A 56,318-nucleotide genomic window follows, 5' to 3' on the forward strand; every position below is an offset into this window, starting at 1 on the left:
GATAGCAGTCCCCCTGCCGTCGCTGGTCCTTCCGTGACACCGAAGCGAACACCTCGCCCACGAACTCGCTCAACTCGCCCCGAAGACGTTCCACCGCACCAAGATCCACACCAAGATCATGAAGCATGCCCACCAACAAGATCAAGACTTAACGAAGTACTACTAGGAGACGGACAGCATGATAAGTTCGCGCAGTCCACAGAGGACGGACAGCGGCGCGGCCGCGGTCAGTGCGCCAGCAGTTCGTCCAGTTCTTGCTGGAAGAGTAGGGCCGGGTCGAATCCCATTCCGTTGAAGTGCCCGGCGAGTTCGAGCGAGACGACGCCGTGCACGCGGGCCCAGAAGGCCAGGGACTTGCGGAGGGCCGCGGTCGGCGCCGAGTCGTCGGCCCAATGGCGGTGCTCTTCGAGATGGGCGTCGAACGATGTTGCCGGGGCCTCCGCGGAGAGCGCCGCCGCGTGGGCGTCGATCAGCACGGCCATCATCTCGGATGTGATCTTCGTGGTGTCCTCCGGCGCGTGGTAGCCGGGAACAGGCGTGCCGTAGAGGAGGAAGTACCGCTGCGGGTCCGCGAGGGCCCAGTCCCGCACGACGTGCGCCAGCCCGGCCACGTCGGCGCCGGAATCGGCGGCCGCCAGGACGGCGTCGGCGAGGCTTCGGTAGGCGTCGCGGATGAGTTCGGTGAGCAGCTCGTCGCGGCTGGCGAAATACCGGTACAACGCAGGGCCGCTCATCCCCATGCGCTTGGCGATCGCGTTGAGGGACAACGCCGAGACGCCGGTCGTGGCCACCTGCTGCCACGCGTGCTGCTTGATCTCCTCGTGCACCTGGGCCCGGTAGCGCTCCCGCGGGCTCGTACCCATCGCAGTCACCCTCCCCGGCTGCGGCGCCATCAACTCCAGTTAGAGGCTATCACTTTCTCTATTGACACTCACAAACTGTAGTTATAACTTCTAACTCAAGCGAGCCATACTAACTATCTCGCGTCCAACGAAGAGGAGAGCCATGTCCGGCATCCACCCGAACACCTCGCCGAACCCGCAGGCCCGGCCCCGGCGCCGAGGTGGTGCAGGTGCCGTCCTGCTCGCGATTCCGCTGGCCGCCGGCATTTTCGGCGCCATCATCATCCCCACCCTGGCGGCCACGGGCGGTCACGCAGCCGACCCGGCTTCGCTGACCTGCCAGGGCGAAGGTGTCGACCCCACCGCCGGGGTCCGGTACCGGACCGAGACCTTCATCAAGGCGCCGCTGAGCACGGTCTGGGGGCTGCAGACCGACGTGCAGGGCTGGCCGTCCTGGCAGGAGCCCGTCACCACCGCCGAGCGCCTGGACCTGGGCCGGTTCCAGGAGAACTCGCAGTTCCGGTGGACCACGCCGGTCCCGCCCACCCCGGTCAGCCCCGCCACGACGCTGGTCATCACCTCCACCGTCCAGCAGCTGCAGCACGACAAGTGCATCCGCTGGACCGGGCCCGCGATCGGCGAAGGACTGCACATCGACGGCGTCCACGTCTGGAACTTCACCGAGGTCAACGGCGGCGTCCTGGTGCGCACCGAGGAAACCCACACCGGCCCGCAGGTCGACGCCGACGTGCCCCTCGCGACCGAGCACCTCGGAAAGGGCCTGGAGGCATGGCTGGCAGCCCTCAAGGCCACCGCCGAGTCCCGCCACTACAACCCGACCAACAACGCCTGATTCCCCCGGTGACCACGCCGAAGAACCCGCGCCGGGCGCATATCCGTCCGGTCACGGCGAACTTCGTTGCACAACAACAGATTCCACGCACTACGCCCCCACGCCAGGAGGAGACGAATGGTCACCGCAACACCGCACCGCAACGGGTTCCGGGCCGCAAGGCTCGTCACCATCTCGGCGTGGGCCACGCCGGTCCTGATCATCGGCCAGTTCGCCATGGTGGCGGTGGTCCCGGTCGCGCTCGTGCTGATCGGCACCCTGAGCGATGCGCGCCTCCGAGCACTCCGGTGGTGGGCCGCGGCGCTCACGGCGGTCTACGCGATACCCCTGGCCCTCTGGGCGATCGGACCGGACCGAGCACCAAGCCTGTCCAAGGACATGAACCCGGCCTTCGCGGCCCTCATCGTCGCCACGGCCATCGCCGGCGCGATGGCCAACCACCGCCGGCGCAGGAACCCCCCGCCGCCTCGCGGCTCATGAGCAATTAGTGAGAGGAGTAACGGGTTGCAGCAATCCGGATTCCTCTCGGCTCCAACGGAAATCCCGGCCGGGGTTCAGCGGGATGGTTTGAATGCTATTGCGCGGGTGGCTTCCGCTACCTCGGGCCAGCGGGGGTCCGCCGGGGTTTCCGGGAAGCCGAGGAGCGGCGCTAGGCGCTTCCAGGCTTTCGGGTGGGCCTTCTGGTAGGCCAGCAGCACCTTCTGGACCTCCCGGCCTTCGAGGAAGCGGTGGGCGGGCTCCGACCACCGGCGTGCGCCGAGGCGCACCTCGATGGCCGGGGCCGCTTGGATGTTCCGGTACCAGTCGGGGTTCTTGCCCCACGCCGCCACCACCACGACCTCCGGGACCTCCGGGTCGTAGCCCACGACCTCCACGACCACTTCCCGCCGGGCGCCGGTTCGCCGGCCCCGGTGGGCCAGGTAGAGCAACCGGTGCCCGGCAAGCCACCCGAGTCTCGCCCGGTAGAGCCAGATCGGCGCGCGCAGCAGGATGCGCAGCGCGCCACGCGGTTTCCGGTCGGTCACGGCCATGCTCACTCCCGTCGGCTCTCGGCCGGTTGATTCGCCAGTGCCTTCGCCGGTTTCGGGGCTGGGGCCCTGTCTGGCAGATGATAGGCGTGACACCCCGGTCACGAGTACGCGCATTTCGTCGCTGCCGTCGGGACCGATGCGTCTGCATGCGGCGTCCCCTTCGGGCGCTAGGGAGGCGCTGCTGGGTTCAGCGCGATCGGGCGGCTTGGATCACGGCGTCGATCGCCCGGGAGATCCGGTCGGCGGCATGATCGAGGTCGGGTCGGCCGGCGTCCAGCCAAGCGATGATCGCTTCGTGGGCGACGGCGGGGACCAGCCGCGCCGCCCAGTCGCGCCACGGGCCTTCCGGGATCACCTCGCTGACGTGTCGCTCGGCGATCTCGGTCGACGCCGTCCGGATCGCGTCGACGACCTCCCGGAATTCCAAGGGAGACCTGGTTCTGCTGCATTCCGGGGCGGCCAACCGCGACGAGGCCGCCTTCTCCGACCCCGATCGATTCGACATCACCCGCGGGACCGCCGGCCACCTGGCATTCGGCCACGGCCCGCGGTACTGCATAGGCGCCCCGCTGGCCCGCATCGAACTCCAGGCGGTGTTCAGCCAGCTGGTTCCCCGGTTCCCGACGATGCGGCTGGCCGTTCCCACCGAGGAGCTGGCACTGCGCCGGGACGTGCTCACCGGCGGGCTGATCGCACTCCCGGCGACCTGGTGAGCGGCACGCTCGGTCGAGCGGCTCACCCGGCCGTCGCTCAGCCGGTTTTCGGCGTCGTGAGCGCCGGGGCGAGGACCCAGAGGACCCTGGTCGGACTGCCGTCGTCGGTGACGCTGGTGAACGTGTGCGCGGTGTCCCCGGCGAAGGTGAGCGCGTCGCCGGTTTCCAGGGTGATCTCCTCCCCGGCGAGGACGACGCGGAGGCGGCCTTCGAGCACGAAGACGAACTCGACCCCGGTGGGCAGGACGTACGGTTCGTCGCCGCTGCCGCCGCCGGGGCCGATCACGCTCAGGATCGCCTGCACGCGGCGCTCACCTTCGGGCGTCAGGAGGAACTCGTGCATGCCTTCGCCGCCGAAGCGGATGGACGGGTAGGCGTCGTGCCGGACCACTTCGCCCGCGGCGGCGGCGAAGAAGGTCGACACGGAGACCTCCAGCGCCTCGCAGAGCCGCATCAGCGACGCCACCGACGGATTGACTTGATCGCGCTCCACTTTGGATAGATAGCCCTTGGTCAGGCCGCTGCGCTCCGCCAGTTCGGCGAGCGTCTTGCGCCTGGACAGCCGGATGGCCTTCAGCTGGGCGCCGATGCCTTCGCCGCGCTGTTCGCCGGTGGGTGCCTTGTGGGTACCTGCCACGGGTCGGGACTCCTTGCTCTCGGGCTGGAGTTCCAGGTTGCCATCCGCGCACCCATGAAACCTGTGTTTCCTATGAAAAACAAGTGTTGACTTCGGGTGTTCGCAGAGCCACGCTCCCCGTTACTTGCCGCACAGGGGAAGGGCGATGGGACATTGGCTGACACGATTCGGTTGTGGGGTGGGCGTTTTCGCACGCCGTCGGACCCCGCTCTGACCGACCTCTCCCGATCCGACCCGTCGTACTTCCGGATGGCCCCCTACGACCTCGCCGGCTCCCGGGCCCACGTCCGCGAGCTGCGACGAGGGGGCATCCTCGACGAGTCCGAGTGCACCTCCGTGCTGACCGCGATCGACGAGCTGGACGCGGACGTCCGCGCCGGCCGGGTCGCGCCGACGCCGGACGACGAGGACGTGCACACCTTCATCGAGCGGGTCCTGCTCCAGCGGCTCGGCCCGCTCGGCGGCAAGGTCAGGGCCGGCCGGTCGCGCAACGACCAGGCAGCCAACGACCTGCGCCTGTTCCTCCGGGACCGGGTGCGCACGATCGTCGCCGAGGTGGCCGACCTGCAGGACGCCCTGATCGCGCAGGCGCGGCAGCACGTCCGGTCGATCGCTCCGGGGTTCACGCACCTGCAGCCGGCGCAGCCGGTGGTGTTCGCCCACCAGCTCCTCGCCCACGCGCAATCCTTCTCCCGGGACGTCGAGCGCTTGCAGGACTGGGACCGGCGCAGCGCCCGCTCGCCGCTGGGCGCGGCGGCGCTGGCCGGTTCCTCCGTCGCGGTGCGACCGGAGCTCTCGGCGGCCGAGCTCGGATACGCGGCGCCGTGCGAGAACTCCATCGACGCCGTCGCCAGCCGCGACCACGTCGCCGAGTTCCTGTTCGCCACCTCGATGCTCGCGGTCAACGTGTCCCGGTTGGGCGAGGAGGTCTGCCTGTGGACCTCGCGGCAGTTCGGCTGGGTCGTGCTCGACGACGGGTTCTCCACCGGCAGTTCGATCATGCCGCAGAAGAAGAACCCCGACATCGCCGAGCTCGCCCGCGGCAAGGCGGGGCGCCTGCTCGGCGACCTGGCCGGGTTGATGGCGGTGCTGAAATCCCTGCCGCTGGCCTACAACCGCGACCTCGCCGAGGACAAGCGGGCCGCGCTGGACAGCGTCGACACGTTGGCGCTGGTGCTGCCCGCGATGGCGGGCATGGTGCGCACGATGCGGGTCGACGTGGACGTGCTGCGCGAGCAGGCCACCGACGGGTTCACCCTCGCCACCGAGGTGGCGGATTGGCTTGCGGAGCAAGGAGTTCCGTTCAGCGAGGCGCACGAGGTGACCGGCGCTCTGGTGCAGCTGTGCGAGGACAGGGGCATCGAGCTGGAGGAGGTGACGGACGCCGACCTGCGGTCCGTGGATGAGCGGCTGACGCCGGAGGTGCGGGATCGGCTGACGCCGGAGGCGGCCGTGGCGGCCCGCACCGGCTACGGCGGGACCGCTCCGGACCGGGTCGTCGAGCAGATCGACCGGCTGGCGGCCGTCACGGCCGCGCAGCGCGCGTGGTCCGCCGCGTACGAGGGGCCGAGGTCATGAGTAGCCCTGTGTCAACCTCAGCCCTCCTCAACCTCGCCCCAGGGGACCGTGACGCAAACCAGCCACGAGAAACCACGCAACGGGAGATTGAGCTGAACGCAACCACCACTGTGAATCGCGGAGAGGCGGACCAGTCATGAGCCCGCTGCACCAGGTCGAGTCCGCGACGACGGCGGGCGCGGACTGGGAAACGGTGCCGCGCAAGCACTTCGGCCGCTGGGTCGCCGCGGTCGTCGTGCTGGCGGGCGTCGCCTGGTTCGCGCATTCCTTCGCCAACGCGCAGATCGAGTGGTCGGTGGTCCGCGAGTACCTCGCCGCACCCGTGCTGCTCAAGGGCTTGGTGCTCACGATCGTCCTGACGATCGTGGCGATGGTGCTGGGGATCGTCCTCGGCGTCGTCGTCGCGGTGATGCGGCTGTCGAAGAACCCGATCACCAGCGGCGTCGCCTGGGTCTACGTGTGGATCTTCCGCGGGACCCCGGTGTACCTGCAGCTGCTGATGTGGTTCAACCTGGCGTTGATCTTCCCGGTGGTCTCGATCCCGGGCATCTACACCGGCCGCACGGTCGAGCTGGTGACGCCGTTCGTCGCCGCCGCGCTCGGCCTGGGCATCAACCAGGGCGCCTACACCAGCGAAGTGGTGCGCGCCGGGATCCTGTCCGTCGACGAGGGGCAGCTGGAGGCGGCGCGGGCGATCGGGATGACGCGGCTGAAGGCGTTGCGGCGGATCGTGCTGCCGCAGGCGATGCGCGTGATCATCCCGCCGGTGGGCAACGAGACGATCAGCATGCTGAAGACGACGTCGCTCGCGTCGGCCGTGGGCGTCACCGAGATCGTGCTGGAGGCGCAGCACATCTACTTCGTCAACAACCGGATCATGGAGCTGCTCATCGTCTGCGCCATCTGGTACCTGGCCGCCGTGTCGGTGCTGTCCGCGCTGCAGTTCTACCTCGAACGGCACTACGCGCGCGGCGCCACGAGCCGCGCGCTGCCGCCCACCCCGCTGCAGCGGTTGCGGGCAGCCGTGCTGCGGCAGAAAGCAGGTGCGTGATGACCGCATTGGTGCGGGCCGAGGGCGTGCATAAGAGCTTCGGTGACCTGCAGGTCCTCAAGGGCATCGATCTGGAGGTCGCCGACGGCGAGGTGCTGTGCCTGCTCGGGCCCTCCGGGTCGGGCAAGAGCACCTTCCTGCGCTGCATCAACCACCTGGAGCAGATCAGCCGCGGCCGGATCTGGGTCGGCGATCAGGTCATCGGCTACGAGCCGCGCGGCGGGAAGCTCCACGAGCTGGGCGAGCGGTCCGTCGCCCGGCAGCGGCAGTCCGTCGGCATGGTCTTCCAGCGCTTCAACCTCTTCCCGCACCTGACCGCGCTGGAGAACGTGATCGAGGGCCCGGTCCAGGTCAAGCGGGAAGCGAAGGCCACGGCCGTCGCCCGGGCCGAGGGGCTCCTGGCCCGGGTCGGGCTGGCCGACAAGCGCGACGCGTATCCGCGGCAGCTCTCGGGCGGCCAGCAGCAGCGGGTGGCGATCGCGCGGGCGCTGGCGATGGAGCCGTCCCTGCTGCTGTTCGACGAACCCACTTCGGCGCTGGACCCCGAGCTGGTCGGCGAGGTCCTCGAAGTGATGAAGGACCTGGCGAAGTCGGGCCTGACGATGATCGTGGTGACCCACGAGATCGGCTTCGCCCGCGAGGTCGCCGACCGGGTCGCGTTCATGGACGCGGGCGCGATCGTCGAGATCGGCGCGCCCGGCGCCGTGCTCGACCACCCCGAACACCCCCGCACCCAGGCATTCCTGCAGCGGGTTCTCTAACCCCCGAATCGTCGAAAGAGGTAGTCATGCTTCGAAAAGGCCCCAAGGTGCTCACCGCCGCGCTGCTCGCCGGGCTGCTCGGCACGGCGGGCTGCGCGGGCGGCAGCACCAACACCGGCGCATCGAACGGCAGCGGGTTGCCGGATGTCGTGGCACAGTCCGGGACGATCCGGATCGGGATGTCCCCGGACCTGCCGCCGATGGAGTTCCGCGACGAGGCGACCGGACAGGTGGTCGGCGTCGACGTCGAGATCGCCAACGCCATGGCGCAGCAGCTCGGCGTCAAGGCCGAGTTCGTCGAGCAGCCCTTCGACCAGCTGCTCAACTCCGTGGCCACCGGCCGCGTCGACATCGTCATGTCCGGGCTGTCGGACACCACCGAGCGGCAGAAGACGGTCGACTTCGTCGACTACTTCCTCTCCCGCGCCCAGTTCTACTCGCTGCAGGAGCGCGCCGCGGAGTTCACCTCGCCGGAATCGTTGTGCGGCAAGAAGCTCGCGGTGAGCAAGAAGACCGACTACTACCTGATGGTGCAGAAGTACGACGCGGAAACGTGCGTCGGCAAGGGACTCCCGCCGATCGAGCTGCTGCCGACCGACTCGGGATCGGCTGCCCGCCTGCAGCTGGAGCAGCGCCGCGCCGACGTCGCGGTGCAGAGCGGCGAGAACCTGGCGTTCTTCGAGAAGAAGGACCCGGCGAAGTTCGAAACCGTCCTGGAACCGCTGCCCGGCAAGCCCTTCGGCGTGGTGGTCAAGAAGGGCGACCAGCAGATGGCCGCCGCGGTGCAGAAGGCCCTGACCGCGGTGGTCGACAACGGCTCCTACCAGTCGATCCTGGACAAGTGGGGCCTGGGCTACGGGGCGACCCGGCCGGTGGTCAACGGCGTCAAGCCGTGAGCGGTGACCGGTTGGTCTGGCGGGGCGGCGCCCGGATGGCCGTCGCCCTCGCCTTCGACCTCGACGGGCCGACCGGGTCCGCCATGCTCGACGGCAGCATCTGGCGGAAACCGGAGTACTTCACCCTCGGCTCGTACGGCCCGTGGCGGGCGCTGCCGCGAATCCTCGACCTCCTCGACGCCGCCGGCGTCCCGGCCACGTTCTTCATCCCGGCGTGGGTCGTGGAGACGTGGCCGGAGCGCTGCCAGGACGTCGTGGCGCGCGGCCACGAGGTCGCCCACCACGGTTACCGGCACGAGTCGTTCCGCGATCTCGGCACCGACCAGCAGCGGCGGGTGCTCCGGCGCAGCCAGGAGATCTTCGCGGAGGTGCTGGGCGCGCCCGCGGTCGGCTACCGGACGCCGTCCGGGGACTGGGCCGTCGACACCCCGCGGCTGCTGGTCGAGCACGGATTCCGCTACTCCAGTTCGATGCGCGGCGATGACCGGCCCTACCGGCACCGCATCGACGGGCGGCCGTCGCCGCTGGTGGAGATTCCGGCGCGCTGGGAGCTCGACGACTACGCGTACCTCGCGTACCACCGCAGGCCGGACTTCCCGGCCGGGCAGGACCGCATCGCCGGCTATGCGACGACCCTGGACAACTGGCGGCGCGAGTTCGACGGGCACCGGGCCGAAGGGCTGTGCATGACGACCCTGTTCCACCCCAAGGTGGCAGGCAAGCCCGGGCGGCTGCAGCTGCTGGAGCAGTTCCTGACGCACATGCGCAGTCCAGGTGACGTGTGGTTCGCGACCTGCCGCGACATCGCCGAGTGGCACCGCGAGGTGCAGGACGTCCCGGAGGAGAGGTGACATGGCGAAGCGGACCTGGCCTCGCGGACGGCAGTCCGCCGTGGCGGTCACGGTGGATTTCGACGGCGACCTAGCCCTGCTTTCCGAGGATCCCTCGCTGGAATCGCGGGAGAAGACGCTCTCGCAGTTCCGCTACGGCGCGACGCGCGGCGTCGACCGGCTGCTCGCGATGTTCGCCGATCTCGACGTGCCGGCGACCTGGTTCGTCCCGGGCGCGAACGCCCGCGAGCACCGGGAACCGGTGGAGCGGATCCACGCCGCCGGTCATGAGATCGGCAATCACGGCTTCGCGCACGAGGACTTCGACCGGCTCGATCTCGCCGGTCAGCTTTCCGCGATCGAAGCCGGTCAGGAGGCGCTCGCCGGGATCACCGGTGCGCGGCCCAGGGGATTCCGCGTGCCGCAGGGCGATTTCGCGCGCGGGCTCCCCGAGGCGCTGGCGGCGGTGGGAATCGATTGGTCCTCGTCGTGGCGCGGCGACGACCTGCCGTACGTCCACCCCGCCGGGCCGGTGGAGATCCCGCTGCACCACGAGCTCGAAGACGCCCCGTACTTCGTGTTCAACCTCGACCCGCCGATGCCCGCCGGCCAGTGCCGGATCGCCGGCTACGCCGACGTGCTGGACAACTGGTGGCGGGAATTCCAGGCGTACCACCGGTTCGGGCTCTGCTACGTCCTCCGCCTGCACCCGGAGGTGTCCGGAACCCCCGGGCGCATCGGGCTCGTCCGCGAGCTCCTCCGGCGCATCCGCGCCACCGGCGGGGCGTGGTTCGCGACCGGCAGCGAGATCGCGGACTGGTGGCGCGAGAACCACCCCGTCAACGAGCCCGGGCACCCGGCCGACGTCTTCGCCCGGCTGACCGGAGGTGGTTCCGATGCCTGATCCCACCGCGAGCCGCCTCGGCGGGTTCATCGCCGGAACCGCCTTCGCGGACCTCCCCGGCAGCGTCGCGGCGAAAGCCAAGCAGCACCTCCTCGACACCCTCGGCGCGGCCCTGGCCGGTGCCAGGACACCGGAAACGGGCAGGATCACCGCGGCCCTCACCACCCCGACCGCCGCAGGAGCCGCGATCTGGGGAACCGGCCTGCTCGCGACGGCTCGCGACGCCGCGCTGGCCAACGGCGTGGCGGCGCACGCGCTGGAGCTCGACGACACCGGTGGCTGCGACCACTCCGGAGCGGTCGTCGTGCCCGCCGCCCTGGCCGCCCTTGCGCTGACTGACCGAGCCGTTCCCGGCGCGGAACTGCTGGTCGCGATCGTCCTCGGCTACGACCTGGCCCGGCGCGCGCTGGAGGGCTGCGGCGGTTACCAGGAGCACAACCAGGCGGGCTGGCACTCCACCGGCACCTGCGGCCCCTTCGGTTCAGCCGCCGCAGCAGCCCGCGTCCTCGCGCTGCCCCCGGAACAATGCTCTGCGGCCGTGGGTTTCGCCGCCTCGATGAGCGGTGGCCTCTGGGCGTTCGTCCACAATGGTGCCTTGAGCAAGCGGCTGCACGCGGGCCGGGCCGCGGAAGCCGGTGTCACTGCTGCTGTGCTCGCCGGAAGCGGAATCCCTGGCCCGGTCCACGCCCTCGACGACGTCTGGGGCGGATTCCTCAGCACCTTCGCGCCGGCCACCGCCGAGCACGCCGCGCTCACCGACGGGCTCGGCGAGCAGTGGCGGATCCAGCGATGCGCCATCAAGCCCCACGCGTCGTGCCGCGGCACGCACTCGGCGGTCGATGCCGTCGCGCACCTCATGCGCGACCACGGCCTGCGCGCCGACGAGATCCGCGAGGTGCGCGTCAGGCTCAGCCCGTTCCTGGCCGACATGTGCGGCGGCCGCGACACGCGAACCCTCGGCACGGCGCAGCTCAGCCTGCCGTACGCGGTCGCCGCTCAGATCGCGTTCGGCGTCGCGGACCTCGCGGCGTACGGCCCGGAGCAACGTCGCGACGAACGGGTGCGCGCGATCATGAATTCCGTTGTGCTCGAAGTGGATTCGTCGATGTCGGCGTCCGAAGAACCGGTCATCGGCCTGATCACCGAAGGCGCCGGCTACCAGTACCGCGTCACGGATCCGCTGGGCTCGCCCACCAACCCGATCGGCGACGAAGCCCTGATCACCAAGTTCCGCAGTCTCGTCCCAGAGCCGACCGCAAAGAGCCTGGTCGACACCGTGCTGCGCCTGGACGAGCTGCCGGATGCCCGGCAACTCCTGAACCACCTGGCCTGACCAGTCCTTTCAGAGTGATGCCCAGACACGAATGGGACGTGGCCGCCAAGGACACGGAACGCCGCTTTCGCGCGAAACCGCCGCTCCGCTGGAGGCCCGACGGCGGTTTGCGCGAAACCGACACCAGGTGCCTTCGCGATCAGCCGGGCGTAGCCATTCTGAAAGCCCGTCGAGAGCTCAGCCGGGCAGGTGCGTCGGCGCGAACATGCGCAGATTCGCTTGCAGCACCACGACGTTCGGGCCCGGCTCCGCCAGCGCGGCCGCGAGATCCCGCTCCAGGTCCCCCGGCGTCGATCGGCGCGCCGGGACTCCGAAGGACTCCGCGAGCGCGACGAAATCGGGCCGGGCGAGCTCCGTCCCGAAGGTGGCCCCGAAGGCGTCGGTCATGTACTCGCGCAGGATTGCGTAGCCGCCGTCGTCCACGATCAACCAGGTCGCGTTCGACCCCAGCTGCCGGGCCGTGGCCAGTTCGCTGATCCCGTACATCGCGCCGCCATCACCGGAAACCGCCAGCACCGGCCGCTGATCGCCCAGCGCGACGGCGGCGCCCAACGCGGCGGGGAACCCGTAGCCGAGCCCGCCGGCGCCCTGCGCCGAGTGCATCGCGCCCGGGACGCGCGCATCGAAGGCCGACCAGGCCCAGTAAGCGAGGATCGTCATGTCCCAGAAGCTCGGTGCGTCGTCGGGCAGCGCGGCGCGAATCGCCTCGACGAGCGCGCGTTCGGTGCGCAGGTCCTGGCCGTCGAGCCGGTGCCGGATCTTCGTCAGCAGCTCGCCGACACGCGCTTCCGCCACGCCGTCGGGTTCGCGGGCGGAGACCGCCGAAGCCAACTCCTCCAGGGCGAGCCGCGCATCGGCGTGAACGCCCAGCGCCGGCACGTTCGCCTCCAGCTTGCCCGGGTCCGCTTCGACCTGGACGACGCGCCCGCGCGGCCGGAATGTGTGGTAGTTGCTGGACAATTCCCCGAGCCCGCTGCCGACCACGAGCAGGACATCCGCGTCGGCCAGGAAGTCCGTGGTGTGCTGATCCTCCAACCAGGACTGCGCCGACAGCGGATGCAGCCAGGGGAACGCGCCTTTGGCGCCGAAGGTCGTCGCGACCGGGGCGCGCAGCTTCTCGGCGAGTTCCAGCAGGGCGCCCTCGGCCCCGGCGCGCACCACTCCGCCGCCTGCCAGGATCACCGGGCGCTGCGCGCGATCCAGATCGGCCGCCGCGGCGCGGATCAGTTCCGGCCGGGGCGCCGGCAGTTGCGGCGTCGCGGTCAGCCCGGTCACGGGCGGGACATCGACCTCGGCCAGCAGAACGTCCTGGGGGATCTCGACGTAGACCGGGCCGTGCGGCGGGGTGAGCGCGACCTCCCAGGCTCGGGCGATCGCGCTCGGGATCTGCGACGGATGCCGGGCCGTTCCGGCGGATTTCACCACCTGCGCCACGCACGCGCGCTGGTCGGGCAGTTCGTGCAGGAAGCCCCGGCGCGGGCCGCCCAGACCGGCCGACGGGACCTGGCTGCCGATGACGACCACCGGGATCGAGGCGGATGCCGCCTCCTGCAGCGCGGCGAGGCTGATCAGCGCGCCCGGGCCGGTCGACACCAGCAGCGGCGCCGGGCGACCGGTGGCGCAGGCGAAACCCGCCGCCGCGAACCCGGCGTTGAGCTCGGTCCGGAAACCCGCGTACCGCAGCCCGGACCCGGCCAGGGCTTGGAAGATCCCGAGCGCGTGCTGGCCGGGCTCGCCGAAAACGGTGTCCGCGCCCAATGCCGTCAGCGACTCGACGACGAGCGATCCTCCGGTGCGCATCACGCGACGAGTTCTCCCTCCACCACTGCGGCCCCGCCGAACCGCGAAGACGCCCACCATGAAACATCACGAGTTCTACGAGAAACAAGGGTTTCCCGCGCCACCAGTAGTCATACTTAGCTTAGGCTAAGCTAAGACAAACTCAAGTGAACGTCGCACCGATCTCACCCGCGGCCTCGGCGCCGCGAACCCGGTCCCGCAATTTCAATGGAAATTGCGGACCTTCGGCGCGTCGGCCACGACACGCCGGAGGCTGTGGACAACTCCCGCAATTTCAATGGAAATCGAAGGTCCGATTTCCATTGAAATTGCGGCACAGCGCGCGGGTAGGTCAGGGCTTCGGGACGACCACCGGCGTTCCCGTCAGCGTGTCCGGGACGACGATGCAGGGGAGGTCGAAGACGTCTTCGAGCAGCGTCTCGTCGACGATGTCGTCGACGATGTCGGCGGCGGCGCCCTCCGCCACGACCCGGCCGTCCTTCATCGCCACCGGGTGATCGGCGTAGCGGCAGGCCTGGTTGATGTCGTGCAGCACCGCGTGATCGTCCGCCCCTCGTCGCGCAGCTTCGCCAGCAGCGTCAGCAGCTGGTACTGGTGCGCGATGTCCAGGAACGACGTCGGCTCGTCCAGCAGCAGGTAGGGCGTCTGCTGGGCCAGCACCATCGCCACCCACACCCGCTGCCGCTGCCCGCCGGAGAGCTCGGCGACCGGCCGCTCCGCCAGTTCGGCGACGCCTGCGGCGGCCATCGCCTCGGCGACCGCCCGATCGTCCTCCTCCGAGGTCGTGGCGAGGAAGGACTGGTGCGGGAACCGGCCCCGGCCGACCAGCTGCTTCGAGGGCGCGCATCGCCTCCGGGTAGGTCGCCGCCTACGTGTAGCGGATCGGGAAGGCCTTCCCGGCCTTGACCGCGGGCAGGTTCTTCCACAGCTCCGAATCGAGCAGTGTCCTCGACTAGAGTTTTATTTAGGGTTGGCTAACTTTAATCAGCGGTCCGCGGCGTCCACAAGAAAGATCTGCCGTAACCGCTCGCCCGGTCACGCCTCGTGCTCGTGGTGGTGGTCGTGGTCGTCGTCGAAGTCCGCGATGCCGCGCTTCCAGTAGCCCGTGACGTCGTAGTCGCGCTTGTCCAGCCCCAGCTCGCCCTTGACCCAGCGGCGCAGAGGCTTGAGCACGCCGGCCTCGCCCGCCAGCCACACGTACAGCCGTTCGCCGTCGAGCACGGGCACCGACCGGACGGCGCCCTCCAGCGAATCGCACGTGCCCGGCGGCTTCGGCCCCCGGTGCAGCCACCGCACCTCGACGTCCTCGGGCGCGGACAGCTCGATCTCCTCGTCGGCGTCGGCGACCTCGATGAACGCCCAGCCCTTCGCCGTGCGCGGCAGCTCCTCCAGCCGGCGCGCGATCGCGGGCAACGCCGTGATGTCGCCGGCCAGCAGGTAGCGGTCGTAGGTGTGCGGCACGATCAGCCCGCCGGGCGGGCCCGCCACGTGCATGACGTCGCCGGGTGCGACCGCGCGCGCCCACTCCGAGGCGAGGCCGCCGGGGTGCAGCACGATGTCGATGTCGATCTCGCCCGCGACGGGGTCGTACCGGCGCACCGTGTACTCGCGCGACATCGGGGACGGCTTGGGCCAGCGCAGCAGCAGCCCGTTCTGCTCGGGCAGCCGCAGCCTGCCGTCCGGGTCCGGGAACATGAGTTTGACGTGCTCGCACGGCGAGTGCGCTTCGAAGCCCTCGGTGCCCGGGCCGCCGAGCGTGACGCGCAGGAGCCCGGCCCCGATCATCTCGGTGCGCACGACCTCCGTCTCGCGGATCCGGATCGGGTAGCCCACCTCTCCGCGTGCCGGCCTTCCCGGACCCGCGCGATCCGGTCCAGGTGCCCGATCCGCTCCGCCTCCGCGCGCGTCATGCGGCCCCCTCCCCCATCGCGATCCGCAGGCTCTTCGGCCGCAGGTCGGTCCAGTTCGCCCGGATGTGGTCCAGGCAGGCATCGCGGGCGTCCGGGCCGAACACCTGCCGCCAGCCCGCCGGGATCTCGGCGAACTCCGGCCAGAGCGAGTGCTGTTCCTCGTCGTTGACCAGCACCAGGAAGGTGCCCTCCGGGTCGTCGAACGGGTTCATCAGGACTTGCTCACCTCTCGAATAGTGCTTGACGCCGGCCGGGCCCGCAGACCGCTCACCGCCCGGCCGGCCGGGTCCGGGGCCGCACCGGCGCGATCCGCCTGCGGCGCACCGCCTCCGCGAGGACGTCCAGGCAGTGCGCGGTGGTAGGCCAGTCCAGGCAGCCGTCGGTGACGCTGACGCCGTGGCGCAGCGGCCTGGCCGCGATGTCCTGATTGCCCGCTTCCAGGAAGGACTCGATCATGACTCCGAACAGGCCGCGGTTGCCCGCCGCGACCTGCGCCGCCACGTCTTCGACGACGCCCGGCTGCCGCCGGTGGTCCTTCCCGCTGTTGCCGTGCGAGGCATCGACCACGACGCCCGCCCCGACGCCCGCGGCGCGCAGCTCGTCGAGCGCCGCACCGACGGACGCCGCATCGTAGTTGGGCCGCGCGCCACCGCGAAGAACGACGTGGCAAGCGGAATTGCCCGCGCCGACGACCGCGGACGGGGCTCCGCCGGCGGCCAGCGCGGGGAAGGTGTGCGGTGCCCGCGCGGCTCGCACCGCGGCGATCGCGACCTCGACGTCCCCGGTCACGCCGTTCTTCATGCCGACGGGCATCGGCAGCGCCGACGCGAGCTGCCGGTGCGGCTGGGAGGCCACCGTGCGCGCGCCGAGCGCGCCCCACGACACCAGATCGAGGACGTACGGGGCGAGGAACGGGTCCACGAACTCGTACGCCAGCGGGAGGCCGGAATTCGCTGCGCGCACGAGGAATTCGCGCCCGATCGCCAGCCCCTCGGCCAGGTCCTCCCGGCCGGCCAGGTGCGGATCGTGCAGCAGACCCTTCCAGCCGACCGAGGTTCGCGGCTTCTCCAGGTACGCGCGCAGCACCACCAGCAGGTCGCGGTCGTGCGCCGCGGCTGCGGCCGCCAGCTCGTGGGCGTACTGCAGCGCGGCGTCCGGGTCGTGCACGGAGCACGGCCCGACGATGACCAGCAGTCGGTCGTCCGCGCCGCCGACGATCTCCCGCGCGGCGCGGCGGTGCCCGGCCACCTGGGCGCGCAGCCGTTCGCCGCGCGGGAAGCGCTCGGCCAGCTCGGCCGGGGTGGGCAGCGGCCCGAGAACCCGTGCCGAGTCGTCCGGCCATGCCAGGGCGAGCGGTTCGTCCGCTATGGCGGGCAGTTCGAGGCGTACCGCAGGTCCAGCCATGCCGGCGAGCTCCTCCTCCGTCGCGATTCCCGAAGCGGTCGGCGCCGGGAGCACGAAACCCAGCAGACCACTTGGGTTAGCCTAACCTAATCAAATCGGACGCAGGGCTCAAGTGATCAAGGGAACAGCACTTCGCGAAAAGGATCATCCAGACGCGGGGCGGACACTCAGCGCGGCGGACCGGGGGCTTCCGCGCTCCCGATCACTCGGCGAGACTGAGCGCATGCCACCGCAAGAACTGCTCGCGAGGCCGCAATGGCGACGAACCGGGGACACGCGCTTCCCGGTGGCCGCCACCGTCGACGGCCGGTCGTGGGTCCTGCGGCTCAACATCTTCCCGGATCATCCACTGTGGACCCTGTTCGTCGACGGCGATCGGCGCTTCGACATCGACGACACGCCGCCCACCTGGGGAAAGCCGTTGGACAAGACGGCCCCGCCGCTGGACGCCGCCGCCGCGGAGGAAGTCCTCGCCCCCATCCGGGACTTCGTGGCCTACGGCAGCGAGGTCGGCGACCCCTGCGACAACATGTTCTGCTGCGGCTGAAGCCCGGTCCCACGAACGCGGATCCACCGCGCGGTTCACTCCGCACTCCTCGCCCGGACTGCGGGGCAAATCCACTGCCCATTCTTCCCTGCCTGCGGACAATTCCGGTGGCCCCGGTCACCGCGCTGATAACTTCGGCCACAGCGATCGAGTTCGCGGACGGCGTTGAGCCGATCCCGGCAACGATCGCAGGTTCATCCGAAAGACCGCCGGCCGCGCCGAATCCGGACAACCGCGAGTCCGGGTAACCGGCGCGCGCCGGCGGCAATCCATGGCGGGAATGCGAGTTCGGCATTTTCCCGGGCAAAGGAAGGATCTACCGTGAAGAAGCTCATGGCCGGTGCCCTCGTGGGGTTCGGCATGCTCGTCGCCACCGCAACGTCCGCGACCGCCGCACCGGCCGAGTGGTACTACACCGGCTACTGGTACCACACCGCGGACGCGTGCGAGCAGGGCTACCAGGACATGGTCGGCGGCCCGGGCGGACCGGGCGTGGACCTGCCGCACGAGTGCAGGCCGACGAACGGCGTTTACGAGCTGTGGCGGATGCGGTGACCGCTCGCACCTGACCGAGCACGGCGCGGGGAGGCGTCCGGCGAAAACCGGGCGCCTCTCCGCTCCTCCACCGGGGTACACACCCCGTTCGTCGTCTACTCCCAGCGGCGCATGGACGTCACGTTTTCCAACGTGCGCATCGAGACCCGCGCCGCGGACGACCCGGACGCCACGTCCTGCACCGAGTTGCGCTGACCCGCCCGCCCCTTCCACTCCGTCACGCGGCTTCCGGGAGCGGGCTGGGGAACTGGTCGCGCAGCGTGCGAAGTGCGTTGTGCAGCCTGCTCTTCACGGTGCCGACGGGAACGCCAAGCACGGATGCCGCGGACGTCGCGGTGCGGTCGGTGAAGTAGACCTCCACCACCGCGCTGCGGTGCACCGGGGAGAGGTGCTCGAGGAGCTCGCCCACGACCATGCGGTTCTCCACCTCGTCGCTGGGCGCCGACTGCACGGCGGTGTTCGCCAGCGCTTCGCCGTCGAAGCCGACCTCGGTCGGCCGGGCCCGCCGACCGCGGTGCAGGTCGATGGCGACGTTGTGGGCGATGCGCAGCAGCCAGCCGCGCACCTAGCCGTTGCCGTTGGTGAGGCGGTCGGCGTGGCGCCAGGCCCACAGCCACGTCTCCTGCACGACGTCCTCGGCCAGGTACCGGTCGCCGGTGAGGCGGGTGGCGTAGGAAAGCAGCGCGGCACCGTGCTCCCGGATGACACGGTCCATGGTGTTCATTTCGCATTCCCTTCCCGGCGGATGTGCTGGGCGATCCCCTGGTGTCGACAGGAATGCTTCCGTTGATCGGCCGGGAATCGTCGGGTCTGTCCCTCCGTTCCCCGGTGCTGTCCCGCTGGTTTTCCGGTGGCTGCCCCGCCCCGCGGAGGTAGGGCTTTCCCCCAGGCCGGGCCTGTTCCCGGACTCGGCCCGCGAGCCTTCTCCTGGAGTCACGGCGGCGTGGTGCCGTTCGGTTCAGCGCTGCTCGCGGGCGGTTTCCCGCGGCCGGGGCCGGCCTTCCCGGAGCAGCAGCCGCCACACCCCGTTTCGCCTGGTAGGGCCGTGGCGCGGGGTCTGCGTGGCGAAGGCGTTGCCTTTCTTCCCGAATCCATGTGCGTTCGGTCTTGATCGCGATAGTGTCGGCGATCACCATGACGAGCACTCCGGAACCGTTCGCGGGCCATCGCGGCGCCGTTCGCGCCATCGCCGTTTTCCCGGACGGCCGCAGGTTCGTCACCGGCGGCGACGACGCCACGGTCCAGGTCTGGGACCTGCGCACCGGCATGCTGCTGCACAAGCACTCCGAGCACGAGGACGCCGTGCTCGCCGTCTCGGTCACCGCCGACGACCGAGTCGTTTCGTGCGGCCGGACCGCGACGGTCGACTGGACGGTCCAGAACCGCGGGACCTCCCCCGCGCGGCACCGCGTTCGCGTCACGGCAGCCGCCATCTCGCCCGGCGGCGACGCGGTCGCGGCCATCGACCTCGCGGGAACCGTCCTGCAACCGCCCGACGGCAGCAGCTGGCCCAGCGGGCACCGGCTCGTCGAAAGCATCGCGGTGACCAGGAACAGGCAGGTCGTCACCGCCGGCTCCGACCCGCTCATCCGCGTTACGGACTGGTCCGGCGAGGAACTGGGCCGGCTGAACGGCCATGCGCCCGGCAACGCCGCGGTGGCGGCTTCCCCCGGCGGCACGCGCGTCGCCTGCGCAACCCTGGACGGCGTGCTCTGCTGGAACCGCGGGCAGAAGGAAAGCACGGTGCGGCTGACCGGCTGCGAAGACGTGGTCGCGGTGGCCGTGACGCACGACGGACGGCAGGTCGTCGCGGGCGATTTCAACGGCGGCGTCTGGGCCTGGGAACCGGAGCGCCCCACCAAGCCGATGCAGATGCACGGCAGGCACGACGGCGCCGTGCGGTCCTTCGCCGTCACTCCCAACAGCAGGCTGCTCATCAGCGGGGCCGAGGACGGCTCGATCCGCGTCTGGGACCTGACGACGGGCGGCCCCGCGGATCCCGGCACGAAGCAGCGACCGCAGGCCGGGCTCGCCAGCGACCAGGAGAGCGACGAAGACCTGCTCGACTTCGCCGACGACGTGCGCGGCCTCGCCGAGCTCGTCCTCGACCGGGAAACCAGGCCGCCGCTGGCGATCGCACTGCTCGGCCGCTGGGGATCGGGCAAGTCGAGCTTCCTGCGCCAGCTCGAGAAGAACGTCGAGCGGCTCGCAAAGGAAGCCGGCCGCAATCCGGCGCGCAGCGTCTTCGCGACGTCGGTGCGCCAGGTGCGCTTCGACGCGTGGCACTACAACGACGACCACCTGTGGGTCGGGATCGTGGAGCACCTGTTCGCCACCCTCGCCGAACCCGTGCCCCCCGACGCCGACGACGTCCGCACCGAACGCACCACCCTCCGCAAGGAGCTCCACTTCCTCGAAGAGCTGGCCGATCCCGAGGCCGGCCTCGGCCGGCGGCTGCGTGCGCGCATGCGGCTGTGGTGGGCGAAGCTCGTGCTCCGGCGTGCTCGGCTCGCGTGGGCAGCCGGAATCGCACTGCTACTCGCCGCCGCGACCGGCCTGGTGGTGTTGCTGACCGGCGGCGCCGTCTGGGCGTGGCTGGTGGGCTCGGTGAGCACCGTGCTGCCGATCATCGAACTGATCACCACGACGTGGCCCACGGCCCGGCGGCTCACCGCGGGCGGCTCCCCGAACCTGGACAGCCGCGTGCGGGACACCAAGATGCAGCTCGCGAAGCTCGACGCCGCCCAGGAGCTGGCGCTGGTGATCGAGGAGGCCCGGGCCGGCGGCTACGAGCAGTACCGCGGGTTGTTCGGCCGCGCGCACGCCGATCTGCGCAGGCTCAGCGAATCCGCCGAGAAGGCGTTCGCGGAGTGGGATCAGGCCGACGAGCAGCAGCGGGCGGCCTCCGCGGGTTCGCCGCCGCTGGAACGGGTCATCCTCCACATCGACGACCTCGACCGCTGTTCGCCGCGCAAGGTCGTCGACGTGCTCGCCGCCGTGCACATGCTGCTCGCGCTCCGGCTTTTCGTCGTAGTCGTCGCGGTGGATCCCCGGTGGCTGCGGCGCTGCCTGGAGCAGTACCACTCGGAACTGTTCGGCGGCCACGCCGATGGGGAGGACGGCGCGACGCCGCTGGACTACCTCGACAAGATCTTCCAGGTGGTGTTCGGCTTGCGCCCCATGGGAACCGAGGCCGAGCGGTTCGTCGAGGCGCTCGTGCCGACCGAATCCGCGTTGCCGATCCCACCGGCGCCGGACTCCCCGCGGTCGGGCGGTGCCAGCCCGGAGATGTTCGCGCCGGACCGCGCAAGACCGGCCGAACCCCGGCCGCAGTCGCCCGATCCGCAGCCGGAAAAGCTGTGGCTGCAGACCGACGAGCTGGAGTTCATCCAGCGGCTCCGCCCGCTGCTGGCCACGCCCCGCGCGGTGAAGCGGTTCGTGAACCTCTACCGCCTCGTGCGCACGACCGTCCTCGACGAGAAGGCCTTCATCCGCACCGGGGAGTACCAGGCCGTTCTCGTGCTCCTGGCGGTGCTCGTCGCCGCACCGGAAGGATGCCGGGCCCTCATCGCGATGCTGCGCGACCCGAGCCAAGAGGGGGACGTCGTTGCGCTGGTGGAGGAACTCGCCGCCGCCGAACAGTCGGCCCGAGTGCGCGACATCTGGACGAGGTTGCTGGGCGTGCTGAGCCGCGGGCCCGCGGTGCACGGGAATCCTTCGACCTACCGCCGCTGGGCGGGTACGATCGCTCGGTTCAGCTTCGAGACCTGGGACCTGACCGAGCCTTGCACGCGATCTGGGGAGGACTGACGTGGCTCGACTCGTTCAACGACGCCACGTGCTCGGCGGGATCGCCGGTGTCGCACTGGCCGGTGCGGCCGGCGCCATATCGCTGTCCACCTCGGCCGGATGCAGCCGGACGGAGATCATCCGCGTCAGCTCGTCGTCGGAGAAGGCCGCCCTCATGGCGGAACTCATCGAGGAGTACAACGACGCGCACCGCGCGGTGGGCGGTCTGTGCGCGCGCGTGGAGATGACCGCGCTCACCTCGGGGAAGATGAAGAACCTGCTCGCCGAGGGCGCGAAACCGCCGGAGGTGTGGCTGCCGACGTCGTCGATGTGGTTGCGGCTGCTCGAACACGAGGGCCACGGTGACCTGCTGGTGCCGGGTGCCCGGTCGATCACCAGGAGTACGCTGGTCATCGCCATGCCGGGGTCGGTGGCCGCGGCGCTCGAACAGCGCAACAGACCGCTCAGCACGTGGGCCGACGTGCTCCAGCTGGCCCAGTCCGGGTGGTCCGACTACGGGAAGCCGGACTGGGACGACTTCATCCTCGGCAGGGACAACGCCGAGACCTCGACCTCCGGCTTGGCCGCCACCGTCGTCACCTACAACGCGGCGCCGGGCGAGTTGACCCGGGAACGGCTGAACGCCGTCGAGGTCCAGCAGTTCGTGCGCGACATCGAGCTGTCGGTGTCCAACTACGGCGACGAGGCCGTGCAGTACATGCAGACGATCTACGACCAGGAACAGCGCTGGGACAGCAACGACCCGGCGTACCGGCCGTACCTCGACGCCGTCGTGATCCAGGAGCAGATGGCCTACGTCTACAACCTCGGTGCGCCGACCGGTGACCCCGGTCGGATCAACAGCCAGGGCCCGAAGAACCCGCTGCGCGCGGTGCACCCGCGGGACGGGACGCTGGAGCTCGATCATCCTTTCGTCGTCATGTCCGCGGCGACCGGCGAACAGCGGGCCGTCGCAGAGGACTTCTACCGGTTCCTGGTCGAGCCCGACCAGCAGAAGCGCTTCGCCGACCTCGGCTTCCGCTCCCTCGACGACGCGACGCGGCCGACCGATCAGCTCACGCGAACCCTACACGTGCCGGCCGGTCAGCAGCTGAACTTCGTGCCGCCGCCCGACGGCCAGTTGCTGGCGGCGATGCTGGAGAGCTGGCAGAACGTGCGCCGCAAGGCCCGCGTGCTGCTGCTGCTCGACCTCTCGGGGTCCATGAAGGAACCCGTCAACGACCCGGACACGAACCAGGATCCGTCGAAGCTGCAGCTGATGATCCCGGCGGCCCAGCGGGCGCTGGAGCTGCTCAACGTCGACGACGAGGTGGGCCTGTGGACGTTCTCGTCGAACCCGTCCGTCGTCAAGGTGGTGCCGGTGTCCCGCGTCGGTGACGTGCGCGTTGAGCTCCAGGCCAAGATCCAGGGCCTGACGGCGGTCGGGGAAACGGCGTTGTACCAGGCGATCGATGAGGCGTACCAGACGATGACGCGAGAGGCGAACCCGGATCGCATCAACGCGATCGTGCTGCTCAGCGACGGCGCGAACACCGAGCCCTACCCCGGCGGCGCACCGGCACTGCTGGCGAAGCTCGACCCGAAGGCCCGGGAGACGCCGATCCCCATCTTCACCATCCCCTATGGACAGTCGGAGGACGAGAACATCACAACGCTGCAGGAGATCTCCAGGATCACCAAGGCCACGTACAACGACACGACCAATCCCCTGGACATCGACCAGACGTTTGAACGCGTCTTCCGGAACTTCGGGTGAGCACATGCCGTTTCCAGAGCGGTTCCGCGACCGCGTGGCGGTCGCCGAGGCGATCGTCTTCGGAACGCTGGGCGGGATCTTCGCGCTGTGGTGGCCGTGGCCGTGGCTGGCGGCGGTCGTCGGGCCGGCGATCGCCGTCGTGGTGTTCCTGATCGCCACGTGGCGCAAGCGCACACCGGCCCCGCCCCGGCCGGAGCACACCGAGTTCGACATCGAGGAACGGGTCCGCGTCTGGGCGAGGAACGCCGGGGACAACGCCCGCGGGCACGCCGACCAGGCCGTCGAGCTGGCCGGTGACATCGTGATCCTGAAGTTCCAGTGCGAGCGGGCCATGCAGTTCGTCGAAGACGACTCGGCGCGAGCGGCGGCGGCGAAGCGGCTGCGCACGATCGTCGATTTCGTCGAGACCCGCAAGCACGCCCCGGAACAAGCGGTCGGGTGGGACGTGCTGGTGAGACATCTCCGGACGGCCCGCGAGGAACTCGCGGGAGAACTCGAGAAACTCCCCCGGAAGTCGTGAACAGCGAACGGGCCGGCTCCACGCGGGGTCCGGGTCCGGGTCCGGGGCCCACGCGGGGTCCGGGGTCCACGCGGGGTCCGGGGTCCACGCGGGGTCCGGGGTCCACGCGGGGTCCGGGGTCCACGCGGGGTCCGGGGTCCACGCGGGGTCCGGGGTCCGGGGGTCCGCAATTTCCATTGAAATTGAACCTTCGATTTCGATGGAAATTGCGGCGGCACTCAGCTCGCGCGCAGGACCGGCCCGTTCGCCGCGTCACGTCCGGCGAGGGGTCAGCCGCTGGCGACCTCGCCCGCGGCGGGCACATCCTCCGGCAGCAGCAGGCAGAGGTCTTCCAGCGTCGGCGAAGCGGTCAGCCGCAGGCGCTTGGCGTGCCGGGTCACCGCCGCGTCCATCACCTGCCGCGCATACCGGCCGTTGCCGAACGACGGACCGCGCTGCGAGGCCACGAAGTGTGAGCGCAGCGCCGCGACGGTCGGTCCGGTGCACTCGTAGCCGGCCGACGCGGCGCGGGGTCAGGTCGGGGTCGTCGGCCAGCCGGTACGCCTGGCGCCCGATCATCTTCTCGAAGACCTTCCGGGCGGTTCGCCCGTTGCCGAAGGAAGGGGTGGAACGCCGGGCTTTCCAGCGGGCTTGCAGTCGATGGGATAGGCCGGAACACCTGGCTCACCGCTGGACCCCAGGGGTGAGCCAGGACCGGCACGGTCGGTGCCGGCACGCCGTCCGGCGTGTAGGTGATGGGCAGGGTCGGCGTGAGGCTCTCAGTAGTGCCTTCGGCGAGAGCGGCTGCGGACGTAGCGACGAGACCGGCAACGGCCAGGCCGGCCACCGCGAGTGACTGCACGATTCGAACTGCCTTCATGTGAAGGTCCCCGAATGTGTTGCGGTTTAATCCGAATGCCCATCGGAACGAGCACTAGAGTTCCTGATCTGGCGTTAGTGGAGCACCAGGAAACGCTTTATCATTTCTTTAGGGCGGAAAGTGCAGACCATGTTGCCCGCATGGGCTTTTCCGCTCGTCGAGGGCGCGCGCTGTGGTATAGAAGCGCTATGCGCGTACTGGTGGCCGAGGACGAGAAAACGATGGCGGGTGGGTGCGGGCTTGCGGGATAACGGACTCGCCGTGGACGTCGTCTATGACGGTGCCGCCGCGCTCGAGCGATGCGTCAGCACCGACTACGACGTCGTTGTACTCGACCGCGGACTACCCTGTCAGGAGCTGCTGGGGCAGCACTTGAACGCTGCCCAGCTCGATACCCTCGTCCACACGGCGCAGTAGCCGCCGTCGATCGGTCGATGTGCAGGCATCTGCGGGCCGAATCCCATACGGTGCAACAACAACGTGCCCCACGCAGGCTGTACCGGACACCAGAGAAAACGCGACTCCTGTCCGGGAAAGACAGGCGCTACCGGCATGATCGCGACGCTTCGGTGGTTGAAGGCTTCGTGGAGCCCGCCGGACTCCGAGTCGCCCGACCGCGCAGATGATGGGAGCTCATCCGACCATGACCAGTGCCTCCAGCACGCCGCCCGTCGCAGCCCCGCAGGTACGGCCGGGCACCGTCGTCCCGGTGCTGGCGTTCAGCGGCATCGTCGTCTCGCTTACGCTGGCCCTGGTGATCCCGCTGGTGCCCAAGCTGCCCGGGATGCTGAACGCGAGCGCGGCGGACGCCGCGTGGGCGATCACCGCCGCGCTGTTCGCCGCGGCCATCGCCACGCCCACCGTCGGCCGGCTCGGCGACATGTACGGAAAGCGGCGGATGCTGCTGTTCAGCCTCGGGGTTCTGGTGCTGGGCTCGGTCGTCTGCGCGCTGTCGAGCGGGCTCGCCCCGATGCTGATCGGGCGGGTGTTGCAGGGTTTGTCCGCCGGCGTCATCCCGCTGGGCGTCAGCATCATGCGCGACGAGCTGCCGCCGGAACGGCTCAGCGGCGCGACCGCGGTGATGACCGCCTCCCTCGGCGTCGGCGCGGCGCTGGGGCTGCCCGCGGCGGCGTTCATCGCCGAGAACGCCGACTGGCGCACCCTGTTCTGGGTGGCCGCGGCCCTCGGCGCCGTCGGTGCAGCGCTCGTGATCTCGCTCGTGCCGGAGTCGGGGGTCCGCACCGGCGGGCGGTTCGACCTGCCGGGCGCGGTGGGCCTGTCGGTCGCGTTGCTGTGCCTGCTGCTGGTGATCTCCAAGGGCGCGGACTGGGGCTGGACCGGCGGTTTGACTCCCGGACTGCTCGTCGCCGGACTTGCGGTGCTGGCGGTGTGGGGCTGGTGGGAACTGCGCGCGCCGCAGCCCCTGGTCGACCTGCGCACCACCGTGCGCCGCCAGGTGCTGCTCACCAACATCGCTTCCGTGGTGTTCGGGTTCGCGATGTTCGCGATGTCCCTGGTCGTCCCGCAACTGCTGCAGCTGCCCGTGGCCACCGGGCACGGGCTCGGGCAGTCGCTCCTCGTGGCCGGCCTGGCGATGGCGCCGAACGGGCTGATCATGATGGCGATGGCACCGGTGTCGGCGCGGATCTCGCGGACCAGGGGCCCGAAGGTCACGCTGATGGCCGGCGCGCTCGTGGTCGCCATCGGGTACGGCTTGAGCCAGGTGATGATGTCGGGCATCTGGCAGCTCGTCATCGTCTCCAGCATCGTCGGCGTCGGCGTCGGACTCGCCTACGCCGCGATGCCCGCGCTCATCATGGCCGCCGTGCCGGTGTCCGAGACCGCGGCGGCCAACAGCCTCAACACGCTGATGCGCTCCATCGGCACCTCGCTGTCCAGTTCGGTCGCGGGGGTCGTGCTCGCGCACCTGACGATCGACCTGGGCGGCGCGGCGGTCCCCTCGCTCGACGGGTTCCGCGTCGTGCTGACCATCGGCGCGGTCGCCGCGCTCGTCGCCCTGGTGATCGCCGCCTTCCTGCCTGGCTCCGCATGTTCCGCGGACCGGTAGCCCGGTCGTCGACTGAAAGACCGGGTGCCGGCACGATTCCGGCTGTGGATCTGCGCAGATCGGAACCCCACCGGTGGTTTCGCCGGTGGGGTTCCGATGCTGGTGTCCAGGCCGGGGGCAGGACGGCGCACATCGGGGCGGCCGCGGCGGGCCGATGCCGTCATGCCCTGTTGCTGGCTCGCTGCCGGAAGTCGGCGGCGGTGACCCCGGCGTCCGCGAGGTGCGGCCAGCGCGGCTCGTCGCCCTTCGGATCGTCACCGAGGATCGTCACGCGGTGCCCGACGCGGCGCTCGGTGTAGTCGTTGACGGCGTAGTGCTGGGTGGCCCTGTTGTCCCACATGGCGATCGCGCCCGGCCGCCAGCCGAACCGGCAGATGTTCTCCGGGCGCTCCGCCACGGTGAAGAGGTGTTCGAGCAGCACATCGCTTTCCGCCCGGCGCAGCTGCGGGATGTTCATGGTGAACATCCGGTTCACGTACAGCGATCGCCTGCCGGTCACCGGATGCACGCGCACCACCGGGTGCTCGGCCTCGAAGGAGGTGCCGTTCGGGTGCGTGAAGGCATGCACGGCCGTCAGCCCGTCCAGGAAATCCCGGAGCGGCGCGGAGAGGGCCTCGTAGGCCAGGTACTGGTTGCTCCACATCGTGTCGCCGCCGCGCGGCGGGCACTGCACGATCTGCAGGATGGACGCGACCGGCGGATTCGCCTGGAAGGTCACGTCGGTGTGCCAGACGTCGGCCTTCGCGCCCTGATCGGAGTCGAGCACCACGATCTCCTGGTGTCCGTCCAATTTGGGCAGGAACGGGTGCACCTCCAGTTCGCCCAGAAAGCGGCCGAAGTTCTTGTGCGCCTCGGCGGAGAGCGGATCGGCCTCCGGGAAGAACAGCACGAGATTCTCCATGAGCAGATCGTGCAACTGCGCGAAGGATTCCTCGGTCAGCTCCTCCAGATCCAGGCCGCGCACCTCGGCACCCAGTGCACCGGAGACGGGACGTACGTCGATATCGTTGCTCGCCATTGGACGGTCACCTCATTTTCCCGTTGTATCAGCATATTCCTGGCATGCTTGCGCGAGCCCGCACCGGGGAATCCGATGCGACTCTCCGCGTGATCGCGGTCGTTGACGCGACGACCGGCGGCCGGTAAGGATGGGAAGACGGAGGCGGTCGGGTCTTCAATTCGAAGGGAAACAGGTGTCCATGGATTCCGCGGAATCTCAAGATGCTGTCACCGAGACGAGTCTCGAACTGGCCAGACTCATCGATCTGGCAACACCTTTCGCCATTCGCGTCGCGGTGACGCTGCGGTTGCCCGAGCTGGTGTCCGGGGGCACGACCGAACTCGGTCCGCTCGCGACCGCCACGGGGGCACACCGGGAATCCCTGGCGCGGCTGCTGCGCCACCTCGTCCACATCGGACTGTTCGCCGAGACCGAGCCGGGCAACTACGGACTGACGGCATTGTCCCGGCAGCTGCTCTCCGGGGACGGCAAGTGGTTGCGGGACTGGCTCGACCTGGAGGGGCCGGGCACCCGGATGGACCTGGCGTTCAGCGGCATGCTGCACTCCATCCGCACCGGCAAGTCGGCCTACGGCACGGTGCACGGCACCCCGTTCTGGGACGACTACCAAGGGAACGACGACCTTCGGCGCTTCTTCGGCGGCGTCATGGCCGCCTACGCCTGGCAGACCGGACCGGTGCTGGCCGCGGAGTTCGACTGGACGCGGACGCGGACCGTCATCGACGTCGGCGGCGGGCACGGCGCCCTGCTCGCCGAGGTCGTCCGGGCCAATCCGCACCTCGGCGGCGAGGTGCTCGATCTGCCGGCGGTCGCCCCGGAGGCCGGGCAGTTCTTGACCGAGGCGGGCGTGGCAGGGCAGATCTCGTTCGTGCCGGGCAGTTTCTTCGACCCGCTGCCGCCCGGCCGGGACGTCTACCTGGTCTCCCGCGTGCTCACGGACTGGAACGACGAGGACGCGGTGCGGATTCTGCGGCGCTGCGCCGAAGCCGCCGGCGACAGCAGCCGGGTACTGGTCGTGGAAGTTCTGGCCGGCGACGACCACGCCAAGCAGAACACCTCCTTCGACCTGCAGTCCCTGGTGCTGCTGGGCGGCCAGGAACGCAGCGTCGCGGACTTCGAGGCGCTGGTCGGCAAGGCGGGGCTGAGCCTGACCGAGACCCGCACCTGGCCCGGTGGCCTCGTCGTCGTGGAGTGCAGCACGCGGTGACGCCCCTGGCCCGGCGCCGGTCCTCATGCCCATCCGGGCCGGCGCCGGGCCAGCGGATCCGGCAGCAACCCGAGCTGGCAGAGCCGGTCGAACGGCGAAAGCCGGTGCAGGCCGAGACCGGCCAGGTTGTGCATGACGGTGAAGCTGAGCCGCTGGTTGGCGCCGGTGTTCCGCAGCGCCCGCCGGCCGATCGTGCGGCCCACCCACGACAGGTCGGTCAGCATGCGCGCGGCGTTGTGGCTGATCTTGCCGATCTGGCGCAGTTCAGGCAGGCGTCGGCGCTGGTACTCGCGCAACGCGATGTCCACATCGGACTCTTCGAGGGATACCTCGGCGAGGCAGGTGCTCAGGGCGTGGGCGTCGTAGATGGCGCTGTTCATGCCTTGCGCCGCCATCGGATGCACCGAATGGGCCGCTTCGCCGACCAGAGCCATGCCGGGCGCGGACAGGCCGTCGGCGACGAACCGGGCCACCGGAAGCGTTTGCCGGTGGTGCAGACTGCCCAGCAACTGGTCCTCGAACGTCGCCAGATCGGGCAGTTCCGCGATCAGCGCGTCACCCCAGCGCCGCATCGCGTCGTGCTCCATGCCCCGGAGCTCGTCCGGTTCCACCTGGACGTAGAGCCGGATCCGGTCCCCGGGCAGCGGATAGCGCATTCGCAGACCGCGGTCGGTGACATAAGCGGTCACCTCCGCGGCCGCGCCGGGCACGTCGGGGATGTCGAGGGCGACCAGCCGGTGCGGGTAGTCCATCCGGTTCGCGTCGATGCCCGCCGCACGCCGGAGCCGCGATGAAACGCCGTCGGCCGCGATCACCAGCGGTGCGCGGATTTCGTGCGCACCTCCGCCTTCCCGCACGGTCACTCCGGTGATACGTCCGGTGTCGTCGCGAACGGCCTCGCGGACCGTCACACCGCGGCGAAGCCCGACGGTCTCCGGCAGGCTTTCAGCGAGCGCGCCCAGGATCGACTCGTGGTCGGCCGACAGCAGCCAGTTGGTCGCGTCCGGCAACTGCGTGTAGTCCAGCGACATCCGGGCGTCGCCCCGGCCCTCGCAGGCGACCAGCGCGGAAAGCCGTACCGAGCCTTGACGTTCCAGACGTTCGGTGACTCCCCACGCATCCAGGATCTTCAACGCCCCGGGCTGCAGCACCTCGCCCTTCGGTATCCGGGGCACCCTCGGTTGCTTCTCGACGACCACGACCCGCAGCCCCAGCGAGCCGAGCGCATGTCCGGCGGCCAGGCCGCCCACACCCGCCCCGCAGACCACGACGTCCGCACGCTCGGTGCCGACTTCCTCGAAAGCGGGAGAGCTCATGTCGGCTGGGTCTCCTTGTCGTCAGCGGCGATTTCGTGTTTCGACCGCATCACGGCCTGGGTCCACAGGCTGAAGACCAGCACCAGGACGAGCAGCGAGCCGACCGTGAACGCGGGGACGGTGCGAGCGAGGACCGCGCCGGCGAGAACGAGGCGTTCGGCGACCAGGAACTCATGTGCCCGCAACGCACGAGCCTGGCTCAGCGTCGGCGCCAGCCACAGCAGCGGCAGCACCGCGACCAGGCCGACGCAGGCCGCTACAGCGAGCAGCACCGGGTAGCCGGGCCGGTGCTGCAGCAACATGCCGAATGCGGCGGTGACGATCGCCGAGACGTACAGAACCGCGGTCAGCCGGGTGGCGTAGCGCATCCCGTATCGCACGGGCACCGACCGGTAACCGGCGGCACGATCGCCGTCCACGTCGCGGAGCGTGCCGACCAGATTGGACGCCGCGTCGTGCAGCAGGAAGACCACGGAGAACACGACTGCCGGCCAACCGGGCAGCGGATCCACGACCATGGCGCCGATCAGGAAGGCCAGCGCGGTGATCAGGCCGCGCACCAAGTTCCCGGAGAGACCACGGGCCTTGCAGAACCTGCTGTAGGCCACGATTCCGCCCAGTGCCACGACCACCAGCAGCAGCGTCCGCCAGTTCGCCCAGGTCAGCAGCGCCGCCGCACCGACCGCGAACCCGATGCCGCAGGTGAGCGCGGTCCCGGCCGGCAGCCTTCCGGACGGGATGGGGCGCTGCGGTTTCGCGACCCGGTCCAGCTCCCGGTCGAAGTAGTCACCGAGGTAGTGCCCGGACAGCCAGCCGAACGCGGGCCCGCAGCCGGCGATGACGAACTCGGCGAGCCCGGCCGCGCCGCCGACACCGGCCCCCGCGACGCCCACGAGCACCGGATAGCAAAGCGTGTACGGCCGGCAGGTCTGCACGTGCGCCCACAGGCTTCGGCGCGCTCGCTCCCATCGGTCGCGCATGGCTACCGGTTCCGGTCGATGGACAGATCGGCGATGGCCAGCATCTGCTCGACCGCCGCCGTCCCCGGCAGGTCCGCGATGCTCTCGCGGGCCCAGGCGATCTCTTCCGCGGCACGCGCCCGGCTGAGGTCCAGCGCTCCGGTGGTGATCAGGAGCTCTCGCATGAGCCGGTGCGAATCCGCGACCGGCAGCCGGCCCGACAACGCCTCGGCGAACCGGCGCCGGTCGCCGTCCCCGGCGGCCTGGTAGCCGACGAGCACCGGGAAGGTGGGGCGCAGATTGGCCACGTCGCTGGTGGCCGGCTTGCCCGTCGTCGGGGAATCGGCCAGGTAGGGCAGCAGATCGTCGAAGATCTGGAAGCCCACGCCGAGATGCTCGGCGTACCGGGTGACGGCGTCGGCGTGTTCGGCGGTGGCGCCGCCGAGGATCGCCCCGGCCCGGCAGGCGCCCCGGAACAGCGCGCCGGTCTTGAGCGCCACCATTTCCTGGTAGTCGCCGACCGGGCAGTTCAGGTCGCCGGCCATGCCGGCTTCCCGGACCTGCCCCCGGCACACATCGGATCCCGCGGTGGACAGCACCCGGGCCGCTTCGAGCACGGCGGCCGGCTGCACGGCCGTGCATTCGAGGAGTGCGCTGGTCATGTTCAGGATCAGGAAATCGCCCGTGACCAGCGCGTCGGGCATGCCGTAGTGGGCGTGCACGGTGGGCCGGCCACGGCGCAGGTCGTCATCGTCGATGATGTCGTCGTGCACCAGCGTGGCCACGTGCAGGTATTCCACCGCAAGGGCGGCCGGTAGCAGCTGTGCACTGTCGCCGCCGGTGGCATCCGCCGAGGTGAGCAGCAGCATCGGTCGCAGCATTTTGCCGGGCGCCAGCAGTGCGTAGCCGGCCATCTGGTCGGTCCGCTCGGCGACCGCCGACCACCTTTTCCGCAACTCGCGGTTGAGCAGCCCGATCAGTTCCGGGGAGCCGAATCCGGTGGGCACCGCGTAGGTTTCGGTGTTGGTCATGTCAGGCGCGCTCGACGGAAACCGACTGCCGCGCCGGGGAGTCGCCGCCCGGCGGTTCGTCGCCGTGCAGGAAACGCCGGGTGAGTTCGAGCAGTGCGTCGTTGGCCTCGGGGGTGCCGACCGTCACCCGGACCCCGGCGCCGCCGGCGAGCGTCCGCACCTCGATGCCACCGGCCGCGCAGAAGCGGACGAACGACTCGTTCGCCTCGCCAAGCGTCAGCCAGTGGAAGTTGCCATGGCTGTGAGGCACCTCCAGGCCGAGCGCGAGCAACCGCTCGTGCACCCGGTCGCGTTCGGCGGCGACTTCGGCGCACTGCCTTCGCATCACCTCCTCGGCGCGCAGCGCGGCGATCGCGGCATCCTGTGCCACGGTGCTGACCCGGAAGAAGTACGAGCCGGGCCGGAGTCCGGTGACCACTGCCTCGTCGGCGATCAGGTAACCGACCCGGAGCCCGAGCAGCCCGTGGGACTTGGAGAAGGTGCGCACCACGCAGACGCGCGGATCTTCGGCGGCGAGCCGGATGCCGTCGGCGATCGCGGATCGATCGGCGAAATCGGCGTACGCCTCGTCGATCAGCACGAGGACGCCGGCGGGCAGGCGGTCCAGGAACGCCCGCATCTCGGCCTCGCCGAACACGGTTCCGGTCGGGTTGTTCGGGTTGCACAGCAGCACGACCTTGGTCCGCTCGGTGACGGCGTCGGCCATCGCAGCCAGGTCGTGAACGTCCTCCCGGAGCGCTACCGGCACCGCCGTGGCACCCGCATTGCCCACCAGCAGCGGATACATCTCGAACGACGGCCACGCGTGCACGACCTCGCCGCCGCCCGCGAAGGCGGTGAGGAACTGCTGCAGGAGCGCCCCCGAGCCGGGGCCGACGAACACCTGCGCGGAATCCAGCCCGAAATGTCCGGCGATCGCCCGCGTCAACCCGGTGGACATCGCGTCGAGCGTCAGGTTGACCCGACCGGCTCCGTCCACAATGGCCTCGTGCACTCCGGGCAAGGGCGCCGCGAAATTCTCGTTCAGGGACAATTGGTGCCGGATGGTAGTCACAGGCTGATCTCCGTTCATGACGTGCACACGTTCTCACCGCGCAAGCGGAATCCGGTCGCGGCCGATGGGGCGGCGAAAGGCGAACAGGCTTGACCGAAACGAGGAAGACCGGGATTCGGGCCGGGTGGATCGGAGGATCGGCCGGCCGGGAAACGGCTGCGCGATTAGTCCGCGGGCTCCCGCCTGAACCGCGGCGCGGGCTCGTGGCGCGTGCCGTCGAGCAGCACCGCGTCCGGATGTGGATCGTTCGGTAGGCGTGCGTCGCGGACAGGGGACCCGTGGCCTGCGATCTCCAAGTTCACTCCTTCGGCAAGGGAATCCTTCACCAGGAAGCCCCGCCCGTCCCGGACACCTCTTCCTGCCAGGGCGATGCGGGGAACAGGCGGCCGACGCCCTGTTCCGGCGCGGACCAGAGCGCATCCGGCTCTTCGTCGAGGACTTGTGATATTGATCTTGATTACGTCAGACCGGACGCCATCGTGTCAACGGGTCCACGCCGAGAATGGCGCGAATGGGCAAAGGGTGTTGCCCGAAAGCGCCTGAAGTCCATCAAGTTGACGATGCCCTGACTACGGCGCATCGCGGGTGGGCGGCGGCAGACCGGCGCGGCATGTGCGAAATCGCCGGTATACTACTGAAAAGCGGGTTCCGCGTGCTCCAGTACCCGGACTCTCCGGTCTCGATCTGGCTCCTTGCAGACACACGGGGCGAAGACCTGGTCGATCCAGGGATGATCGAGTACGGTGAAGCACGCGCGAAATCGGTTAGCGGACAACGCATTTCGCCCGGGATCCGCGGCCGGTATCCGCGACTACGACGCCGACGACCTGCCTGATCAACAGGTCGTCACCTGGTCGGCGGTTGTGGCGGGTGCGCGCACAGGTGCGGGTGCCCACCGGTTCGGAGAGGTCCTTTCCGGGCCGCCGTGCCCCGCCACGAGATGCCGAGTACCACGACTGGGCTGGAGGAATCCGCATGACGACGGTGCAGGCCGACCCCGATCCGTTCACGGACGCGCTCGACGAGGCGATCCGTGAGGGCGCGGAGGCGCTGTTCCTCGCTCAGCGTGCCGACGGCGTGTTCGACTACAGCGAGGACAATCTGACCTCGACGCTGGGGACGGTCGGTGCGCTGTCCGCGCTGCATTACGCCGATCCGGACGGCAGTGCGGACTTGATCGCGGCGGGCGCGGGGTGGCTCAGGCGAACGCAGAACGCCGATGGCGGCTGGGCGATGGTTCCCGGCCTGTCCAGCGAGGCCGGGCCGACGGCCGTCGGCTCGGCCGTGCTCCACCTGGTCGACCCGGTGGGCAGCTCCGAGTCGGTGGCGGCCGGGCAGCGCTGGATGACGGATTTCGGCGGCCTGGATGCGATCCCGCACCCCGAGGTCGTCTCGTGGTGCCGGCAGTACTACGGCTTCGTCGGCTGGCTGGCTCCCGAGGAAATGCGCCGCTTCCCGCTGGAGGTGGCGCTGTCGCCGGGCCTGTACCGCAGGCTGTTCGACCTGCGCGTGCCGATGGCGTTCGCGCTCGGCCTCGCCCAGGCCCGGCACAAGCCCCTCACCCGCTTCCAGCGGGTGCTGGCCCGGCTGGGGAAGCCGAACGCGCTGACGGCGATCCGGCAGGTCTACGAGCACGAGGGCTCGACCGGGGCCTGGTGCGAGAACGCCTGGGTCACCGGTCTGGTCTGCACCGGTCTGGCCCGCGCGGAGCTGGCGCCGGACATGGTCGAAGCCGCGGTCAAGTGGTTTCGCCGGACGATGGACCCCGACGGCTGGTGGCAGACCGGGCCGCTCGACGCGGCGTGGACGATGTACGCCGCGCGCGGTCTTGCCGAGGCCGGTTACGCCGACGACCCGAGGCTGGCCGCGTCGGCCGAGCTGTTCGTGCGCCTCCAGCAGCATCGCCCGTTCCTCGCGTTCGGGTGCCCACCGGGCTACTGGGGCTGGGCGGGCACCGAGGGCTGGCCGTCGACCTTGGAGACGAGCGAGATCCTTTCCGTGCTGTGCCGGCTGCCCGGCGGAGGGCAGGCCAGGGCGATCGAGCGCGGTGTCGACTGGCTGACCCGGTTGCAGGACACCCGCGGCTCCTGGGGACTCTGCGTGCGCAACACCAAGGTCGCCAACAGCGGGCCGTGCCCGATGACCACCGTGCAGGCCGTCGACGCGCTGCTCGACGCGGGTGTCCCGGCGGATGACCGCCGGGTTCGCCGCGCGCTGCGCTGGCTCGCCAAGGTCCAGTTGCCGGACGGCGCCTTCGAATCGGTGTGGTACCGGCACCACACGATGGCTACCGCCGCCGTGCTCGAAACCTTCTCCAAAGCCGGGTTGGCGGACGACGGAGCGGCCCGCCGGGCGAGGGCATGGCTGGAACGCGCCCGGCTGTCCGACGGTTCGTGGGGCGACGGGGCTGGTGCGTCCGCCACCGTCGAAGAGACCGGCTGGGCGATCTCGGGCCTGCTGGCCTCGGGCGCCGATCCGGCTCACGTGCGTCCCGGGGTGGACTGGTTGCTGGAGAGGCGGACGCCCGGCGGTGGGTGGCCGGCGGAGAGCGTCCACGAGTACGTGCGCTACGTGAGCCGATACAGCAATCCCGCGTTCACGCAGGGCATGGCCCTTCGCGCGCTCGGCCGCTACCGGGATGCGGTGCGCTGACCCCGCGCGTCTGCTTCCGCAGGTGTTCCGGCATCGCCGTACCCCACGCTCCAAGGAACGGAGAACCCCATGACAGGTGCGACGCAAGAGGATTCCTTCACCGAGCACTACTGGCGAGACCCGCACGCGGCGCTCGCCGGGACGCGCGAGACCTGTCCCGTCCGCGAGGTCGACTTCGAGGGTGGGCGGACCTGGCTGGTCACCCGCTACGAAGACGTCCGGGCGGGGCTCGCCGACGAGCGGCTGGCGAAGGACTGGCGGTCCAGTCTGCCCGCCGAGGAACGCGCGTCCGCGCCGCCTGGGCTGCCCGCCCCGATGTCGCACATGCTGACCTCGCTCGACCCGCCTGAGCACACCCGGCTGCGAAGCCTGGTCACCCAGGCGTTCACCGCTCGCCGGATCGCCAGGCTGCGCCCGCGCGTCGAGTCCGTCGCCGGGGAACTGCTGGCGGCTCTGCCCGAGGACGAACCGGTCGATCTCGTGGCGCGGTACGCGATCGTGCTGCCGATGGTGGTGATCAGCGAACTGCTCGGCGTTCCCGAGATCGATCGTGACGAGTTCGCGCGCCTGTCCACCGTCCTCATCGACGAATGCCCCGAGCCCGAGCTGGAGCGCGCCTCCGCCCAGATGGCCACCTACCTGGAGGGGCTGGTCGCGGCCAAGCGCGCCGCGCCCGACGATGCACTGCTCTCCGCGCTGATCTCGGCGTCCGACGAGGGTGACCGGCTCTCCGACCTGGAGATCGTGGCGATGGCCATGCTGCTGCTGATGGCGGGCCACGAGACCACCGCGGTGTTCATCACCAACAGCGTCCGCGCCCTGGTGGCCGACGACTCCGCGCGCGAGCGACTCGCCAGGCCCGAGTCGGCGCCGTCGCTGATCGAGGAGCTGCTGCGCTGGCTCTCGCCGGCCCTCAACGCCTCATTGCGGTTCGCCACCGAAGACCTGGAGATCGGCGGGGTCGCGATCCCCAGGGGCGCATCGGTCACCCTGTCCACGGGTGCGGCCAACCGCGACCCGGCGCGGTTCGGGGATCCGGACGTGCTGAACCCGGACCGCAACACCACCGGCCACCTCGCCTTCGGCTACGGCATCCACCGATGCCTGGGTGCCGCCCTGGTCCGGCTGGAGGGCGAGGTCGGGCTGGCCGCCCTGTTCAACCGCTTCCCGCGACTGCGCATCGTGGCCGACCCGGCAGAGCTGACCTACCGCCGCAGCGTCCACGTGCACGCCCCGCGCACGTTGCCGGTGGTGCTCGGGGGCTGAGGCGCGTGACGTGGTGGCCCGGAGCAGTGGGGCACCACGTTTTCCGCCACGAACATGATCCTGCGGAGATCCCGCGCGTCGGTCAGCGCACGGGAACAGTTGCCCGGCGGATCATCCGGTCAGAAGACCGACCATCCGGTCATCGTGGTGAAGTGATCGAGCGCGGCCACACCGGCCACGGAGTTGCCGCGCTTGTCCAGCCCCGGGCTCCACACCGCGATCGCGCACCGGCCCGGCACGATCGCGAGGATCCCGCCGCCGACCCCGCTCTTGCCCGGGACGCCGACCCGGTAGGCGAAATCCCCGGCGGCGTCGTAGGTCCCGCAGGTGAGCATGATCGCGTTGATCCGCTTGGCCTGCCTGCTGGCGACCAGCTGCGAACCGTCGCGGCGGACACCGTGCGCGGCGAGGAACAGCCCCGCCAGGGCCAGGTCGCGGCAGCTCATCTCGATCGAGCACTGCCGGACGTAGTGGTCGAGCACGGTCGCCACCGGGTTGCGCATGTTGCCGTAGGACGCCATGAAGTGGGTCAGGGCCAGATTGCGGTCAGCGTGGGCGGCTTCGGAGGCGGCGACCTCCTCGTCGACCCGCAGAGCCGGGTTGCCGCTTTCGGCGCGCAGGAACGCGAGCAGCTCCCCGGTGGCGTCGCCGGCCAGGGAGATCAGCTCATCGGTGACCGTCAGCGCGCCCGCGTTGATGAAGGGGTTCCTGGGAATCCCGCGTTCGTGCTCCAACTGGACCAGCGAGTTGAAGGCACTGCCCGACGGCTCCCGGCCGACGCGCTGCCAGAGCGCCTCATCGCTGCGGGCCAGGACGAGGGCGAGGGTGAAGACCTTCGAGATGCTCTGCATCGAGAACGGCGTCTCCCAGTCGCCGACCCCGTGGACGCCGCCGTCGAGATCGGCGAGCGCGATCCCGAAGTGGCCGGGGTCGACTCGCGCGAGCGCCGGGATGTAATCCGCGACCGTTCCGGCCCCGCGCAGCGGGGCGACCTCGTCCGCGATCCGTTCGAGCAACTGACTCAATTCCACGGAGGACCATCATGTCACCGCCGCGACCGGTCCCCTACCCGCGGTGGCCGTTCCCGATCATTCTCCCGCGCCACAAGCTGATCGTGCCGTCCGAGGGCTTCATGCCGCGCTGCGCCCCGACCGCATCGATCATCCGAACCCGACGACCGGTCGCGCCGTCCTGGACAGTCCACAAAGGTCTCGATCAACGAGGACCGGCAGGTGCCCGCCCGGTGATCCCGCAGTTTCAATTGAAACTGCGGGATCACCGCCGTCCGCACGGCGTGAGGTTCCCGCAACGGCCGGGTCGGCAGTGCCGGCTCGGCGGCAAGATCCACCGGCGGGCACAGAGCGCCGGGCAAGTCAAGCCGCGCATTGCACGAAGGGCCGTGAGATTTAGCGCACCTGGACCACGGAACGGCGCGGGTGTGCCAGGGTCTGGCCTCATGCTGATTGCTGAGCTCGCCACGTGGATCTCCGCCGGCCTGGCGATCGTGGCCGTCGGGCTCGCGGCCTGGCAGCTCTGGCTGGCCCGCCGCGCGGCCCGCGAAGCACTGGAACGAGCGGAGGCGATGCGCCGCCTGGCGGCGGCCGTGGAGAACAACGCCGCCAAGGCGGCCGGGTCCGCGCAAGCCGCACGCGCGCAGGCCGAACGTGCCTGGGAGCAGGTGAAGCTGTCCGACCGGCAGCTCGAAGAGGCGAAGCAGGAGCGCCGGACCGCCACCCAGACGGAACAGTGGGAGTGGGCCTACGCGGTGACCACGGTCGCCCGGGAGCTGGTCGACACGGGCCAGGAACTGATCCGCAGCGCCCTGGACACCCAGGTGGCCCCGCACCACCGCGTCGCCGCGGAGCGCTACTACCGCCAGACCACCCGGCGCTGGCAGGAAACGATGATCAAGGCGGTGACGCGAACGTCCCCGCCGCTGGAAGTGCAGCAGCAGTTCGTGACGTTCTCCGACGTGCACCAACGCCTCCACGGCCACCTCGGAGTGCTGTTGCGGGCGGTCGAAACGAGCACGCTGGCCGAAGGCGACGCGCTGACCAAGCAGATCCTGGGCCTGCGCCACGAGCTCAACAACGCGCACCGGAACCTGCAGCGAACGGTCAGCGCGAGCCTGACCGCCCCGGACAGCCCGACCCAGCAGATCGCCGCCACACCCGGCAGCTAGACCGCCCTCGCGTCAGCGCCCTTCGAGGAGCGCCCTGAGCGCGCCGGCGAACTGCGCGGGGCGTTCGATGGGCCCGAGATGGCCACCGGGGAACTCGTTCAGCGGCAGTCCGAGCCCGGTGGCGAGGGCCGCGGCGGCCCGGTGGGGAAGCTGGCCCCGGGAGTCGATGCCGGCGACGGGAACCAGCCGCGGGCCCACCGCGCCGAGCGCGGCGAGGTCGACCTCAGCGGTCGTGAACGGGATCAGGATGTGCTCCAGGAACAGCGGTTGGAGCTCGCCGAGCCGGGAGAACAGCTCCAGCAGTTCCGGGGTGGGCGGTTCGGGGAGGGTCTCGGCGTAGCCGTCGAGCCAGTCGCCGGGGTGGCGCAGTTCCGGGGAGTCCGTGCCGGGTTCCGGAGCCGTCATGGTCTCGGTCATGAGCCGGCCCGCTTCGTCCATCCCCAGGGTGCGCGCGGCCGTCCGGACCGCTTCGAGCTCGTCCCGGTAGCGTCCGGCGTCCGGCAGCAGGCCGAGCACCGGGGGCTCGTGGACGACCGCGAGGCGAAGGCGCTCGGGGTGGCGGGTCAGCAGTTCGAGGGTGGTGATGGCGCTGGAACTGAAGGCGAACACGGTCGGCGGCTCGTCGAAGAGCGCCTCGATCAGGCCGAGCGTGTCCTCGGCGTAGACCTTCGGGTGCTGGTCGCCGTGCTCGGTGCCCGGCCGCGCCGAGGCCATCCGGCTGGACATGGTGACGACGCGGTAGCGGTCGGCCAGGTGCGCGGCGATGCCGTCGAGGGTGCCGGCGTGGCCGGCGCCGCCGGGCAGGAGCAGCAGCGGGGGGCCGTCGCCGCAGTCGCGGTAGTCGATGGGAGTGCCGTCGATGTTGAGCGTTCCGGTACGGATGGGTTTCTCCTAATCAGCGTTTTTCATCCTGATCGGCCCGCAGCCGCGGGTCGCAAAGCTGCACGTCGATGGGGCGCCGCATGCGCCGCAGGCGCATAACCCACCTACGACACGTGCACCGCCGCGGGCTCTCAGAGGTTTCCTGGCGAGGACGGCCCCTCAGCCGTGTATTTGGACACACATAAGGAAGGGCGCCCAATGGAAAGGGTTCTAGATCCTCGACCAGTTGGTCAGGGTGTGGTGGAGCGTGTCGACCGCCCGCCGCCATGAGACGTCGAGGCTGTGGTCGGCGGTGAAGCCGCCGGTGGCCTCCAGGTCGCTGAAGCCGTGCAAGGTGCTGCGCAGCAACCGGACCGCGTCGGTGGCGTCGGGTTCGGAGAGGTCGTAGCCGCGCAGCAGCGCGTAGCAGACCTCGATGATGCGAGCCACGCCTGCCGATGCGGCGAGCCCCTCGGACGACACCGGGTACCGGGTGGCCGCGTAGCGGCCCGGATGCCCGGTCGCCATGGCCCGGTAGGCGTCGGCGAAGGCGATCAGGGCGTCGTGACGGGACCGTCCCGCCACGGCCGCGCCCAGCGCGTCGGCCCATTCGGTGAGCGCGAGCAGCGCCACGCGCTCCTGCAGGTCGGCGAGGCCCCGGATGTGGGTGTACAGGCTGGCGTCGCGGACGCCGAAGCGCTTCGCGAGCGCCGCCAGCGTCAGATTCTCGAAGCCGATCTCGTCGGCGAGATCGGCGGCGGCGGACACCAGCGCGTCCGGAGTGATCCTCTCACGCGGCATCAGGTTTCCTAACCTCCCTAGGATTGAACCTAATATACACAGGAAAAGGGAGAATACAACTAGGACGCTGCCCGCGGGACGGCGGCGACGGGCGGCCATCGGCGGAGCGTGCGGCGCACCCGGGCGCCGGGCGTGGTCAGTCGTTCCACATGGCCAGCGGGACCATGTCGCCGGCGAGGTCGCCGTCGTGCAGTAGGCGCCCCGCGCGCTTCACGTGGCGCAGGCAGAGGGCCCGGTCCACGATGCTCACCTGCGGGAACAGGTCGCCGAGCCGGCGCTCGATGAGCTGGAGCTCCTTCGGCCTGCGCAGCCACACGCTGAACAAGAGGTTCGCCATGCCACCGGTGATCCCGGCGCACACCCTCGTTTCGGGCAGCGATGCGATCAGCGCGGCCGCGCCGGGCAGGTCGGCCGGCGGCACGTTCGCCCAGACCGTGGCCGACATCGGAACCTCGGCGAGCACCCGGGACACCTCGCAGCGCATGCCGGCCATCCCGGACGCCAGCAACGCGTCGACGCGGCGGCGCGCGGTGCTGACGCTGATCCCCGCCCCCTTGGCGAGATGCGTGTACGACGCGCGCGGCGCATTCGCCAGCAACCGCAGCAGGTTTCGGTCGACCGGCCGGAGCGCCTGGATCGAGAAGCCCTTGCCGCTGGGCCGCGAACGCCTGATCCGCTCCTGCTGAGCGGCATCGAGCCCGCCGAGGTTCCAGTCACCGCCCTGGGCGTACAGCTCCGTGACGACCTGCACCCGGGTGGTCTGCGCGCCCGGGATCCGCTGCAGGTCGCCGAGCAGGAATTCGGTCAGCTCGCCGAGATCCCCGACCATCACCGTGAAGTACAGGTCGCGTCCGCCAGTGACGTGCTCCGCGGTGACCACGGCCGGCAGCCGCGAGGCCTGCTCGGCCACCGCCAGCGCCTGCCCCTGGGCGCAGTCGACCTCGATGAAGGCCATGCAGACCGGCTCCGGGTAGTGCGGGCCGGGGTAGCAGGTCAGCCAGACCGCCCCGGCCTCGCTCAGGCGCTCCCAGCGCCGGGCCGCGGTCGCCGCGTCGACCTGCAGCACCTCGCCGACCAGCGCCCACGGAGCGCGCGGAGCGATCTGCAGCGCGCTGATCAGATCCAGATCCAGTTCGTCGAGATTGACAACTTCGCGCATTCGAACTTCCTGAGAACCACTTTCCCGCAGCTTAGCCCGGTCAGGCGAAAACAGTACCCAGGATGTGCGCACCAAAGACCACCCGGACGCGTTAGGGGACTCAGTGGCGAGGACCAACGCGAGAACGAAGCCTGGAGCCGGCAGCAGGGCTCTGGCTGCGACGTTGAACGTCGTGGAACGAGTCGGCAACGCGTTGCCGCACCCGTTCATGCTGTTCGTGTACCTGTCGATCTTGATCGCGGCGGTGTCGGCCGTGGCCGGCTGGCTCGGGGCGTCGGTGGTACACCCGGGGACCGGCAAGCAGGTCCTGATCCACAGCATCCTCTCCGGCGAGGGGCTGACGTACGTGATGACCAGCGCGCTGAAGAACTTCGTGGAGTTCCCGCCGCTGCCGCTGGTCGTGGTGCTCATGCTCGGCATCGGCCTCGCCCAGCAGGTCGGGCTCATCGAGGCCGTCCTGCGCCGGGCGCTCGCCGGGGTGAAGCCCCGGTACGTGACGCTCACGGTGATGCTGGTGGGCATCATCAGCCACCTGGCCTCGGACGCCTCGGCGCTCATCGTTCCGCCGCTCGCGGCGATGGTCTTCCTCAAGATGGGCCGGCATCCGCTGGCCGGGCTCGCCGCCGGCTTCGCCGCCACCGGCGCGGCGTTCACGGCGAACTTCGTGATCACCAGCACGGACGTGCTGCTGTCCGGCATCACCACCGCGGCCGCCGGGATCGTCGCGCCCGGAACCACCGTGTCGCCGCTGGCGAACTACTTCTTCATGCCCGCATCGGCGGTCATGCTCGCGATCGTCGGCACGATCGTCACGGAGAAGATCATCGAGCCCCGCTGGGCACCTACACCCCCGATCCGGACGACGACGCCGAAAGCCCGGCCGCGGAGCCCGCCCTGAACGGCAGGGCACTGCGCAACGCCGGCATCACCGCCGTGCTGTACGTGCTCGCGGTCGCGATCGTCACCGCCGTCCCCGGTTCCCCGCTCCGCAACCCGGAAACCGGTGGCCTGCTCAAGTCCCCGCTGTTGGAGGGGATCGTGCCGATCCTGCTGATGTTCTTCGTCAGCACCGCCACCGCCTACGGCGTCACCGCCCGCACGATCACCAGCACCTCCGACATCCCCGCGCTGATGAGCAAGTCGGTCAAGGAACTCTCCGGCTTCCTCGTGCTGATCTTCGTCGCGGCCCAGGCGATCGCCTGGTTCACCTGGTCGAACCTCGGTCTGCTGCTGGCGGTCCACGGTGCCGCGCTGCTGAAGTCCCTCGGCATCGGCGGCATCCTGGGGCTGGTCGGATTCAGCCTGCTCACCGCCGCGCTGAGCCTGGTCATCGCCAGCGGATCGGCGCTGTGGTCGCTGGAGGCGCCGACGTTCGTGCCGATGTTCATGCTCCAAGGCGTCAACCCGGCCTACGTCCAGGCCGCCTACCGGATCGCGGACTCCTCGACCAACATGATGGTGCCGCTGAGCCCGTACATCGCCATCCTGCTCGGCTTCATCCAGCGCTACGACAAGAAAGCGCGCTTGGGCACGCTGTTCTCGCTCATGCTGCCCTACACCGCCGCGTTCTACGCCAGCTGGCTGCTGTTCTTCGTCGTGTGGACCGCGCTCGGCATCCCGATCGGGCCGGGCGAGACGTTCCACATCGGACGCTGACCACCCACCCCCACCCATCTAGGAGGAAGCCCTGTCCACCCACGATTCCGGCACCGCCCTGCTGGACACCATCACCGGCCTGGTCGAGGCGCTGCGACCGGAGATCCTCGACGTCAGCCACCGGATCCACGACCGGCCCGAGATCCGCTTCACCGAGCACCACGCCGCGAAGCTGCTCCGCGACTCGCTGAGCTTCGCACGGGTTCGACGTCCGGGAGCGGGTCGCCGATCTCGACACCGCGTTCGTCGCCGAGTTCACCAACGCCGGCGACCACGACGGCCACCTGCCGACGGTCGCGATCTTCCTGGAGTACGACGCGTTGGAGGGCCTGGGGCACGGTTGCGGGCACAACACGATCGCCGCGGCCGGGCTCGGCGCCGCGATCGCCGCGAAGCGCTGGCTGGCCGAGCACCCGGGCACCGCCGCGCGGATCCTCGCGGTCGGCAGCCCCGGCGAGGAAGGCGATGGCGGCAAGGCCTACCTGATCGAGGCGGGCGTGCTGTCCGAAGTGGACGCCGCCATGATGGTCCACCCGACCGGCGCGAACCGCGTCCACATGCCCTCGTTGGCGCGCGAGGCCGTGGAATTCGTGTTCACGGGTGTCCCCGCGCACGCCGCCGACACCCCGCACGAGGGGCGCAACGCCCTGGACGCCGCCACCCTCGCGCTCAACGCCATCGGCCTGCTGCGCCAGCAGATCCGCCCGGAATCCCGCATCCACGCGATCATCACCGACGGCGGTCAGGCGCCCAACATCATCCCGGAGCGCGCGGCGATCAGGGCCTTCGTCCGCTCCCCCGACACCCGCTACCTCACCGATCGGCTCGTCCCCGCGGTCCACGACTGCGCGCGCGGAGCCGCGCTGGCCACCGGAACGGACGTCGAGATCCGCCGGTCCGCGCCTGCCTACGCCGCCATGCGCAGCAACGCCGTGCTCGCCGAGCTCATCACCGGCACGCTCGTCGCGATGGGCCGGGAGCCCGGCGCGGAACTGCCGAACCGCGCCGGGGGCTCCACCGACATGGGCAACGTCAGCCAGGTGGTGCCGTCAGCGCACCCGCTCCTAGAGCTCGTCCCCGGCGTCACCATGCACACCCACGAAGCCGCCGAGGCGGCCGGTGCCGCGGCAGGCGACCAGGTCGCCTTGGACGGGGCGACGCTGCTGGCCACCACCACCATCCGGCTGCTGACTGAGCCGGACCTGCTGCGGCAGGCGAAGGAGGCGTTCGCCCAGGAGTGACCGGACGGTGCAGGCGGCCACGCGGCAGGCGCCGGAATCGACGGGGATGCCCCGCGATTCCGGCGCCTGCCGAGGAAATCGAGCGAGAGCGAGGAACCATGAGTCACGGCGGAACAATCCGGTTGACCAACGTGCGGATCATCGACGGCACCGGCGGCTCCCCCGTGGAAGACGGCGAGGTCGTTGCTGCGGACGGGCGGTTGACCTACGTCGGTCCCCGGCGCGAGCACGCCGGGGTCACTCCGGTCCGGACGATCGACGGGGGTGGCCGCACCGTGCTGCCCGGCTTCTTCGACACCCACGTGCACGCCACCACCGCGGTCGAGGAGAACCCGCGGAACGTGGTGTCCGACGCCGGGAGCTACGCGACGCTCAAGACCGCCCGGCGGCTGCGCCAGACGCTGGACGCGGGCATCACCACCATCCGCGATCTCGGCGGGCTCGACCACGGGATGCGGCGCGCCCTCGACGACGGCCTGATCACCGGCCCCCGGGCCCGGATCGCGGTCCAGGTGATCTCGCCGACCGGCGGTCACGCCGACCTGACCCTGCCCAACGGCAAGGTGATGCCGCTGGTGAACGTTCCGAGCCTCTGCGTGGCCGATACCGACGAGGAAGTGCTCACCACGGTGCGCACCCTGATCCGCTCCGGCGCCGACGTCATCAAGGTCTGCACCACCGGCGGGGTGTCGAGCCCGACGGACCAGCCGGACGACCTCGGGATCACCGAGCACCAGATCGCGCTGATCCGCGCCGAGCTCGAACGCCATTCGCGACCCCGCCAGATCGCCGCGCACGCGCAGGGCACCGCGGGCATCCTGGCGGCGATCCGCGGCGGCGTCGACAGCGTCGAGCACGGCTACGAGATCGACGACGAGGGCGTTGAACTGATGCTCGACAAGGGCACCTTCCTGGTTCCGACGCTCAGCGCGGCCCTGCGGGTACCGGATCCGGCGCTCGTGCCGCCGTACCTGTACGAGAAGAAGGTGCGGTGGTCGGAGATCGCCCGCGAGAACCTCGCCAGGGCCATCCAGGCCGGGGTCCAGGTCGCGCTCGGCACCGACGCCGGCGTCTGCCCGCACGCGCGCAAGCTGCTCGAACTGGCACACCTCGTGGACCTGGGCATGTCCCCGTCGGACGCCATCGTCGCCGGCACCGCCAACGCGGCGCGACTGCTGGGGCTCGCCGGCGAACTGGGCACCCTGGAGGCCGGCAAGATCGCCGACCTCGTGGTCGTGTCGGTCGACCCGCTGACCGGCATCGCCGCCCTCGCCGACCCGGATGCCATCGAACTCGTCGTCAAGGACGGTGTGGTCGTCAAGGACCGCACCACCGCCGCGACGACCGGCACGGCCGCGACCTCGCGAACCGCCTGACGTTCGGCGAAGCGGCAGGGGGTTAGCGGGTCGCCCACCCCCTGCCCCGGTGTCATCGCCGGTCCGCTCGCCAGCTGTCGAATTCCTCCGCGGTGGTCACGCCGTGGTCCAGCACCGCCCGGTGCACCTCATAGCTGGCGACGCCGTCGGCCGGTCTCTTCGCGAGTTCTTCCTTGATGGCCAGCACTAGGGCCCGGTGCTCGTCGTCGAGCCTGGGCGCGAGGGTTCGCAGGTGTTCGAGGTCCGGTTGCCGGTCGGGTCGATCGACGAACCAGATATCCAGCGTCCAGTCCGCGCCGTCCACGGCCCGGTAGGAAACGCCCAGGTACAGGCCGTCCGGGTAGCGGGGGTCGGTGTTCCACATCCCGGTGTCGTCGCGGAACCGGACCTCCCGGACCCGTTCCAGCACCGCGAGTTCCGCGCCGATGCGCGCGACGGCCAGGTGGGCGTCCCGGTCCAGTTCCCGGCAGACCACGGTGACGTCGAGATCCCGCCGCACCATGACCCCCAGGGCCGAGCTGCCGACCTGCACCGGCTCACCGACCCCGCCGAGAACGGCCATCAGGTCGAGCTCGGCGGCGACCCGGCGAGCCTCACCGTTGATGAGTTCCTGCTGCTCCAAAAGGCGTTCCGCTATCACACCCCGGATTCTGCCGTGCGCACACCGCGCCCTCGCACGGCAGGCGGCTCGGAGGCCCGGGCCAATCTCCCGCGGTGTACTCGCAGATGACGTCTGCGGCCACTGCACGGTCGTTCTCCGGTAGGCCGAGCTGGTTTCCGCCCCGGCCTGGCAGGCCACTGTGGACACCAGCGGATCACTCCTCCGCGCGGCCGGATCGCCGGACCGCGCGGTGGTGGAACGCCGCGGTGCCGATGACGATCGCCAGGGCCGCCAGCGGCAGCAGCGGCAACGCTCGCGGCACCGCGAACAGCAGGCCCCCGCCCGCCTCCCAGCGGCGGATCGCCGCCCTCGCCCCGAGCAGCGCTCACAGCACGCCCACACCTACCTTCACGATGCACCACCCTCGTCCGGAAAGCGACCAGTCCCCTTGTGTACCGCGGCAGACCGGTTCCCGCCCGCGGAGCCGCCGTCACCTGGCGGCCGCGCGAAATGGAACAATCGGGCCCATGACCGAGTCCGCGTCGCCGCAGCACATCGCCCACCGCACCTCCGCCGCAGTCGACGCGGCCGTCGGGGCGGGGCGCGACCTGGGGCTCACCGTGACCGATGCCCGGGTGCTCCACGACCTCTTCTCCGTCGTCGTCCACCTCGCGCCCGCACCGGTCGTGGCCCGGATTCCCACCGTGCTGCCGCACAACACCGGGCTCGACGCCCTGGCGCGCCGCCAGCAGGCGGAACTGGACGTGACGCGGTGGCTCGCAGACCGGGGAACGCCCGTGATCCCGCCCAGCCCCCTCGTGCCCCGGGAACCCGTTCAGCGCGACGGGTTCTCGATGACGTTCTGGCAGTTCGCCGAGGAGGCCCGGGACGGGGAACCCGACTACGTGGCGAACTCCGAGCTCGCCGCCGACCTGCACGCCGCGCTGCGCGCATACCCCGGCCGGCTGTCGTTCCTGTCCTCAGCGGAACCGCAGTTCGTCGCGGAAAGCCTTGCCCTGCTGGAAAAGCGCCCCGACCTCATCGCTCCGGCGGAGCTCGATCGCGCAAGCCGGGAGTGGCAGGTCCTGGAACCGCTCGTCAGCTCGCGCGCGGCGTTCGAGGGGGCGTTCCCCGGGGTCGACCTGCAGCCCATCCACGGCGACTCCCCGCCGGCGAACATCTTCGCCGGGGTGGGCGGTCACCTCTTCGCCGACTTCGAACTGGTCACGCTGGGCCCCGTTGAGTGGGACCTGGCCGCACTCGGCCCCGACCTCGAAGCCGCCTACAACCGCGGGGCGCAGCGCAACGGCCTGCGGCCGTTGAACGACGAAGTCATGAAGTTCGTGAACGCCGTGGGGATGCTGCGGGTCGTCGCCACCCTCACGCTCGTGCCGCAACTGCCCGTGTTGGCGGAGTACCTGGAGCCTGCCGTCGCCCACTGGCAGGCGATGCCGTTCGCAGGCGGCATGATCAGCTGACACCGACGCGCAGGCCCCGGTTTCGCCCGAATCTCCTTCGCCTCCCCACCGCGGAGGCGAAGGAGCGGGGCCGCCCCGGGAGATCCTTCGGGGAGGGGCAGCGGTCACTCGATGTCGTGCGGGGTGCGCCGGACCGTACGCCGCCGGTCGTCGATCTCCTCCCACCGGTCGCCGTAGATGACGGGCGTGATCGCGTCCGAGCGCACGAAGTCGTGCGGGAAGCCCAGCTCGACCCTGCTCACCTCGTCGAGCCGGTCGAGGTGGGCCGCCTCCAGTTCCAGCTCCAGGCTGCCCAGGTTGTCCCGCAGCTGCTCCTGCCTGGTGGCGCCGACGATCGGGACGATGATGCCCGGCCGCGAGCGCAGCCAGGCGTACGCCACCTGGGCCGGGGTGCGGCCGACCTCCTCGGCGATGCGCACCGCCTCCCGGACGATGCCGTCGGCCCGGTCGTGGTCGCCGCCCCAGTCGTAGGTGTTCAACCGGCCGTGCTCACCGCGCAGGTACTTCCCGGTCAGCCGCCCCTCCGCCAGCGGGCCCCAGACCAGCACGCCGAGATCGAAAACCCTTGACATGGGCAGCAATTCGCGCTCCGGCGAGCGGTCCAGCAGGTTGTAGCGCAGCTGCACACCGATGAACGGCGACCAGCCGCGCAACTCGGCGAGCGTGTTGGCCTGGGCCACCTCCCACGCGGGCCAGTCCGAGACCCCAACGTAGAGGATCTTGCCCAGGCGGACCTGGTCGTCGAGCGCGCGCATGATCTCGTCGACCGGCGTGAAGGTGTCCCGGGCGTGCACCCAGTACACGTCGATGTGATCGGTGCGCAGCCGCCGCAGGCTCGCCTCCAGCGAGGCCACCAGGTTCTTGCGGTGACTGCCCACCGCATTGACGTCACCGCGCCGCGTCGGCGCGTTGTACTTGGTGGAGATCACGAACTCGTCGCGCCGTCCCTCCAGGAGTTCGCCGAGGATCTGCTCGGCGGTTCCGTTCGTGTAGGCGTTCGCGGTGTCGATGAAGTTGCCGCCGGCCCCGGCGTAGGCGTCGAGGATCTGGCCGCAGGTTTCCTTCGGCGCGCCCCAACCCCAGTCGCTGCCGAACGTCATGGTTCCCAGGCACATTTCCGATACCCGCAGGCCGGTCTTGCCGAGGAGGGTGTACCGCATGCATTTCCCTTCGGTATTGCCGCCCGGTCGCGGGCGTCGGCTCGTCCTCTGGAAATCGATTTCTGGCTACCCGGCGTCGAGCATCTCGCAGTGCCCCAGGACATAGCTGCGCATGAAGTCGTCCACGCGGTACTTCAGCGCGCTGCAGGCGGCCACGCCGGTGGTGTGCACCAGCCCGGCGTCCACCAGGTCCGCGAGCAGCGCGCGGCTTTCGTAGGCGGGGCGGCCGAGCAGGGCAGGGATCTCGGTGTAGGTGATGGCGTTCGACGACACCCGGCTGAGCGCCTGGAGACTCGATCGCTGATCCGGCGTCAAGTTGTTGTAGCCCTTGCGCACGCTGTCGCGCACGCTGAGGTCCCCGATCACGAGGTGGCCCAATCGCTTGCACGGGTCGGCCAGCAGCGCAGCGAGATCGCGCGGCTGCACGTAGGGCCGCGCGGCGAGCAGCGAGCCCGCGATGCGCAGGGCGAGCGGGTTTCCCGCGCAGCAGGCGACGAGCCCGCGCACGCCTTCGGAGTCGGCGGCCATCCGGTCGGTTCCGAACAGTCCGGCCAGGTAGTCCCGGGATTCTCGATTGGTGAAGCCGGGAACCCGCACCGACCACCGGCAGTCGATCGCGTGCAACTTGCGGTGGCTGATCAGCACGACGACGCTGCGGCCGACCCCCGGCAGCAACGGGCGCACCTGGGCCTCGTCCACGACTCCGTCCAGCAGCAGGAAAACCTGCCGGGACGCGAGCAGGGCGCGGAGCAGGGCGCACTGCTCCTCCAAACCGGCGGGAACGGAACGCGCGCCCAGCGAACGGAGGATGCGGCTGGGGATCTCGTCGGTGCACACCCCCGAACCATCTTTGAACTGCAGATCGACGTAGATGTGACCGTCGGAGAACTGGTCTTTGAGCCGGTGTGCGACGTGCACGCCGAGCGCCGTCTTGCCGGCGCCCGGCGCTCCGGTGATGTTGACTATCCGAGGCCGGTCGGAGGCCATGCTCGCGTCTGGTGCCAGCGTTGCGCATAATCGCCGCAGCACTTGGAGCCTTCCGATGAAGAAGGGCACGTCGGCGGGCAGTTCGGAGAAGACGTCATGACGGCGCTGCGCCCCGCCTGCGGTGTTGGATGCGGCGCGGACCCGCGCAGCGGATCCGGGTCGGCCCAGAAATGGCGCGTGCGCCGTGCGGTGGAATTCTTCGGCTTGTTCGCGCTCCAACCCCAGCGTTCGCGCCAATAGCCGCACCGACGAGCGCTGCGGTCGCGACGTCTTGTCGCGCTCCAGGTCGCTGATCGTGCGCACGCTCAGCCCGGACTGCTCGGCGAGCCCTTCCTGCGTGAGTCCGGCCGCAATGCGGAGTCGGCGCAGCAGGACACCGAAGGAATTCCCACCACCCCCGAATCGCCCGTCTTCCCAGATCAGTCCGTCAACCATGCCGTTCCCCAAGAACAAGTATTCCCTGTTCCGCGGACCCGCCCCGGAACAGAAATAGCCACCAGTTCGAACGCCCTCCTGAATTCCGAATACAGACCCCCAGTCGCTCGCATTCGAGCTCGATACGGCATGCACGCAACACCTCTGACCGCGACCCACGCGGTCACAGCAAGTCAAACATGACCAAAGTGGCGTTGCCACTTTAGAGCAGATAACCACCCATTCAGCCCACTACAGTTGCAATCAGTAGCTAATACCCACAAGTAACTGCACTTTTGGAGCAATGAGGCTCCATCGAAGCTTGCGAACCTGTTTCATACTGTAACGATTTACCTGGATTTCAGACAAAGCAGTCATTACGTTTTGCGCTAAACGGCCGACAGTGGCATTCGCACATTCGGCCCCAGTCGAAGAGGACGTTTGTCCAAGCAAATGTGATGCTCGCTACAGCAACCTCCGGAGGAGGACGCAGATCTGCTGATCCGCCCCATCGGCATCGCACGGGAAACGGGAACTCAAGACTGTGAACTCCACTCTTGGAGCAATTCGCCCAACCCGGTACACGCGAAAATGCGCGGAGTTCGCAGAATATTTGTTCCTGGTCGCGAAACGCGTTCCCCGGTTCGCTCGAAGCACATCTGGACGGGGATCGGAGACCTCTTGGAACCGCAGGAACGAATGAAGATCGGCATCCTCGTTTGCGCGCACAACGCGTTCTGGCGGACCGGACTGCAGTCCCAGCTGGGCAAGATCGGCGGCATCGACGTGGTGGGCGAGGCGAGCAGCGCCGCGGAGGCCGAGGCGCTCGCCGAGCGGCTCGCCCCCGACGTCGTGCTCACCAACATCGACCTGGCGGACGACGTCGAGGGCGGCAGGTGGTCCTGGCTGCCGAAGATCCGCCGCGACCGGGCACGGCCGACCATCTTGCTGCTGGCCGACCGCACCGACCGCAGGCTGATCGGCGGGCTGCGCGCCGGGATCGCCGGGGTGATCACCGACGACTGCACCGCGGAGGAACTCCGCCGCGCCGTGCTCGCGGTGCACGAGGGACATCGCTACCTGCAACCGTGCCTCGTGGACCCGGTGCTGGCCTTCCTCCGCGACGCACCGGCCGACGCCGACCACGACGTCGTGCGGCAACTGACGGCCCGCGAACGCGACATCCTCGACCTGGTCGCGGAAGGACTGTCCAACCGGGAGATCGGTACCCGGCTGTTCCTGTCCGAGACGACGGTCAAGCACCACGTCTCGCACCTGCTGCGCAAGCTGGGCAACCGGGACCGGCTCCAGCTGGCCGTGTTCGCGCACCGCAACGGCCTGGTCGCGCGGCAGTCGGCATCGTGACCGCCGAGCTGTCGCCGTCAGCGCTCGGGTGCCAGCCACACCACCCCGCACGGGGGCAGCCGCAAGACCGCCGAAGCGGGCCAGGAGTGCCACGGCTGGTCGTCGGCGGTGATCCGCGCCGGGTTGCCGGCCCCCGAACCGCCGTACTCGCGGGCATCGGTGTTGAGCACCTCCCTCCAGCGTTCGATGGCGGGCAGGCCGATGCGGTACCGGTCGTGGGCGACGCCCGCGAAGTTGGCCACGCACGCCACCACGGATCCATCCGCGCCGTGCCGCAGGAACGCGACCACGTTGCGGTCGGCGTCGTCGCCGACGATCCAGGAGAAGCCCTCCTTGCGGAAGTCCCACGTGCACAGCGCGGGCAGCTTCGCGTAGGTGTGGTTGAGATCCGTGACCAGGCGGTCCAGCCCGCGGTGCAGGTCCGCATCGGCGTGCTCGGTGAGCAGGCCCCAGTCCAGCGAGCGGTTGTCCGCCCACTCCCCGGCCTGGCCGAACTCACCGCCCATGAAGAGCAGCTGCTTGCCAGGATGCGCCCACGTGAAACCGAGCAGGGCACGCAGGTTCGCGGCCTTCAGCCACGCGTTGCCCGGCATCTTGCCCCACAACGAGCCCTTGCCGTGCACCACCTCGTCGTGCGAGAGGGCGAGCACGAAGTTCTCGGTCCAGGCGTAGCTCAGCGCGAACGTCAGCTCGTCCTGGAGATCCCGGCGCTCCACGGGATCGTGCGACAGCACCGACAGGGTGTCGTGCATCCACCCCATGTTCCACTTCAGGTCGAACCCGAGCCCGCGGTCGGCGGGTGCGGTCACACCCGGCCAGGCGGTCGACTCCTCGGCGATCATCACCACGCCCGGGTGGTGTTCGTGGACGGTGGCGTTGAGCTCCCGGACGAACTGCACCGCTTCGAGGTTCTCCCGCCCGCCGAACCGATTGGGCGACCACTGCCCGGGCCCGCGGGAGTAGTCCAGGTAGAGCATCGAGGCGACGGCGTCCACGCGCAGGCCGTCCACGTGGAACTCCTCGATCCAGTACAGCGCGTTGGCCAGCAGGAAGTTGCGCACCTCGGGGCGGCCGAAGTCGAAGACCAGCGTGCCCCAGTCCGGATGCTCCCCGCGCTGCGGATCGGGGTGCTCGTACTGCGGTTGCCCGGTGAAGCGGGCCAATGCCCAGGCATCGCGCGGGAAGTGCGCCGGCACCCAGTCCAGGATGACGCCGATGCCGCGCTGGTGCAGCCGGTCCACGAAGTACCGGAAGTCGTCCGGGGAGCCGAACCTGGCGGTCGGGCTGTAGTAGGAGGTGACCTGGTAGCCCCACGACCCGCCGTAGGGGTGCTCGGCGACCGGCAGCAGCTCGACGTGGGTGTAACCGCGGTCCGCCAGGTAGTCGCCGAGCCGGTCGGCCAGTTCCCGGTAGGTGAGCCCCTTCCGCCACGACCCGAGGTGCATCTCGTAGATGCTCATCGGGGACGACAGCACCGCGGCGCGCCCGCGCCGCCGCAGCCAGTCCGCGTCGTGCCACTCGTGGCCGGGCTCGTGCAGGACCGACGCGGTGCCCGGCGGCGGTTCGGCGGCGAAGGCCATCGGATCGGCCTTGTCCCGCCACCGTCCGTCCACCCCCAGCACCTGGAACTTGTACCGGCACCCCGCTTCGACGCCCGGGACGAACAACTCCCACACCCCGGAAGCGCCCAGCGCGCGCATCGGGTGCCCGGTGCCGTCCCAGCCGTTGAAGTCCCCCACCACCCGCACGCCGCGGGCATCCGGCGCCCACACCGCGAACGCCGCGCCGCGCACCGTCCGGTCCGGCAGTTCGAGGCTCCTGCGGTGCGCGCCGAGGACCTCCCAGAGCCGCTCGTGGCGTCCCTCGCCGATCAGGTGCAGGTCCAGCTCGCCCAGGGTGGGCAGCCAGCGGTAGGGGTCGTCGAGCTCCACGACGCCTTCCGCGCGGCGGACTTCCAGCCGGTGGTCGGACACTGGCAGCGGCGCCTGTCCGACGAACAGCGACGGCATCACCTCGAGCAGCTCGTAGCGGGTGCTCCCGCACCGCACCGCGACCGCCTGCGCACCGGGTTGCACGGTGCGGAAGACGGTCCCCGCGCCGGCGCGGTGCGCTCCCAGCAGCGTGTGCGGGTCGGGGTGCGATCCGTCGAGCAGCCGCGCGTACTCCCGCACCGCAGGCGGCCGACCGGTCACGGCAGCTCCTCGACGACGGGCAGCCGTTCCACGAAGGACATCGGTATCGACAGCCAGTCCGGCCGGTTGGCGTGTTCGTAGGCCACCTCGTACACCGCCTTGTCCACCTCGAAGGCCCGCAGGAGGGTCCGGTCCTCGTCGACCACGCGGCTGACCTGCCGGTAGCCGTCGAGGAACGCGGTCCTGTTGCGCTGCGACCACTCCTCGGCACGGCGCGGCGAATCCGTGCAGTGCTCTCCCCCCGTGAACAGCTGGAAGGCCGCGTAGTCGAAGGACCGCAGCATCCCCGCGACGTCCTGCAACGGCGACCGGGGCTCGCGGCGGACCTCAAGGGGCACCGCGGGTTCTCCTTCGAAGTCCACCAGCACCCACCCGGTCGGTGTGCGCAGCACCTGGCCGAGGTGCAGGTCGCCGTGGATGCGCTGGACCGTCAACGCACCGCTGCCCGCACGCGCCGCCCGGTACGCGGACAGGATCGACGGGCGGTGCGCGGCCAACTGCGGGACCTGCCCGGCGACCTCGTCGAACCGGGCGACCATCGCGTCCAGCCAGTCCTGCCGCTGGGCGTCCCGGACCTGCGTTGCGCCCAGCGCGTCGCGCAGGTCGGCGTGCACCTCCGCCACGGCCCGCCCGAGGCGGCGCGCCTCGGCGGCGAAGTCACCGCCACGTTCGGCGGGCACCGGACCGGGCGCGGTCATCAGGTCGCGCACGCTGGCCGTCGCCATCGACCAACCGTCCGCATTGGACGGAAGCAGCTCCTGCACCATGCCGAGCACCACCGGGCGGCCGCGCAGCCGCCCTTCGACCGAGCCGAGCGGGCGGGCGATGTGCCTGGATCCCGCGCTGTGCAGTGCCCGGTGCAGTTCCAGTTCCGGGTTCGTGCCGGGGAAGACGCGGCGGAACAGCTTGAGGATGTACCTGTTCCCGTACACCAGCGAGGTGTTGCTCTGCTCCGCACCCAGCAGCCGGGACGGAACGCCGGTGTCCAGCCGGACGCCGTCCTCCGGCCGGAAGCGCAGTTCGCCGACGGTGGTGCCGGAGGCGATCAGCTGGAGCAGCAGCCGTCCGAAAGCCGGGTCGCGCACCGCGGCGTAGGCGGTGCGGGACCCGACCTCACCGATGCGCGCCGGGCGGAGCGCCGCCGGCAACGAGCTCCGCAACCCGACCAGCAGTTGGTAGTCCTCGGCGCGGTCCGGCTGGTGCACCCGGGCGATGAGGTGCAGGAATGCGGGATCGTCGTCGTTGAGCGCCGCGACGTGCACGATCTCGACCGACTGCACCGGGCGGTCCTTGCCCGCGAACCAGCGCTGCCCGGGCAGCCACCGGGCCAGCGGTTCGGCGAGTTCGCCCACGCGGGACAACACGTCCGTGGAAGTCATCGATGCTTACCGCCCTCCGCGATCGAGGTGATCTGGAACCAGTAGAAGCCGTTCCCGGGAACCGTCAGCAGGTACGGTTCCGGGCCGATGGCGGGAAAGCGCACGCCGCCGGTCAACTCGATGGGCACCGAACCCTCGTGCGCCGACAGGTCCAGCTCGACCGGCTGCGGGAACCGGGACAGGTTGTTGACGCACACCACGACGTCGCTTCCCCCGGCGGCTTCGTGGCGGCGTTCGTAGGCCAGCACGGTCGGGTTGGACGCGCCGAGTTCGGTGAACAGCCCCAGCCCGAAGGCCGGGTG

49 protein-coding genes and 5 pseudogenes (1 of these 54 running past the window's edge) are annotated in these 56,318 nt (G+C 70.2%); 26 read left to right on the top strand and 28 right to left on the bottom strand.

The window, feature by feature from the left end:
* Window positions 1–227 precede the first annotated feature (227 nt).
* A complete protein-coding gene (locus AC07FN_RS03085) occupies window positions 228–863 on the bottom strand; it encodes a TetR/AcrR family transcriptional regulator (RefSeq protein WP_478394089.1) in 636 nt (211 codons plus the stop codon).
* 142 nt (window positions 864–1,005) lie between these two features.
* Here AC07FN_RS03085 and AC07FN_RS03090 point away from each other — a divergent pair, with 142 nt between their 5' ends.
* Together AC07FN_RS03090 and AC07FN_RS03095 are read left to right on the top strand one after the other, a co-directional pair.
* Window positions 1,006–1,695 (top strand): SRPBCC family protein, encoded by a 690-nt coding sequence (locus AC07FN_RS03090; RefSeq protein ID WP_478394090.1) that lies wholly within the window; start codon window positions 1,006–1,008, stop codon window positions 1,693–1,695.
* Window positions 1,696–1,812: 117 nt separating this feature from the next.
* Window positions 1,813–2,175, top strand: a complete 363-nt coding sequence (locus AC07FN_RS03095) for a hypothetical protein (RefSeq protein WP_478394091.1) — start codon at window positions 1,813–1,815, stop codon at window positions 2,173–2,175.
* A 74-nt stretch (window positions 2,176–2,249) separates the two neighbouring features.
* Here the strand turns inward: AC07FN_RS03095 and AC07FN_RS03100 are convergent, their stop codons facing one another.
* On the bottom strand, window positions 2,250–2,726 hold the full coding sequence (locus tag AC07FN_RS03100; RefSeq protein WP_478394092.1) for a nitroreductase family deazaflavin-dependent oxidoreductase: 477 nt from the start codon (window positions 2,724–2,726) through the stop codon (window positions 2,250–2,252).
* 284 nt (window positions 2,727–3,010) lie between these two features.
* Between AC07FN_RS03100 and AC07FN_RS03105 the strand changes: the two genes are divergently transcribed.
* On the top strand, window positions 3,011–3,439 hold the full coding sequence (locus AC07FN_RS03105; protein ID WP_478394093.1) for a cytochrome P450: 429 nt from the start codon (window positions 3,011–3,013) through the stop codon (window positions 3,437–3,439).
* A 37-nt stretch (window positions 3,440–3,476) separates the two neighbouring features.
* Here AC07FN_RS03105 and AC07FN_RS03110 read toward each other — a convergent pair whose 3' ends face one another.
* On the bottom strand, window positions 3,477–4,076 hold the full coding sequence (locus tag AC07FN_RS03110) for a helix-turn-helix domain-containing protein (protein WP_478394094.1): 600 nt from the start codon (window positions 4,074–4,076) through the stop codon (window positions 3,477–3,479).
* Window positions 4,077–4,229: 153 nt separating this feature from the next.
* Between AC07FN_RS03110 and argH the strand changes: the two genes are divergently transcribed.
* The 7 genes from argH (at window position 4,230) to AC07FN_RS03145 (ending at window position 11,429) form a co-directional block, all read left to right on the top strand.
* Window positions 4,230–5,654, top strand: a complete 1,425-nt coding sequence (gene argH, locus AC07FN_RS03115) for an argininosuccinate lyase (protein ID WP_478394095.1) — start codon at window positions 4,230–4,232, stop codon at window positions 5,652–5,654.
* 136 nt (window positions 5,655–5,790) lie between these two features.
* Window positions 5,791–6,705, top strand: coding sequence for an amino acid ABC transporter permease (locus AC07FN_RS03120; protein ID WP_478394096.1), 915 nt, complete (start codon window positions 5,791–5,793; stop codon window positions 6,703–6,705).
* Window positions 6,705–7,466, top strand: a complete 762-nt coding sequence (locus tag AC07FN_RS03125) for an amino acid ABC transporter ATP-binding protein (protein ID WP_478394097.1) — start codon at window positions 6,705–6,707, stop codon at window positions 7,464–7,466. The genes AC07FN_RS03120 and AC07FN_RS03125 overlap by 1 nt, the downstream gene beginning before the upstream one ends.
* A gap of 26 nt (window positions 7,467–7,492) precedes the next feature.
* Window positions 7,493–8,362, top strand: coding sequence for an ABC transporter substrate-binding protein (locus AC07FN_RS03130; RefSeq protein ID WP_478394098.1), 870 nt, complete (start codon window positions 7,493–7,495; stop codon window positions 8,360–8,362).
* A complete protein-coding gene (locus AC07FN_RS03135) occupies window positions 8,359–9,213 on the top strand; it encodes a polysaccharide deacetylase family protein (protein ID WP_478394099.1) in 855 nt (284 codons plus the stop codon). Before AC07FN_RS03130 ends, AC07FN_RS03135 begins: the two co-directional genes overlap by 4 nt.
* 1 nt (window position 9,214) lies before the next feature.
* A complete protein-coding gene (locus AC07FN_RS03140; protein ID WP_478394100.1) occupies window positions 9,215–10,096 on the top strand; it encodes a polysaccharide deacetylase family protein in 882 nt (293 codons plus the stop codon).
* On the top strand, window positions 10,089–11,429 hold the full coding sequence (locus AC07FN_RS03145; protein ID WP_478394101.1) for an MmgE/PrpD family protein: 1,341 nt from the start codon (window positions 10,089–10,091) through the stop codon (window positions 11,427–11,429). The genes AC07FN_RS03140 and AC07FN_RS03145 overlap by 8 nt, the downstream gene beginning before the upstream one ends.
* 177 nt (window positions 11,430–11,606) lie before the next feature.
* Here AC07FN_RS03145 and AC07FN_RS03150 read toward each other — a convergent pair whose 3' ends face one another.
* From AC07FN_RS03150 to AC07FN_RS03170, 5 genes and pseudogenes are all read right to left on the bottom strand, one after another.
* Entirely contained in the window at window positions 11,607–13,229 is a 1,623-nt protein-coding gene (locus AC07FN_RS03150; RefSeq protein WP_478394261.1) for a thiamine pyrophosphate-binding protein, read from the bottom strand.
* Window positions 13,230–13,560: 331 nt separating this feature from the next.
* A pseudogene (locus AC07FN_RS03155) lies at window positions 13,561–14,063 on the bottom strand (ABC transporter ATP-binding protein); the annotation flags it as partial.
* A gap of 201 nt (window positions 14,064–14,264) precedes the next feature.
* Window positions 14,265–15,139: pseudogene (locus AC07FN_RS03160) on the bottom strand (siderophore-interacting protein).
* Window positions 15,136–15,354, bottom strand: a complete 219-nt coding sequence (locus AC07FN_RS03165; protein ID WP_478394262.1) for an MbtH family protein — start codon at window positions 15,352–15,354, stop codon at window positions 15,136–15,138. Before AC07FN_RS03165 ends, AC07FN_RS03160 begins: the two are co-directional and overlap by 4 nt.
* A 52-nt stretch (window positions 15,355–15,406) precedes the next feature.
* Window positions 15,407–16,543 (bottom strand): 3-deoxy-7-phosphoheptulonate synthase, encoded by a 1,137-nt coding sequence (locus AC07FN_RS03170; protein WP_478394102.1) that lies wholly within the window; start codon window positions 16,541–16,543, stop codon window positions 15,407–15,409.
* Window positions 16,544–16,766: 223 nt separating this feature from the next.
* On the opposite strand from AC07FN_RS03170, the gene AC07FN_RS03175 reads away from it, so the two are divergent.
* Complete coding sequence (locus AC07FN_RS03175; protein WP_478394103.1) at window positions 16,767–17,090, top strand: hypothetical protein; 324 nt, start codon at window positions 16,767–16,769, stop codon at window positions 17,088–17,090.
* Window positions 17,091–17,411: 321 nt separating this feature from the next.
* Window positions 17,412–17,645 (top strand): hypothetical protein, encoded by a 234-nt coding sequence (locus tag AC07FN_RS03180; RefSeq protein ID WP_452619406.1) that lies wholly within the window; start codon window positions 17,412–17,414, stop codon window positions 17,643–17,645.
* Between the two features lie 95 nt (window positions 17,646–17,740).
* Here AC07FN_RS03180 and AC07FN_RS03185 read toward each other — a convergent pair whose 3' ends face one another.
* From AC07FN_RS03185 to AC07FN_RS03195, 3 genes are read right to left on the bottom strand one after another with little or no spacing between them, the layout of a single operon-like run.
* A complete protein-coding gene (locus AC07FN_RS03185; protein ID WP_478394104.1) occupies window positions 17,741–17,866 on the bottom strand; it encodes a hypothetical protein in 126 nt (41 codons plus the stop codon).
* A complete protein-coding gene (locus AC07FN_RS03190) occupies window positions 17,863–18,210 on the bottom strand; it encodes a sigma factor-like helix-turn-helix DNA-binding protein (protein WP_478394105.1) in 348 nt (115 codons plus the stop codon). Before AC07FN_RS03190 ends, AC07FN_RS03185 begins: the two co-directional genes overlap by 4 nt.
* The gene (locus AC07FN_RS03195) at window positions 18,211–18,369 is read right to left on the bottom strand and encodes a sigma factor (RefSeq protein ID WP_478394106.1); all 159 of its coding nucleotides are present in this window, start codon (window positions 18,367–18,369) and stop codon (window positions 18,211–18,213) included.
* 410 nt (window positions 18,370–18,779) lie between these two features.
* Between AC07FN_RS03195 and AC07FN_RS03200 the strand changes: the two genes are divergently transcribed.
* Genes AC07FN_RS03200 through AC07FN_RS03210 form a run of 3 tightly spaced genes read left to right on the top strand, consistent with a single transcriptional unit; the run spans window position 18,780 to window position 23,731 of the window.
* Window positions 18,780–21,455, top strand: a complete 2,676-nt coding sequence (locus AC07FN_RS03200) for a P-loop NTPase fold protein (protein ID WP_478394107.1) — start codon at window positions 18,780–18,782, stop codon at window positions 21,453–21,455.
* Between the two features lies 1 nt (window position 21,456).
* Complete coding sequence (locus AC07FN_RS03205; RefSeq protein ID WP_478394108.1) at window positions 21,457–23,211, top strand: substrate-binding and vWA domain-containing protein; 1,755 nt, start codon at window positions 21,457–21,459, stop codon at window positions 23,209–23,211.
* A 4-nt stretch (window positions 23,212–23,215) separates the two neighbouring features.
* Complete coding sequence (locus AC07FN_RS03210; protein ID WP_478394109.1) at window positions 23,216–23,731, top strand: hypothetical protein; 516 nt, start codon at window positions 23,216–23,218, stop codon at window positions 23,729–23,731.
* 269 nt (window positions 23,732–24,000) lie between these two features.
* Here AC07FN_RS03210 and AC07FN_RS03215 read toward each other — a convergent pair whose 3' ends face one another.
* Both AC07FN_RS03215 and AC07FN_RS03220 read right to left on the bottom strand, forming a co-directional pair.
* The gene (locus AC07FN_RS03215; RefSeq protein ID WP_478394263.1) at window positions 24,001–24,192 is read right to left on the bottom strand and encodes a hypothetical protein; all 192 of its coding nucleotides are present in this window, start codon (window positions 24,190–24,192) and stop codon (window positions 24,001–24,003) included.
* Between the two features lie 58 nt (window positions 24,193–24,250).
* Window positions 24,251–24,367: pseudogene (locus AC07FN_RS03220) on the bottom strand (hypothetical protein); the annotation flags it as partial.
* A 484-nt stretch (window positions 24,368–24,851) separates the two neighbouring features.
* On the opposite strand from AC07FN_RS03220, the gene AC07FN_RS03225 reads away from it, so the two are divergent.
* Together AC07FN_RS03225 and AC07FN_RS03230 are read left to right on the top strand one after the other, a co-directional pair.
* Window positions 24,852–25,007, top strand: a complete 156-nt coding sequence (locus AC07FN_RS03225; protein WP_478394110.1) for a hypothetical protein — start codon at window positions 24,852–24,854, stop codon at window positions 25,005–25,007.
* A 226-nt stretch (window positions 25,008–25,233) separates the two neighbouring features.
* Complete coding sequence (locus AC07FN_RS03230) at window positions 25,234–26,658, top strand: MFS transporter (RefSeq protein WP_478394111.1); 1,425 nt, start codon at window positions 25,234–25,236, stop codon at window positions 26,656–26,658.
* Between the two features lie 160 nt (window positions 26,659–26,818).
* Here AC07FN_RS03230 and AC07FN_RS03235 read toward each other — a convergent pair whose 3' ends face one another.
* The gene (locus tag AC07FN_RS03235; protein ID WP_478394112.1) at window positions 26,819–27,676 is read right to left on the bottom strand and encodes a TauD/TfdA dioxygenase family protein; all 858 of its coding nucleotides are present in this window, start codon (window positions 27,674–27,676) and stop codon (window positions 26,819–26,821) included.
* Between the two features lie 181 nt (window positions 27,677–27,857).
* Between AC07FN_RS03235 and AC07FN_RS03240 the strand changes: the two genes are divergently transcribed.
* The gene (locus tag AC07FN_RS03240; protein WP_478394113.1) at window positions 27,858–28,886 is read left to right on the top strand and encodes a methyltransferase; all 1,029 of its coding nucleotides are present in this window, start codon (window positions 27,858–27,860) and stop codon (window positions 28,884–28,886) included.
* Between the two features lie 23 nt (window positions 28,887–28,909).
* On the opposite strand, the gene AC07FN_RS03245 is transcribed toward AC07FN_RS03240, so the two are convergent.
* From AC07FN_RS03245 to AC07FN_RS03260, 4 genes are read right to left on the bottom strand one after another with little or no spacing between them, the layout of a single operon-like run.
* The gene (locus tag AC07FN_RS03245) at window positions 28,910–30,202 is read right to left on the bottom strand and encodes an FAD-dependent oxidoreductase (protein ID WP_478394114.1); all 1,293 of its coding nucleotides are present in this window, start codon (window positions 30,200–30,202) and stop codon (window positions 28,910–28,912) included.
* Window positions 30,199–31,182 (bottom strand): UbiA family prenyltransferase, encoded by a 984-nt coding sequence (locus AC07FN_RS03250; protein ID WP_478394115.1) that lies wholly within the window; start codon window positions 31,180–31,182, stop codon window positions 30,199–30,201. The genes AC07FN_RS03245 and AC07FN_RS03250 overlap by 4 nt, the downstream gene beginning before the upstream one ends.
* 2 nt (window positions 31,183–31,184) lie before the next feature.
* The gene (locus AC07FN_RS03255) at window positions 31,185–32,192 is read right to left on the bottom strand and encodes a polyprenyl synthetase family protein (RefSeq protein ID WP_478394116.1); all 1,008 of its coding nucleotides are present in this window, start codon (window positions 32,190–32,192) and stop codon (window positions 31,185–31,187) included.
* Window position 32,193: 1 nt separating this feature from the next.
* Entirely contained in the window at window positions 32,194–33,225 is a 1,032-nt protein-coding gene (locus AC07FN_RS03260) for an aminotransferase class I/II-fold pyridoxal phosphate-dependent enzyme (protein WP_478394117.1), read from the bottom strand.
* Window positions 33,226–34,221: 996 nt separating this feature from the next.
* Between AC07FN_RS03260 and AC07FN_RS03265 the strand changes: the two genes are divergently transcribed.
* Entirely contained in the window at window positions 34,222–35,898 is a 1,677-nt protein-coding gene (locus AC07FN_RS03265; RefSeq protein ID WP_478394118.1) for a prenyltransferase/squalene oxidase repeat-containing protein, read from the top strand.
* A gap of 69 nt (window positions 35,899–35,967) precedes the next feature.
* Entirely contained in the window at window positions 35,968–37,164 is a 1,197-nt protein-coding gene (locus AC07FN_RS03270) for a cytochrome P450 family protein (RefSeq protein WP_478394119.1), read from the top strand.
* Window positions 37,165–37,283: 119 nt separating this feature from the next.
* Here AC07FN_RS03270 and AC07FN_RS03275 read toward each other — a convergent pair whose 3' ends face one another.
* Window positions 37,284–38,195 carry a glutaminase gene (locus AC07FN_RS03275; RefSeq protein ID WP_478394120.1) on the bottom strand — a complete coding sequence of 304 codons (912 nt, stop codon included), beginning with the start codon at window positions 38,193–38,195 and terminating at the stop codon, window positions 37,284–37,286.
* A 425-nt stretch (window positions 38,196–38,620) separates the two neighbouring features.
* Between AC07FN_RS03275 and AC07FN_RS03280 the strand changes: the two genes are divergently transcribed.
* On the top strand, window positions 38,621–39,346 hold the full coding sequence (locus AC07FN_RS03280; RefSeq protein ID WP_478394121.1) for a hypothetical protein: 726 nt from the start codon (window positions 38,621–38,623) through the stop codon (window positions 39,344–39,346).
* Window positions 39,347–39,358: 12 nt separating this feature from the next.
* Here AC07FN_RS03280 and AC07FN_RS03285 read toward each other — a convergent pair whose 3' ends face one another.
* The 3 genes from AC07FN_RS03285 to AC07FN_RS03295 all read right to left on the bottom strand — a co-directional run bounded on the left by AC07FN_RS03285 (window position 39,359) and on the right by AC07FN_RS03295 (window position 42,167).
* Entirely contained in the window at window positions 39,359–40,072 is a 714-nt protein-coding gene (locus AC07FN_RS03285; RefSeq protein ID WP_478394122.1) for an alpha/beta fold hydrolase, read from the bottom strand.
* Window positions 40,073–40,438: 366 nt separating this feature from the next.
* Window positions 40,439–41,008, bottom strand: a complete 570-nt coding sequence (locus AC07FN_RS03290) for a TetR/AcrR family transcriptional regulator (RefSeq protein WP_478394123.1) — start codon at window positions 41,006–41,008, stop codon at window positions 40,439–40,441.
* 136 nt (window positions 41,009–41,144) lie between these two features.
* Window positions 41,145–42,167 (bottom strand): Lrp/AsnC family transcriptional regulator, encoded by a 1,023-nt coding sequence (locus tag AC07FN_RS03295; protein WP_478394124.1) that lies wholly within the window; start codon window positions 42,165–42,167, stop codon window positions 41,145–41,147.
* 208 nt (window positions 42,168–42,375) lie between these two features.
* Between AC07FN_RS03295 and AC07FN_RS03300 the strand changes: the two are divergent.
* From AC07FN_RS03300 to AC07FN_RS03310, 3 genes and pseudogenes are all read left to right on the top strand, one after another.
* A pseudogene (locus AC07FN_RS03300) lies at window positions 42,376–43,823 on the top strand (AbgT family transporter).
* 206 nt (window positions 43,824–44,029) lie between these two features.
* Window positions 44,030–45,064 (top strand): annotated as a pseudogene (locus tag AC07FN_RS03305) (amidohydrolase); the annotation flags it as partial.
* A gap of 131 nt (window positions 45,065–45,195) precedes the next feature.
* Window positions 45,196–46,440 carry a metal-dependent hydrolase family protein gene (locus AC07FN_RS03310; protein ID WP_478394264.1) on the top strand — a complete coding sequence of 415 codons (1,245 nt, stop codon included), beginning with the start codon at window positions 45,196–45,198 and terminating at the stop codon, window positions 46,438–46,440.
* A gap of 52 nt (window positions 46,441–46,492) precedes the next feature.
* On the opposite strand, the gene AC07FN_RS03315 is transcribed toward AC07FN_RS03310, so the two are convergent.
* Window positions 46,493–47,080 (bottom strand): hypothetical protein, encoded by a 588-nt coding sequence (locus tag AC07FN_RS03315; protein WP_478394125.1) that lies wholly within the window; start codon window positions 47,078–47,080, stop codon window positions 46,493–46,495.
* A 488-nt stretch (window positions 47,081–47,568) separates the two neighbouring features.
* Between AC07FN_RS03315 and AC07FN_RS03320 the strand changes: the two genes are divergently transcribed.
* Window positions 47,569–48,519, top strand: a complete 951-nt coding sequence (locus tag AC07FN_RS03320) for a phosphotransferase (protein WP_478394126.1) — start codon at window positions 47,569–47,571, stop codon at window positions 48,517–48,519.
* A 104-nt stretch (window positions 48,520–48,623) separates the two neighbouring features.
* On the opposite strand, the gene AC07FN_RS03325 is transcribed toward AC07FN_RS03320, so the two are convergent.
* Both AC07FN_RS03325 and AC07FN_RS03330 read right to left on the bottom strand, forming a co-directional pair.
* Complete coding sequence (locus tag AC07FN_RS03325; RefSeq protein WP_452616246.1) at window positions 48,624–49,679, bottom strand: aldo/keto reductase; 1,056 nt, start codon at window positions 49,677–49,679, stop codon at window positions 48,624–48,626.
* A 66-nt stretch (window positions 49,680–49,745) separates the two neighbouring features.
* On the bottom strand, window positions 49,746–51,101 hold the full coding sequence (locus AC07FN_RS03330) for a helix-turn-helix domain-containing protein (RefSeq protein WP_478394127.1): 1,356 nt from the start codon (window positions 51,099–51,101) through the stop codon (window positions 49,746–49,748).
* Between the two features lie 678 nt (window positions 51,102–51,779).
* Here AC07FN_RS03330 and AC07FN_RS03335 point away from each other — a divergent pair.
* Window positions 51,780–52,445 carry a response regulator transcription factor gene (locus AC07FN_RS03335; RefSeq protein WP_478394128.1) on the top strand — a complete coding sequence of 222 codons (666 nt, stop codon included), beginning with the start codon at window positions 51,780–51,782 and terminating at the stop codon, window positions 52,443–52,445.
* A 17-nt stretch (window positions 52,446–52,462) separates the two neighbouring features.
* Here AC07FN_RS03335 and glgB read toward each other — a convergent pair whose 3' ends face one another.
* The 3 genes in view from glgB to treS are tightly spaced (each overlapping or abutting the next) and all read right to left on the bottom strand, a layout consistent with a single transcriptional unit that may run on beyond the window.
* A complete protein-coding gene (gene glgB / locus AC07FN_RS03340; RefSeq protein WP_478394129.1) occupies window positions 52,463–54,637 on the bottom strand; it encodes a 1,4-alpha-glucan branching protein GlgB in 2,175 nt (724 codons plus the stop codon).
* On the bottom strand, window positions 54,634–56,016 hold the full coding sequence (locus AC07FN_RS03345) for a maltokinase N-terminal cap-like domain-containing protein (RefSeq protein ID WP_478394130.1): 1,383 nt from the start codon (window positions 56,014–56,016) through the stop codon (window positions 54,634–54,636). The genes glgB and AC07FN_RS03345 overlap by 4 nt, the downstream gene beginning before the upstream one ends.
* On the bottom strand, window positions 56,013–56,318 hold the 3' end of the coding sequence (treS, locus tag AC07FN_RS03350) for a maltose alpha-D-glucosyltransferase (RefSeq protein ID WP_478394131.1). It continues 1,461 nt past the right edge of the window; the window shows 306 of its 1,767 coding nt (coding positions 1,462–1,767); its start codon lies off the right edge, out of view; its stop codon occupies window positions 56,013–56,015. The genes AC07FN_RS03345 and treS overlap by 4 nt, the downstream gene beginning before the upstream one ends.

It is taken from the genome of Saccharopolyspora sp. NPDC045941, from assembly GCF_056431445.1.

Excerpts from the sequence above, each read along its gene's own strand:
- AC07FN_RS03085 (WP_478394089.1), bottom strand. The coding sequence starts at position 863 with ATGGGTACGAGCCCGCGGGAGCGCTACCGGGCCCAGGTGCACGAGGAG.
- AC07FN_RS03090 (WP_478394090.1), top strand. The coding sequence starts at position 1,006 with ATGTCCGGCATCCACCCGAACACCTCGCCGAACCCGCAGGCCCGGCCC.
- AC07FN_RS03095 (WP_478394091.1), top strand. The coding sequence starts at position 1,813 with ATGGTCACCGCAACACCGCACCGCAACGGGTTCCGGGCCGCAAGGCTC.
- AC07FN_RS03100 (WP_478394092.1), bottom strand. The coding sequence starts at position 2,726 with ATGGCCGTGACCGACCGGAAACCGCGTGGCGCGCTGCGCATCCTGCTG.
- AC07FN_RS03105 (WP_478394093.1), top strand. The coding sequence starts at position 3,011 with ATGATCGCTTCGTGGGCGACGGCGGGGACCAGCCGCGCCGCCCAGTCG.
- AC07FN_RS03120 (WP_478394096.1), top strand. The coding sequence starts at position 5,791 with ATGAGCCCGCTGCACCAGGTCGAGTCCGCGACGACGGCGGGCGCGGAC.
- AC07FN_RS03125 (WP_478394097.1), top strand. The coding sequence starts at position 6,705 with ATGACCGCATTGGTGCGGGCCGAGGGCGTGCATAAGAGCTTCGGTGAC.
- AC07FN_RS03130 (WP_478394098.1), top strand. The coding sequence starts at position 7,493 with ATGCTTCGAAAAGGCCCCAAGGTGCTCACCGCCGCGCTGCTCGCCGGG.
- AC07FN_RS03140 (WP_478394100.1), top strand. The coding sequence starts at position 9,215 with ATGGCGAAGCGGACCTGGCCTCGCGGACGGCAGTCCGCCGTGGCGGTC.
- AC07FN_RS03145 (WP_478394101.1), top strand. The coding sequence starts at position 10,089 with ATGCCTGATCCCACCGCGAGCCGCCTCGGCGGGTTCATCGCCGGAACC.
- AC07FN_RS03150 (WP_478394261.1), bottom strand. The coding sequence starts at position 13,229 with ATGCGCACCGGAGGATCGCTCGTCGTCGAGTCGCTGACGGCATTGGGC.
- AC07FN_RS03170 (WP_478394102.1), bottom strand. The coding sequence starts at position 16,543 with ATGGCTGGACCTGCGGTACGCCTCGAACTGCCCGCCATAGCGGACGAA.
- AC07FN_RS03175 (WP_478394103.1), top strand. The coding sequence starts at position 16,767 with ATGCCACCGCAAGAACTGCTCGCGAGGCCGCAATGGCGACGAACCGGG.
- AC07FN_RS03195 (WP_478394106.1), bottom strand. The coding sequence starts at position 18,369 with ATGAACACCATGGACCGTGTCATCCGGGAGCACGGTGCCGCGCTGCTT.
- AC07FN_RS03200 (WP_478394107.1), top strand. The coding sequence starts at position 18,780 with ATGACGAGCACTCCGGAACCGTTCGCGGGCCATCGCGGCGCCGTTCGC.
- AC07FN_RS03210 (WP_478394109.1), top strand. The coding sequence starts at position 23,216 with ATGCCGTTTCCAGAGCGGTTCCGCGACCGCGTGGCGGTCGCCGAGGCG.
- AC07FN_RS03230 (WP_478394111.1), top strand. The coding sequence starts at position 25,234 with ATGACCAGTGCCTCCAGCACGCCGCCCGTCGCAGCCCCGCAGGTACGG.
- AC07FN_RS03235 (WP_478394112.1), bottom strand. The coding sequence starts at position 27,676 with ATGGCGAGCAACGATATCGACGTACGTCCCGTCTCCGGTGCACTGGGT.
- AC07FN_RS03240 (WP_478394113.1), top strand. The coding sequence starts at position 27,858 with ATGGATTCCGCGGAATCTCAAGATGCTGTCACCGAGACGAGTCTCGAA.
- AC07FN_RS03245 (WP_478394114.1), bottom strand. The coding sequence starts at position 30,202 with ATGAGCTCTCCCGCTTTCGAGGAAGTCGGCACCGAGCGTGCGGACGTC.
- AC07FN_RS03250 (WP_478394115.1), bottom strand. The coding sequence starts at position 31,182 with ATGCGCGACCGATGGGAGCGAGCGCGCCGAAGCCTGTGGGCGCACGTG.
- AC07FN_RS03255 (WP_478394116.1), bottom strand. The coding sequence starts at position 32,192 with ATGACCAACACCGAAACCTACGCGGTGCCCACCGGATTCGGCTCCCCG.
- AC07FN_RS03265 (WP_478394118.1), top strand. The coding sequence starts at position 34,222 with ATGACGACGGTGCAGGCCGACCCCGATCCGTTCACGGACGCGCTCGAC.
- AC07FN_RS03270 (WP_478394119.1), top strand. The coding sequence starts at position 35,968 with ATGACAGGTGCGACGCAAGAGGATTCCTTCACCGAGCACTACTGGCGA.
- AC07FN_RS03280 (WP_478394121.1), top strand. The coding sequence starts at position 38,621 with ATGCTGATTGCTGAGCTCGCCACGTGGATCTCCGCCGGCCTGGCGATC.
- AC07FN_RS03285 (WP_478394122.1), bottom strand. The coding sequence starts at position 40,072 with ATGTCCAGCCGGATGGCCTCGGCGCGGCCGGGCACCGAGCACGGCGAC.
- AC07FN_RS03290 (WP_478394123.1), bottom strand. The coding sequence starts at position 41,008 with ATGCCGCGTGAGAGGATCACTCCGGACGCGCTGGTGTCCGCCGCCGCC.
- AC07FN_RS03295 (WP_478394124.1), bottom strand. The coding sequence starts at position 42,167 with ATGCGCGAAGTTGTCAATCTCGACGAACTGGATCTGGATCTGATCAGC.
- AC07FN_RS03320 (WP_478394126.1), top strand. The coding sequence starts at position 47,569 with ATGACCGAGTCCGCGTCGCCGCAGCACATCGCCCACCGCACCTCCGCC.
- AC07FN_RS03325 (WP_452616246.1), bottom strand. The coding sequence starts at position 49,679 with ATGCGGTACACCCTCCTCGGCAAGACCGGCCTGCGGGTATCGGAAATG.
- AC07FN_RS03330 (WP_478394127.1), bottom strand. The coding sequence starts at position 51,101 with ATGGTTGACGGACTGATCTGGGAAGACGGGCGATTCGGGGGTGGTGGG.
- AC07FN_RS03335 (WP_478394128.1), top strand. The coding sequence starts at position 51,780 with ATGAAGATCGGCATCCTCGTTTGCGCGCACAACGCGTTCTGGCGGACC.
- AC07FN_RS03345 (WP_478394130.1), bottom strand. The coding sequence starts at position 56,016 with ATGACTTCCACGGACGTGTTGTCCCGCGTGGGCGAACTCGCCGAACCG.